The organism is Paenibacillus ehimensis NBRC 15659, from assembly GCF_004000785.1.
Taxonomy (GTDB): domain Bacteria; phylum Bacillota; class Bacilli; order Paenibacillales; family NBRC-103111; genus Paenibacillus_G; species Paenibacillus_G ehimensis.
The window spans coordinates 169,480-223,496 of sequence record NZ_BILX01000004.1; the positions used below are offsets into that span (position 1 = coordinate 169,480).

At 55.2% G+C, this 54,017-nt stretch carries 49 protein-coding genes and 1 pseudogene (1 of these 50 running past the window's edge); 36 read left to right on the forward strand and 14 right to left on the reverse strand.

Annotation, left to right across the window (positions count from 1 at the left end):
* The 6 genes from PEH01S_RS04005 to PEH01S_RS36285 form a co-directional block, all read left to right on the forward strand.
* Positions 1-410: the end of an ABC transporter permease gene (locus PEH01S_RS04005; RefSeq protein WP_127484029.1), read on the forward strand. It extends 538 nt beyond the left edge of the window; 410 of the gene's 948 nt are visible here — the last part of the coding sequence; the start codon falls outside the window, past its left edge; the stop codon is at positions 408-410.
* Between the two features lie 8 nt (positions 411-418).
* Positions 419-1,228, forward strand: coding sequence for an ABC transporter permease (locus PEH01S_RS04010; RefSeq protein WP_127484030.1), 810 nt, complete (start codon positions 419-421; stop codon positions 1,226-1,228).
* A gap of 18 nt (positions 1,229-1,246) precedes the next feature.
* Entirely contained in the window at positions 1,247-2,269 is a 1,023-nt protein-coding gene (locus PEH01S_RS04015) for an ABC transporter ATP-binding protein (protein ID WP_127484031.1), read from the forward strand.
* Complete coding sequence (locus tag PEH01S_RS04020) at positions 2,256-3,221, forward strand: ABC transporter ATP-binding protein (RefSeq protein ID WP_127484032.1); 966 nt, start codon at positions 2,256-2,258, stop codon at positions 3,219-3,221. The genes PEH01S_RS04015 and PEH01S_RS04020 overlap by 14 nt, the downstream gene beginning before the upstream one ends.
* A gap of 176 nt (positions 3,222-3,397) precedes the next feature.
* Entirely contained in the window at positions 3,398-4,573 is a 1,176-nt protein-coding gene (locus PEH01S_RS04025) for a hypothetical protein (protein WP_025848790.1), read from the forward strand.
* 234 nt (positions 4,574-4,807) lie between these two features.
* On the forward strand, positions 4,808-5,752 hold the full coding sequence (locus tag PEH01S_RS36285) for a CgeB family protein (protein WP_456320085.1): 945 nt from the start codon (positions 4,808-4,810) through the stop codon (positions 5,750-5,752).
* A 280-nt stretch (positions 5,753-6,032) separates the two neighbouring features.
* Here the strand turns inward: PEH01S_RS36285 and PEH01S_RS36100 are convergent.
* Positions 6,033-6,419 (reverse strand): annotated as a pseudogene (locus PEH01S_RS36100) (polysaccharide deacetylase family protein); the annotation flags it as partial.
* 92 nt (positions 6,420-6,511) lie between these two features.
* Between PEH01S_RS36100 and PEH01S_RS04040 the strand changes: the two are divergent.
* On the forward strand, positions 6,512-7,498 hold the full coding sequence (locus PEH01S_RS04040; protein ID WP_246062783.1) for a CgeB family protein: 987 nt from the start codon (positions 6,512-6,514) through the stop codon (positions 7,496-7,498).
* Positions 7,499-7,693: 195 nt separating this feature from the next.
* Positions 7,694-8,680 (forward strand): CgeB family protein, encoded by a 987-nt coding sequence (locus PEH01S_RS04045; protein ID WP_025848788.1) that lies wholly within the window; start codon positions 7,694-7,696, stop codon positions 8,678-8,680.
* 13 nt (positions 8,681-8,693) lie between these two features.
* Here the strand turns inward: PEH01S_RS04045 and PEH01S_RS04050 are convergent, their stop codons facing one another.
* The gene (locus tag PEH01S_RS04050) at positions 8,694-9,650 is read right to left on the reverse strand and encodes an MBL fold metallo-hydrolase (RefSeq protein WP_036713537.1); all 957 of its coding nucleotides are present in this window, start codon (positions 9,648-9,650) and stop codon (positions 8,694-8,696) included.
* A gap of 250 nt (positions 9,651-9,900) precedes the next feature.
* Here PEH01S_RS04050 and PEH01S_RS04055 point away from each other — a divergent pair, with 250 nt between their 5' ends.
* Positions 9,901-10,326, forward strand: coding sequence for a universal stress protein (locus tag PEH01S_RS04055; RefSeq protein WP_025848785.1), 426 nt, complete (start codon positions 9,901-9,903; stop codon positions 10,324-10,326).
* 198 nt (positions 10,327-10,524) lie between these two features.
* On the opposite strand, the gene cysK is transcribed toward PEH01S_RS04055, so the two are convergent.
* A complete protein-coding gene (gene cysK / locus PEH01S_RS04060; RefSeq protein WP_127484036.1) occupies positions 10,525-11,463 on the reverse strand; it encodes a cysteine synthase A in 939 nt (312 codons plus the stop codon).
* A 243-nt stretch (positions 11,464-11,706) separates the two neighbouring features.
* Here cysK and PEH01S_RS04065 point away from each other — a divergent pair, with 243 nt between their 5' ends.
* The 3 genes from PEH01S_RS04065 to PEH01S_RS04075 are packed head-to-tail and all read left to right on the forward strand — an operon-like array spanning position 11,707 to position 15,157.
* The gene (locus tag PEH01S_RS04065; protein ID WP_025848782.1) at positions 11,707-13,179 is read left to right on the forward strand and encodes an aminotransferase class I/II-fold pyridoxal phosphate-dependent enzyme; all 1,473 of its coding nucleotides are present in this window, start codon (positions 11,707-11,709) and stop codon (positions 13,177-13,179) included.
* Between the two features lie 21 nt (positions 13,180-13,200).
* Positions 13,201-14,418, forward strand: coding sequence for a cysteine desulfurase (locus PEH01S_RS04070; RefSeq protein WP_127484037.1), 1,218 nt, complete (start codon positions 13,201-13,203; stop codon positions 14,416-14,418).
* A 43-nt stretch (positions 14,419-14,461) separates the two neighbouring features.
* Positions 14,462-15,157 carry a YggS family pyridoxal phosphate-dependent enzyme gene (locus tag PEH01S_RS04075; protein ID WP_025848779.1) on the forward strand — a complete coding sequence of 232 codons (696 nt, stop codon included), beginning with the start codon at positions 14,462-14,464 and terminating at the stop codon, positions 15,155-15,157.
* Positions 15,158-15,233: 76 nt separating this feature from the next.
* Here PEH01S_RS04075 and PEH01S_RS04080 read toward each other — a convergent pair whose 3' ends face one another.
* Positions 15,234-16,976: a sigma-54 interaction domain-containing protein gene (locus PEH01S_RS04080; RefSeq protein WP_127484038.1), complete on the reverse strand. Its 1,743-nt coding sequence runs from the start codon at positions 16,974-16,976 to the stop codon at positions 15,234-15,236.
* Between the two features lie 613 nt (positions 16,977-17,589).
* Between PEH01S_RS04080 and PEH01S_RS04085 the strand changes: the two genes are divergently transcribed.
* From PEH01S_RS04085 to pruA, 8 genes are all read left to right on the forward strand, one after another.
* Positions 17,590-18,756, forward strand: a complete 1,167-nt coding sequence (locus PEH01S_RS04085; RefSeq protein ID WP_127484039.1) for a branched-chain amino acid ABC transporter substrate-binding protein — start codon at positions 17,590-17,592, stop codon at positions 18,754-18,756.
* Positions 18,757-18,829: 73 nt separating this feature from the next.
* On the forward strand, positions 18,830-19,744 hold the full coding sequence (locus PEH01S_RS04090) for a branched-chain amino acid ABC transporter permease (RefSeq protein ID WP_127484040.1): 915 nt from the start codon (positions 18,830-18,832) through the stop codon (positions 19,742-19,744).
* Between the two features lie 3 nt (positions 19,745-19,747).
* Complete coding sequence (locus tag PEH01S_RS04095) at positions 19,748-20,752, forward strand: branched-chain amino acid ABC transporter permease (protein WP_025848771.1); 1,005 nt, start codon at positions 19,748-19,750, stop codon at positions 20,750-20,752.
* 19 nt (positions 20,753-20,771) lie between these two features.
* Complete coding sequence (locus PEH01S_RS04100; RefSeq protein WP_025848770.1) at positions 20,772-21,551, forward strand: ABC transporter ATP-binding protein; 780 nt, start codon at positions 20,772-20,774, stop codon at positions 21,549-21,551.
* A complete protein-coding gene (locus PEH01S_RS04105; protein WP_127484041.1) occupies positions 21,548-22,270 on the forward strand; it encodes an ABC transporter ATP-binding protein in 723 nt (240 codons plus the stop codon). Before PEH01S_RS04100 ends, PEH01S_RS04105 begins: the two co-directional genes overlap by 4 nt.
* Complete coding sequence (locus PEH01S_RS04110; protein WP_051570343.1) at positions 22,270-23,208, forward strand: DMT family transporter; 939 nt, start codon at positions 22,270-22,272, stop codon at positions 23,206-23,208. Before PEH01S_RS04105 ends, PEH01S_RS04110 begins: the two co-directional genes overlap by 1 nt.
* Before the next feature lie 134 nt (positions 23,209-23,342).
* A complete protein-coding gene (locus tag PEH01S_RS04115; protein WP_025848764.1) occupies positions 23,343-24,257 on the forward strand; it encodes a proline dehydrogenase family protein in 915 nt (304 codons plus the stop codon).
* 32 nt (positions 24,258-24,289) lie between these two features.
* Positions 24,290-25,858, forward strand: a complete 1,569-nt coding sequence (pruA, locus tag PEH01S_RS04120; protein WP_025848763.1) for an L-glutamate gamma-semialdehyde dehydrogenase — start codon at positions 24,290-24,292, stop codon at positions 25,856-25,858.
* A 159-nt stretch (positions 25,859-26,017) separates the two neighbouring features.
* Here pruA and PEH01S_RS04125 read toward each other — a convergent pair whose 3' ends face one another.
* From PEH01S_RS04125 to PEH01S_RS36105, 4 genes are all read right to left on the reverse strand, one after another.
* Positions 26,018-27,256 carry an MFS transporter gene (locus tag PEH01S_RS04125; protein ID WP_025848762.1) on the reverse strand — a complete coding sequence of 413 codons (1,239 nt, stop codon included), beginning with the start codon at positions 27,254-27,256 and terminating at the stop codon, positions 26,018-26,020.
* Between the two features lie 138 nt (positions 27,257-27,394).
* Entirely contained in the window at positions 27,395-28,267 is an 873-nt protein-coding gene (locus PEH01S_RS04130) for a LysR family transcriptional regulator (protein WP_025848761.1), read from the reverse strand.
* A 241-nt stretch (positions 28,268-28,508) separates the two neighbouring features.
* Entirely contained in the window at positions 28,509-29,327 is an 819-nt protein-coding gene (locus PEH01S_RS04135) for an SDR family NAD(P)-dependent oxidoreductase (protein WP_127484043.1), read from the reverse strand.
* A gap of 44 nt (positions 29,328-29,371) precedes the next feature.
* Entirely contained in the window at positions 29,372-29,755 is a 384-nt protein-coding gene (locus PEH01S_RS36105) for a MerR family transcriptional regulator (protein ID WP_025848756.1), read from the reverse strand.
* A 582-nt stretch (positions 29,756-30,337) separates the two neighbouring features.
* Here PEH01S_RS36105 and PEH01S_RS04145 point away from each other — a divergent pair.
* The 7 genes from PEH01S_RS04145 (at position 30,338) to PEH01S_RS04180 (ending at position 36,307) form a co-directional block, all read left to right on the forward strand.
* A complete protein-coding gene (locus tag PEH01S_RS04145; RefSeq protein ID WP_127484044.1) occupies positions 30,338-31,300 on the forward strand; it encodes a hypothetical protein in 963 nt (320 codons plus the stop codon).
* Positions 31,301-31,340: 40 nt separating this feature from the next.
* Positions 31,341-32,069 carry a YqeB family protein gene (locus PEH01S_RS04150; RefSeq protein WP_127484045.1) on the forward strand — a complete coding sequence of 243 codons (729 nt, stop codon included), beginning with the start codon at positions 31,341-31,343 and terminating at the stop codon, positions 32,067-32,069.
* Positions 32,059-32,676: a TetR/AcrR family transcriptional regulator gene (locus PEH01S_RS04155; protein WP_127484046.1), complete on the forward strand. Its 618-nt coding sequence runs from the start codon at positions 32,059-32,061 to the stop codon at positions 32,674-32,676. The genes PEH01S_RS04150 and PEH01S_RS04155 overlap by 11 nt, the downstream gene beginning before the upstream one ends.
* 240 nt (positions 32,677-32,916) lie before the next feature.
* Positions 32,917-33,699 (forward strand): MerR family transcriptional regulator, encoded by a 783-nt coding sequence (locus PEH01S_RS04160; protein WP_127484047.1) that lies wholly within the window; start codon positions 32,917-32,919, stop codon positions 33,697-33,699.
* Entirely contained in the window at positions 33,680-34,027 is a 348-nt protein-coding gene (locus PEH01S_RS04165) for a DMT family transporter (protein ID WP_127484048.1), read from the forward strand. Before PEH01S_RS04160 ends, PEH01S_RS04165 begins: the two co-directional genes overlap by 20 nt.
* A complete protein-coding gene (locus PEH01S_RS04170; protein WP_025848749.1) occupies positions 34,027-34,341 on the forward strand; it encodes a DMT family transporter in 315 nt (104 codons plus the stop codon). The genes PEH01S_RS04165 and PEH01S_RS04170 overlap by 1 nt, the downstream gene beginning before the upstream one ends.
* A gap of 448 nt (positions 34,342-34,789) precedes the next feature.
* Positions 34,790-36,307 (forward strand): LysM peptidoglycan-binding domain-containing protein, encoded by a 1,518-nt coding sequence (locus PEH01S_RS04180; RefSeq protein WP_127484049.1) that lies wholly within the window; start codon positions 34,790-34,792, stop codon positions 36,305-36,307.
* Between the two features lie 85 nt (positions 36,308-36,392).
* Here the strand turns inward: PEH01S_RS04180 and PEH01S_RS04185 are convergent, their stop codons facing one another.
* On the reverse strand, positions 36,393-37,211 hold the full coding sequence (locus PEH01S_RS04185; RefSeq protein WP_127484050.1) for a glycerophosphodiester phosphodiesterase: 819 nt from the start codon (positions 37,209-37,211) through the stop codon (positions 36,393-36,395).
* 362 nt (positions 37,212-37,573) lie between these two features.
* Between PEH01S_RS04185 and PEH01S_RS04190 the strand changes: the two genes are divergently transcribed.
* Both PEH01S_RS04190 and asd read left to right on the forward strand, forming a co-directional pair.
* The gene (locus PEH01S_RS04190; protein WP_127484051.1) at positions 37,574-38,089 is read left to right on the forward strand and encodes a metal-dependent hydrolase; all 516 of its coding nucleotides are present in this window, start codon (positions 37,574-37,576) and stop codon (positions 38,087-38,089) included.
* 127 nt (positions 38,090-38,216) lie between these two features.
* Complete coding sequence (asd, locus tag PEH01S_RS04195) at positions 38,217-38,999, forward strand: archaetidylserine decarboxylase (protein WP_246062784.1); 783 nt, start codon at positions 38,217-38,219, stop codon at positions 38,997-38,999.
* Between the two features lie 61 nt (positions 39,000-39,060).
* On the opposite strand, the gene PEH01S_RS04200 is transcribed toward asd, so the two are convergent.
* From PEH01S_RS04200 to PEH01S_RS04210, 3 genes are all read right to left on the reverse strand, one after another.
* On the reverse strand, positions 39,061-40,143 hold the full coding sequence (locus PEH01S_RS04200) for a glycine-rich domain-containing protein (RefSeq protein WP_127484052.1): 1,083 nt from the start codon (positions 40,141-40,143) through the stop codon (positions 39,061-39,063).
* A 30-nt stretch (positions 40,144-40,173) separates the two neighbouring features.
* On the reverse strand, positions 40,174-42,240 hold the full coding sequence (locus tag PEH01S_RS04205) for an ABC transporter ATP-binding protein (RefSeq protein WP_127484053.1): 2,067 nt from the start codon (positions 42,238-42,240) through the stop codon (positions 40,174-40,176).
* 86 nt (positions 42,241-42,326) lie between these two features.
* Complete coding sequence (locus PEH01S_RS04210) at positions 42,327-44,072, reverse strand: ABC transporter ATP-binding protein (RefSeq protein ID WP_127484054.1); 1,746 nt, start codon at positions 44,070-44,072, stop codon at positions 42,327-42,329.
* A gap of 553 nt (positions 44,073-44,625) precedes the next feature.
* Here PEH01S_RS04210 and PEH01S_RS04215 point away from each other — a divergent pair.
* On the forward strand, positions 44,626-45,585 hold the full coding sequence (locus tag PEH01S_RS04215) for an acetylxylan esterase (protein ID WP_127484055.1): 960 nt from the start codon (positions 44,626-44,628) through the stop codon (positions 45,583-45,585).
* A gap of 282 nt (positions 45,586-45,867) precedes the next feature.
* Here PEH01S_RS04215 and PEH01S_RS04220 read toward each other — a convergent pair whose 3' ends face one another.
* Complete coding sequence (locus PEH01S_RS04220) at positions 45,868-47,046, reverse strand: MFS transporter (RefSeq protein ID WP_127484056.1); 1,179 nt, start codon at positions 47,044-47,046, stop codon at positions 45,868-45,870.
* 162 nt (positions 47,047-47,208) lie between these two features.
* Here PEH01S_RS04220 and PEH01S_RS04225 point away from each other — a divergent pair, with 162 nt between their 5' ends.
* The 3 genes from PEH01S_RS04225 (at position 47,209) to aspA (ending at position 50,554) form a co-directional block, all read left to right on the forward strand.
* The gene (locus PEH01S_RS04225; RefSeq protein WP_127484057.1) at positions 47,209-47,838 is read left to right on the forward strand and encodes a TetR/AcrR family transcriptional regulator; all 630 of its coding nucleotides are present in this window, start codon (positions 47,209-47,211) and stop codon (positions 47,836-47,838) included.
* A 163-nt stretch (positions 47,839-48,001) separates the two neighbouring features.
* A complete protein-coding gene (locus tag PEH01S_RS04230; protein WP_127484058.1) occupies positions 48,002-48,967 on the forward strand; it encodes a PfkB family carbohydrate kinase in 966 nt (321 codons plus the stop codon).
* 144 nt (positions 48,968-49,111) lie between these two features.
* The gene (gene aspA, locus PEH01S_RS04235; protein WP_127484059.1) at positions 49,112-50,554 is read left to right on the forward strand and encodes an aspartate ammonia-lyase; all 1,443 of its coding nucleotides are present in this window, start codon (positions 49,112-49,114) and stop codon (positions 50,552-50,554) included.
* Between the two features lie 103 nt (positions 50,555-50,657).
* Here aspA and PEH01S_RS04240 read toward each other — a convergent pair whose 3' ends face one another.
* Complete coding sequence (locus PEH01S_RS04240; RefSeq protein ID WP_127484060.1) at positions 50,658-51,581, reverse strand: DMT family transporter; 924 nt, start codon at positions 51,579-51,581, stop codon at positions 50,658-50,660.
* 112 nt (positions 51,582-51,693) lie between these two features.
* On the opposite strand from PEH01S_RS04240, the gene PEH01S_RS04245 reads away from it, so the two are divergent.
* From PEH01S_RS04245 to PEH01S_RS04255, 3 genes are all read left to right on the forward strand, one after another.
* A complete protein-coding gene (locus tag PEH01S_RS04245) occupies positions 51,694-52,587 on the forward strand; it encodes an AraC family transcriptional regulator (RefSeq protein WP_127484070.1) in 894 nt (297 codons plus the stop codon).
* 156 nt (positions 52,588-52,743) lie between these two features.
* Positions 52,744-53,799, forward strand: a complete 1,056-nt coding sequence (locus PEH01S_RS04250; RefSeq protein WP_025851380.1) for an SIS domain-containing protein — start codon at positions 52,744-52,746, stop codon at positions 53,797-53,799.
* A 22-nt stretch (positions 53,800-53,821) separates the two neighbouring features.
* Positions 53,822-54,017: class II fructose-bisphosphate aldolase (locus PEH01S_RS04255; RefSeq protein ID WP_174807095.1), on the forward strand; the 196-nt coding region annotated here is incomplete at its 3' end.

The window sequence follows — 54,017 nt, forward strand, 5'->3', positions numbered from 1 at the left end:
AGTCGCTCCTGCTGCCCGCCGTGGCCGTTGCGATTCCGCAAATCGCCATCGTGGTGCGGTATTTGCGGACGACGATGCTGGAGCAGCTCGGCCTCGATTACGTGCGGACCGCTTACAGCAAGGGGCTGACGGAGTTTACGATCCATTACAAGCACGTGCTGAAAAATGCGCTGATCCCGGTGATTACCGTCGTCGGCATGAATTTTGGCGAAATTCTCGCGGGCAGCCTGGTGATCGAGCAGGTATTCACGCTCCCCGGGGCGGGCCGGCTTTTGGTTACGGCGATCGCCAACCGCGATTATCCGCTTATCCAAGGCATGGTCGTAATGATTGCGTTTGCCGTCATTTCGATCAATTTTCTCGTCGATCTGTCCTACCGCTGGTTGGACCCCAAAATTCGCTTAAAGTAGAGGCCGCCATGAACAAAAGTAACCGCATCACGTTATGGCTCGGCGTGACGCTCGTCGCTTCCTTGCTGCTGCTTATGCTCGTCAGCCTGGCGTACGTCCCTTACGGCGTCAACGAGATGGATATCGCCGGGCGGCTGCAGGCGCCGGGGCCCGAGCACCTGCTGGGCACGGATCAATTCGGCCGGGACATTCTTAGCCGGGTAATGGAAGGGACGCAGACCGCCTTCGCCGTCGGCGCCGTATCCGTCTCCATCGGTCTGGCCGGCGGGTTCCTGATCGGCTCGCTCGCCGGCTATTTGGGCCAATGGGCCGACGAGCTGCTTATGCGCCTCGTCGACGCCTTGATGGCGTTTCCGGGCATTTTGCTGGCGCTGATTTTCGTTTCGATCTTCAAGCCGAGCTTGTTCCAAACGATGATCGCCATCGGCCTCTTGTCCGTGCCGTCGTTCGCCCGCGTGATCCGCAGCGGCTTCCTTCAGCTTAAGGAAGCCGAATTCGTCAAGGCGGCGCGGGGGATGGGGGCCGGGCACGCGTCCGTGATCATCCGCCACATCGTGCCGAATATGCTGTCGTCCGTCATCGTGACGGCCTCGCTCAGCTTCTCCACGGCGATTCTGGTGGAGGCGGCGCTGAGCTACCTCGGACTCGGCGTACAACCGCCGGACCCGAGCTGGGGAGGCATGCTGAACGAATCCCAGAGCTACATCGGCAAGGCCCCGTGGTTTACGCTCGCCCCGGGCATTTTGATTACCGTCACCGTGCTCGGCTTCAATCTGCTCGGGGACGGCATCCGGGATTTGCGGGACCGCCGGGCCTAGAAAGGAAGGAGATGGCGCATGACGAACTCACCGTTAGAGAAGAAGCCCTTGCTTGCCATTCGGGATCTGCATGTAGAATTGACTCCCTCCGGCAGGAAGGAGGCGGCGCTGCCGGTGCTCACCGGCATTTCGCTTGCCATTTATCCGGGTGAAGTAATAGGAATTGTTGGAGAATCAGGCTGCGGGAAAAGCGCGCTGTCCTTGTCCGTTGTCGGGCTGCTGCCCCGCGCGATGCGGATCGGGCAAGGGGAAATCTGGTATCAATCCGCCCCGGTCCACCGGCTTGGCCAAGAAGAGACGCGCCGTCTTCGAGGCAGAGAAATCGCGATGGTGTTCCAAGACCCGATGACGTCGCTCAATCCCGCCTTGACCGTCGGCGAGCAGCTGACGGAAATGCTGCGGCTGCATCTGGGGCTGACGCGGCGGGAAGCCAACGCCCGGGCGGCGGAGCTGCTGCGGAACGTCGGGCTGCCGCGCCCCCAAGCGCTGCTGTCCGAATACCCGCACCGGCTCTCCGGCGGAATGCGCCAGCGGGTCATGATTGCGATGGCGCTCTCGTGCCGTCCGCAGCTGCTGATCGCCGACGAGCCGACGACGGCGCTCGATGTGACCATTCAAGCGCAAATTTTGGAGCTGCTGAAGCGGATCAGCACCGAGGAACGGACGGCGATTATGCTCGTTTCCCACGATCTCGGCGTCATTGCCGACATGTGCGACCGGATTGCCGTCATGTACGCGGGACAAATCGTGGAGGAAGGCACGGTGGAGGACATTTTCGATGCGCCCCGCCATCCGTACACGATCGGGCTGCTGAATTCGATCCCTTCGCCGGCGAAGAAAAAAGAGCGGCTCTATTCGATTCCGGGAACCGTTCCCGCGCTCCATGAACGGGGCGGCGGCTGCCGGTTTTATTCCCGCTGTCCGCAAGCCGCGGACCGCTGTCTGGCCGAGCCGCCGCGGCTGATGGAGCTGAACGGCCGGCATGCCGTCCGCTGCCTGCTCGCCGTGCCGGAAGGAGGGGCTTCCCATGCCGCCGGTTGAGCCTTTGGTCGAAATCGAGCAGCTCGTGAAGCACTATGTCCGGGTCGGCTTATGGGGACGCAGGCAAGTGCTGCGCGCCGTCGACGGCGTATCGCTGTCGATCCGCCGAGGCGAGACGCTAGGGCTTGTCGGCGAGAGCGGCTGCGGAAAGTCGACGACCGGGCAGCTGGCGGCCCGGCTGCTCGCGCCGACCGGGGGCGCGATGCGCTTCAAGGGGACCGACATCCGGGCGCTTCGAGGCGGCGCGGCGAAGGAGCTGCGCAAGCAGATTCAGTACGTGTTCCAAGACCCGTACACGTCGCTGAACCCGAGGCATCCGGTCTCCGCGCTGCTTGAGGAGCCGCTTCGGATTCATGGCATCGGCGGCCGTCGGGAGCGAAGGGAGCAGGTTCGCGGGATGCTGCGGACGATCGGGCTCGGCGAGCCGTACGAGCGCGCTTATCCGCACGAGCTGAGCGGCGGCCAGCGCCAGCGGGTGGGCATTGCCCGGGCGTTGATGCTGAATCCTGAATTTTTGATTCTGGATGAGCCGGTCTCCGCGCTGGACGTCTCCGTGCAGTCGCAAATTTTGAATTTGCTGAAGGACTTGCAGCAGCGGCTTGCGCTGACCTATTTATTCATTTCCCACGACCTTCACGTCGTGCATTATATGAGCGACCGGGTGGCGGTCATGTACTTGGGCAAAATCGTCGAACTGTCGGACGTTGAGCGGATTTACGAGAATCCGCTTCATCCTTACACGCAGGCTTTGCTGTCGGCGATTCCGCCGGAGCATCGGGGGCGCAATCGGGAGCGGATCGTGCTGGAGGGCGAGCTTCCGAGTCCGCTGGCGGTGCCGCGGGGGTGCGCGTTTCATACGCGCTGCCCGCATGCGGAAGAACGATGCCGGACGGTTACGCCTTCGCTGCGTACGGCCGAGCCGGGGCATGAGGTCAGCTGTCACCTGGTTTAGCGGCAACAGGAGACGGAGTTCGTTTGCGGCTGCCTGGGAGACCGGGAGGAGCGGCGGCATCCGGACGACGTCGAGCACGCTTTTAGACGATCGAGATCGGCTGAGTTGCAAAAAAACTTGAGTCTGCGCCCGTTTCCCAGTATATTGGGGATATCCATATTTCACGGGGGTAGAACATGAGTCGAAACGACGAACTGACCGGGTATGGCCGCCATCATCTCCAGATGGAATCGTACGGAGCGGCCGCCTTTTGTTTTTATCGGGCTATAAAAGAAAACGAATTCAACGGAAACGCGTGGAACGGCCTCATTCTTTCGCTAAGTTTGATGCGCCGGGAGGAAGAGATCCGCACGACGCTCGCCCGCTTCGCCTTGCAGCCGGGGCTGGATTTCGACCGCGACCTGCTGACCTTCGTCTTCATGATGTGGCAGCAAAATCCGCGCGCTTTGGCCGAATGGCTGCGCCGGGTCGTGGAATTCAACGGCATCCCGGAAAAGGACAAGCTGGCGTTCACGGAAATTGCGGAGGACGCGGAGCGGGCGTACGAGGATCTGGTCGCGAAGTACGGCGCGGAATCGCTGCACAGCCGCGGCATGCTGACGCTGGAAGAGTACGCGGCGCGTCCGATTCAATTGGACTGGCTGCTGGAAGCGCCGGTCGATACGATCTACGAGCAGCTGCAGTGGTGGCTCGAGGACAAGGACTCGGCGCTCTCGGCGGTGCGCCTGCTCTGCATGCTGCCCGACACGCGAAGCGAAAAGCTGCTGCGCCGCGTCTGCCGCAACGTCGCCATCGAGCCGAAGGTGCGGACGCACGCGCTGCTGGCGCTCCGCTGGCTTGGCGTCCGCGGCAATGCGCGGCTGTACAAGTTCAACGAGTCGTTCGTCATCGACTTGGACAATCCGAAGCCGGAGCTGACGATTTCCGTTCCGGCCGTTTACAAGCCTGCGCTGGACCGCGTGAAGCTGTGGGCGGCCAAGGAGAAGGGGCTCGTAACGCCGGAAGTGTACGAGCGGTACGCTTCGACGGACGAGGTAGAGCTGCCGCCCGAGATCGTCGAGAAGCTGGACGAGGCGGAGGTTCCGCCGCTGCTGCAGGAAGTGTCGCATGCGCTTATTCGCGCCGCCCATGATGAGTACTACCCGCTAGTGCCGACGATTAGCGGCACGCGCCAATGGAGCGCCGCGCTGCTCATGCTGATGAAGGATTATGCCGTCGGCATCGGGGAAGAGTGGCCGTACGGCGAGCCGGAGCAGGACGAAACGGCGAAGCAGCACCGCAATTGGCTGCTGAGCGCGAGCCCGGATTTTTATCCGAGCATCGAGGAAGTACGCAAATTGAAAGAAAGCTGATCCGTGCGGCGGTGTCCGCGTACGGTCGAATCAAGCGCGAAAAATGCCGGTTGTCTCCGTTCATTCCAGGAGAAGGCCGGCATTTTTGCATGGTTCAAATTGGGTTGCGTTTTTTTTGCGGTAAAGGGCGTCCGCCCATGACCCCGGTATTTGTGCTACATAGCATAGATAGGAAACTGTTCTTTTCTTGAAGGGGGTCATCGTTTGCGGATTTTGTTTTTGGAAAATCATCCGATGTGGGTTCACGGATTGCCTAACGGGTTCCGGCAGCTTGGTCATCAGGTCAAAACCTATTTCCCGGACGCGAACACGAAACGGACAATCGCCCGTTTTCGCCCCCATCTTATTATAGTGATGGGGTGGACGCCGGCCAATGATACGGCAGAAAAGCAGCTGAGGATTTCCAAGGCTGTCCGAAAGTCCGGAATTCCTCTTGTTTATTGGGCGACGGAAGACCCCGGGTACCACCGGAAGTTTTCCAGACCTTTGGTCCGACGGATAAAACCCGATTTTGTCTTTACCATTCACCGGGCTACGCTGAAAAAATACCGGAAGCTGCGGATTCCGGCAGCCCATCTGGATTTTGGATACGATCCCGGCATCCATAAGAGAGTTCCTGTCGTCAAGAAGTACCGGAGTACCGCAGTTCTCGTGGCCAACGGTTATATACAGCTTTACCGGCAAAATCCGCGCCATTTCCGGTTCAAATCTCTCCGTATGCTGGTCAACCCGTTTTTGGCGGAAGGCTTGGGCGTTGCAATGTACGGACGCTATTGGAACAAGATGCGAGGCTTTTTCCGCACGCGCCTTCCCAAAAAATCAATTCGAGGTTATCTGCCTTATCCCGAAGCGAACAAGGTATACAGCTCCGCCAAATTCGTCATTTGTCCGCAAAATGCGGGAGATCGCCTTACCCAGCGCACTTACGAAATTCTTGCTTCGGGAGGGCTTATCGTTACAAACGACACGCCCGAAATACGCCGATGGTTTCGCCCCGGTCGCGATCTTCTCGTTACTTCTTCCGAGAAGATGACGCGAAGCCTGATCCGGAAATACGCCCGGCTGCCCGAAGCCTGCGAGCGCATACGCCGCAACGCGGCGCGCGCTGCCGCTCCCCACGCCTACAGACATCGTGCGCGGTATATTTTGCGCGTGTTGAAGAAACGCGGGATCCTATAGCGCGGCCGGAGCGGGACGGGAATGCAGATTGGAAGCGGGACTGGATTCGGGACCGTCCCGCAAGAAGGTTCGAGACGGTGGCCAGTCGATAGCCTTTTTTCCGCAAGCCGTCAATAATTTGGGGCAGGGCCTGCGCCGTTTGGCTTGCGGAATCGCTCGCATGCATCAGGACGATGTCGCCCGGCCTCACGGCGTTCAGCACCCGCCGCACGATGGCTGCCACACCCGGCTTCTTCCAATCCAGCGAATCCACGCTCCAGTGAATCGTCAGGTATCCGAGACTTCGCAGCTTGCTGACGACGCGGGCATTCAAATCGCCGTTGGGCGGCCGGAACAGAACGGGCTTCACCCCGGTTGCCCTGCGGATGACGTTCTCCGCCTTTTTCACTTGCCGATGAATCCACCGGTTCCCATGCTTGGTATAGTTGACATGCATGTCTCCATGGGAGCCGATCTCGTAGCCTCTGGAGCGGATGGTGCGGGCAAGGCGGGGGTGGCGGGCCACCCATGGAGCGGAAAGGAAAAAAGTAGCCTGCGTCACGTTCTTTTTCCGCAAAATACCGAGCACCGGACCCGGTACCTTGCTGCCCCAGCCGATATCGAACGTCAAGGCCACCCGTTTTTGCCTGGTCTCGATTTTATAAATCGCTTGGTTGCGGCTTGTCACGGAATCCCTCCTTATACCAATACTATATTCGACGCGGGGGACAGCCTGACCGTGCGCCTGTCATGACGGATCTCAACGAAAGGAGCCCGAGTATGAGAATCCTCTTTTTCGAGAACGGAACGATCTGGTCCAGAGGTTTGCCGGATGGACTGCGCGACCTGGGGCATACCGTACGGATGTCCGGGCCTCTGACGAAGCGCCGCATCCCCGCCATCCTCGCTTCCTTCCGTCCGCATCTGATCGTCAACGTCGGATGGGGGCCGGACCATATCGGAAAAAAGCAAATTTGGATGCGGAAATGGGCCAGGGCCGCCCGGATCCCGCTCGTTTATTGGTCTACGGAAGATCCTCATTTTACGAAGAGGTTCACTCTTCCGCTCATCCGAAGAATGCGGCCAGACTACGTCTTTACGATTTCCGCCAAAACAGCCCGGACCTTCCGCAAGCTGGGAATTGCCGCCGCTCATCTGGATTTTGCGTTTCATCCCAGTCTACATCGCAGGCTGAAGCCCTCGAAAAAATATGCGTGCGACATCGCGGTCGTGGCCAACGCCTATCCGTCGGTTCTGCGGAAGGCCCCCGGCCATTTTCGCCGGAAGGCGATCCGGATACTCATCCGCCCCTTGGTGCAGCGCGGGATCCGCGTCGATTTTTACGGACGGAACTGGAATAAAATGAAGCCTTATGTGGGGCGCCGCATTCCGCGTCGGTGGATTCACGGCTATTTGCCGTATAGGGACGCAAGCAAAGTATACAGCTCGGCGAAAATCGTTCTCGGTCTGCAAAATTACCGTGACATGGTCACCCAGCGCACCTACGAAATTGCGGGCTCGGGAGGATTTTTGCTTACCTGCAATACGCCGGGGGTCAGAAAGCTGCTGAAGCCGGGGCACGAGGTGGCCGTGACTTCTTCACCGGCGCAAACCGTCCGGATGGTGCGCCGTTACTTGAAGGATGCCGCGGGACGGGAACGCATCCGGCGTCTGGGCAGAAAGGCGATTGCGAAGCACAGCTATACGCACCGGGCCCGGTTTATGTTAAGGGTGCTGCGGCGGCGCGGCATGATTGGAAACCGCTGATCCGGCGCAGTCCAGCCTGCTTCGCCGTTACTCGGATGAAGGCGACGGGCCGTCCTTTTTTTGAATGTTTCAACAAAACGACACTTGAAGCTTTCCCCGCTATCGCCCGGGGCTTACAGCGGAACGGCTTTACATTCTGTACCTTATCAAGGCAGCGTTTCGCTGCCAATTCCGACTATAAGAGGTGTGCAGGCTATGCGCGTATTATTTCTGGAAAGCCATCCGATGTGGATTTACGGCCTTCCGAACGGTTTCCGCGACGCGGGACATCAGGTGAAACTATCCGGTCCCCTGACGCCTGGGAGACTTCGGACGCTGCTCGCCCGCTTCCGGCCTCATCTCATTGTCTCTCTCGGGTGGACTCCCGTGCACAGACAGCACAACCGGAAGTGGATTCGAAAATACGTAGGCAGCTCGGGAATTCCGCATGTCTATTGGGCGACAGAGGACCCGACTCATACGAAATATTTTACCCTTCCTTATATTCGAGCCGTGAAGCCGGATTTTGTGTTTACCATTTGCCGCTCCCGTGTGAAGGATTACCGCAGGATGGGCATCCGGTCCGCACACTTGGATTTCGGTTATCACCCCAAGGTGCACCGGCCCGTCAAAGCCCGCAAAAAATACCGGTGCAGCATCGCGGTTGTCGCCAACGCTTATCCCCGGAATCTGGTCAAATATCCGAAGCATTACCGCAAGCGATCGCTCCGCAGGCTAATCAGCCCTCTGGTCCGGCATAAGATTCGCGTCGATTTTTGGGGGAGAAGATGGGGGGCCATGAAGCGGTTTCTCGGCACCGATATCCCCAAGCGCTGGCTCCACGGCTACTTGCCCTATCCCAAAGCGAATCAAATTTACAGCTCGGCCAAAATTAATATCGGATTGCAAAACAAGCGCACCCAGGTGACGCAGCGCACGTATGAAATTCTCGGTTCGGGAGGCTTTCTTCTCACCAGCGATACGCCGGAGATCAGACGGTTGTTTAAGCCCGGCAAGCATCTGGTCGTCTCCTCTTCGCCCCGGCAAACGATGAGGTTGGTCCGCTACTATTTAAACCATCCCGTGCAGCGCGAGCGGATTCGCAGAGCCGGGCGGCAGGCCGTGAAGAAGCATTCCTACAAGCAGCGCGCCTTGCAAATGGTCCGCGAGCTAAGAAGGCAAGGAATTTTGAAGCGGGCTTAAAAGCCCCCGGCATTTATTCAGGCTTTCGCACGGACTTGCCCAAATCCACCTCCATCAGATCCCGGCCCACCGTAATCGGTCCGGCATAAATCCCGCTCATGCCCCGGATGTAGGCTGCTTCCGCTTCCGGTGTTTTGGCCGGAGCCGGAATATGATGGGTGAGCAGCAGATGCTTTACGTCCGCCTGACGGGCGATTTCGGCCGCTTGCAGTGTCGTCGTATGGTATTTCGCCGGATTGCCCAGACCTGTCGCCTGCTCCGGATACATGGCAATCAGGGCGTCGAGCCATTCCTTGTTGTAAGCCTCGTGAACGAGCAGGTCGGCTCCTTGGGCGTAGCGAACCATATTGTCTACCGGAATGGTGTCTCCCGAAATGACGGCCGCTTGCCCGTTGTATTCGAATTTATAGGCGACGGCGGGGTATACCGGACGATGGTCGACCTCAAAGGCCGTAATCCGGATCCCGTCCCGATCGTATACGACGCCTTCGTTGCATTCGTGATACTCGATTCTCGAACCGCCCAAGGCGGATTTGTTGTAATGAATGCGCAGATCGACGTCGAAGGCGAACGAAGCTTCCATTTTGCCGATAATGTCCCGGGTCGTGACTGGTCCGTACACCTGCATCGGAACCGTGCGGTTCTCGTACACGGCGCCCGGGACGACATGCGTTCTCCAGCTGCTGATGAACACGTCGAAAAAGCCGGAATTGTGATCGCTGTGGTGATGCGTGAACAGAACGTCCGAAATGCGCTGGGGCATGATGCCGGCCAGAAGAAGCTGGCCGACCGTTCCGGCTCCGCAATCGACGAGAAATACTTTGCTGCCGGCGAGCACAGCCACCCCCGGTTTGGCGACCCCGTAGACCGCCCGCGGCGATCCGGTCCCAAGTAAAATGACTTTTAAATGCTCATGAAAATCGGGCACGAGTTTTTCCTGCCCTTGCATGTGCCTGACGAGGTCTGTCAATCGAAAAGCCCCTTCCTGTGTGTGAAATGCAAGCCTGGCTTCCTGCCGTAAATCCATTATAGAGCAAGAACTCCGCGCTTTCCACACAAATCATTTAGGAATAGTCGGAATTGGAAGGCTTTCCTTTATTCCGCGTGCCGGTTGTGCCGTCATGCCGATGGCGGCGGTTGGACAAGCTTTTCTTATTTGTCCGTCGGGTGTGCTATACTTGGTATATTGCCTGCTATCGAATTCCGAAAGGATGGTTGCCATGTTTACAAGTATACTGGTTGCTTACGACGGTTCCGAGCTATCCCAGAGAGCCTTGGCCAAAGCGAAAGAGCTGGCGGGCGAGGCGAACGCCAAGCTTGAGGTCGTTCATGTGCTGCATCATCCGGTTGTCGTCATCGGCGAAGCGGTCGTATCTCCGCCGCGAAGCTATGAGGCTGAGTACATACAGCTTACGCAATCTCTCATCGACCAAGCGAACCGGGAAATCGCCGGGCTTCCGAACGCGAAAGCCAGCTTGCTGCAAGGTCAGCCTGCGGACGCCGTGCTGGATTATGCCGGGGAGATCGGGGCGGATCTCATCGTGATTGGAAGCCGGGGCTTGTCCGGCCTCAATGAATGGGTGCTCGGAAGCGTGAGCCATCATGTCGTGCAGCACGCCCGGATTCCCGTCCTTGTCATAAAATAGGGTCAAAGTGCATCATGACCGGCGGTTTAGAAAATAAAGCGGGACCCCGTTCCGCCAAATAAAAAAGACGTGCGCCGGAACCGCCGTCGCCTTGGCGATCGTTCCGCGTACGTCTTTTTTAGAATGCGCGGCTCCGCTGCCGGCATCATTCCACCGTGCACTTCTGCTTATCTTACCGCGCATGTTCACTTCGCACAGCTATTCTTCCTGATACAGGTCAGTCGACAAGTAGCGCTCGCCCGAATCCGGCAGCAATACGACGATCGTTTTCCCCTCGTTTTCGGGGCGGATCGCCAGCTCCGTTGCGGCAAAGGCTGCGGCGCCCGACGACATGCCGACCAGCAGACCTTCCTGCTGCCCCAGCAGTCGGGAGGTCCGGTAAGCGTCGTCCGTGCGCACCTTGACGATCTCGTCGACGACGGCTCGGTCGAATACGTCGGGCACGAAGCCCGCTCCGAGCCCTTGGATGCGGTTAGGCCCCGGCTTGCCCCCGGACAGCACGGGCGAATCGTACGGCTCCACCGCGACGATACGCACGGCCGGATTGTGGCGCTTCAGCACTTCGCCGACGCCCGTTACCGTTCCGCCGGTCCCGACGCCCGCGACAAAAATATCGACTTTGCCGTCCGTGTCCGCCCATATTTCCTCCGCCGTCGTCTTCCGGTGGATCGCCGGATTGGCCGGGTTATTGAACTGCTGGGGGATGAACGAATGCGGAATTTCCGCCGCCAGCTCGTCCGCTTTGCGGATCGCGCCCGGCATCCCTTCGCCGCCCGGCGTCAGCACGACCTCCGCGCCGAGCGCCTTCAGCAGATTGATCCGTTCCCGGCTCATCGTATCCGGCATGGTCAGGATCAGCTTATAGCCCCGGGCCGCCGCTACGGAAGCGAGGGCGATGCCGGTATTGCCGCTTGTCGGCTCGATGATGACGGACTCCTGCGGGCGAATGAGTCCCCGCTCTTCCGCGTCCAGAATCATGGCGTAGCCGATGCGGTCTTTGACGCTCCCGGCCGGGTTGAAAAATTCCAGCTTCGCCAGCAGAGTCGCTTTTAATTCTTGCTTTTTATGATAATTGGACAATTCCAGCAACGGGGTATTTCCGATCAGATCCGTTAAGTTTTTCGCGATACGGCTCATTCGTATGCCTCCATTCATTCCGATTAACCCTATTCTTTTAATTACAATATATCATGATACTGCAACAACGATCGCGAGGTCAAACGAAGTCCGGACGGCAAGGCTGTTGCCGGGCATCAAGACGGCTGAATGATAGTTTCAATCTATGATTATGATACGAATAATTGAATTGAACGATAGAACAGGCGGGCTTATACTGGACTCCGTAAGTATACCATCCAGAGAGAAAGAAAGGGAATCTTCATGACTGATCATCAGCGTACGCCGCTGTTTTCCGCCTTGCTGGAGCATGCGCAAAAACAGCCGCACCAATTTCATATCCCCGGACACAAAAAAGGGGAAGGGATGGAAAGCGGCTTTAAATCGTTTATCGGCGACAACGCCTTGTCCATCGATCTGATCAATATTGCGCCGCTGGACGATTTGCACCAGCCGACGGGCGTCATCGGGGAAGCGCAGCGTTTGGCAGCGCTCGCCTTCGGGGCGGATTATACGCTGTTTTCCGTGCAGGGCACAAGCGGCGCCATCATGACCATGATCATGACCGTCTGCGGACCCGGGGATAAAATCATCGTTCCGCGCAATCTGCATAAGTCGATTTTGTCCGCCATCATTTTTTCCGGGGCGAAGCCGGTGTTCGTGTCCCCGGAGCGGGACAAGAAGCTGGGGATCGACCACGGGGTGTCCGTCCGCTCGGTGAAAAAAGCGATTGAGATGCATCCGGACGCCAAAGCGGTGCTTGTGATCAATCCGACCTACTTCGGCGTCTGCACGAATCTGCAGGCCATGGTCGAGACGGCCCACCGCTACGGCATTCCCGTGCTGGTGGACGAAGCGCACGGGGCGCTGCTCCATTTTCACGACAAGCTGCCCATGTCGGCAATGCAGGCGGGAGCCGATATGGCGGCGACCAGCATGCACAAGCTGGGCGGCTCGCTGACGCAGAGCTCCCTGCTGCATGTGCGGGAGGGGCTCGTCCCGGTCAAGCGGGCACAGACGCTGTTCAGCATGCTGACCACGACGTCGACCTCGTACATCCTGCTCGCGTCGCTCGATGCCGCCCGCAAAAATCTCGCCACGCGCGGGAGGGAGATGGCCGAACGGACCATTCGGCTGGCCCAGGAGGCCAGGCGGAGGATTAACGAGATTCCCGGGCTGTTCTGCTTCGGCGATGAGATTTTGTGGACGGAAACGGCATACGATTTCGACCCGACCAAGCTGACGATCCATGTGCGGGGGCTCGGCATGACGGGGTACGAAGCGGAGAACCGGCTTCGGGACCGGCACAATCTGGAGGTGGAGCTAAGCGACCTGTACAACATCTTGTGCCTGATTACCCCGGCGGATACGGAGGAATCGATTGACGTGCTGCTGCGGTCGCTCGAAGAGCTTGCCAGGGGGCGGGGCTGCGGGGGGCAGGCAGAGGAGCGCGATATCCGTCTGCCGGATATTCCCCAGCTTTCGTTAACGCCACGGGACGCGTTCTACGGGGACACGGAGAAGATTCCGTTTCTGGAATCGGCCGGCCGGATCATTGCGGAATCGATCTACGTCTACCCGCCGGGCATCCCGATCCTGCTTCCCGGGGAAGTGATTGGCGAGCGGCACATCGCTTATATTGCCGACCATCTGGAGGTCGGTCTTCCGGTGAAGGGGCCGGAGGATTTGACGCTGCGCGAAGTCAAGGTCATCGTCGAAGCGAACGCGATTTTCTAAAAGGAAAAGGAGGGGAGCCGAATGAACGTTTCGGCCTTGCGCGAATGGTTTCCGATATTGAACCAGCAGGTGAACGGGTATCCGCTGACGTATTTGGACAGCGCGGCTTCGGCGCAGAAGCCGGTTCAAGTGATCAAAGCGCTCAAGCGCTTCTACGAATGGGACAACGCGAACGTGCACCGCGGAGTGCACACCCTCGGCTCGCGGGCGACCGAGGCGTACGAGGGGGCGCGCGCCAAGGTCGCGCGTTTTGTGAATGCCGCCTCGGAGGCGGAAATCGTCTTTACCCGCGGGACGACGTCGAGCATTAATCTGGTCGCCGCCGGATATGCAAGAACGATTTGCAGAGAGGGGGACGAGATCGTCCTGACGCCGATGGAGCATCACGCGAATCTTATCCCGTGGCAGCAGGCGGCCAAAGCGACAGGAGCCGTCTTGAGCTATATTCCGCTGCAGGAGGACGGCACTCTCTCGCTCGAGGACGTGGCGAGAACGGTCACGTCCCGGACGAAAATCGTCGCCGTCTCCCATATCTCGAACGTGCTCGGCGCCGTCAATCCGGTCAAGGGGATCGCCGAGATTGCGCACCGGTGCGGGGCGAAGTTGCTCGTCGACGGAGCGCAGGCGGTTGCCCATGGAAAAGTGGACGTGCAGGAGCTGGATTGCGACTTCTATGCGTTCTCCGGGCATAAGATGTGCGGTCCGACCGGCATCGGCGTGCTGTACGGGAAACGTTCGCTGCTGGAGGCGATGGAGCCGGTCGAATTCGGCGGCGAGATGATCGGCCATGTCGACCTGCGGGAAGCGACGTGGAAGGAGGCGCCGTGGAAGTTCGAAGCGGGCACGCCGATCATTGCCGGCGCCGTCGGTCTAGGAGCGGCGATCGATGTGCTGGAGCAAATCGGCATGGATGCGATCGAGAAGCACGACCTGGAGCTGACTGCTTATGCTATCGCCCGGATGAAGCGAATCGAAGGCCTGACCATCTATGGCCCGACGGAGGGGCGTATCGGGATGGTGACCTTTAACCTGGACGGCATCCACCCTCACGACTTGGCGACAGCGCTGGATGCCTACGGGGTGGCCGTCCGGGCAGGGCATCATTGCTGCCAGCCGCTGATGAGACGGCTCGGGACGCAAGCGACCACGAGAGCGAGCTTTTTTGCCTACAACACGGAAGAGGAAGTCGACCGGCTGGCGGAAGCGCTGTACCGGGCCAAGGCGTATTTTGCGGATTAGCGGTGCGGACGGAGGAATTCATAGGGGGAAGGAGGGACAGACGTTGGACGTTATAGCGTCTAATTTGGCCGCGGTCGAGCGCCGCATTCAAGCTGCGTGTCTTCGCGCCGGGCGGCGCCGGGAGGACGTCGGGATCATCGCCGTCACGAAATACGGCTCCGCCGATTTGACGGCGAAGATGCTGCAGCTCGGGATGGCGCACATCGGCGAAAACCGCTGGCAGCACGCGCAGCCGAAATGGGAGGCGCTGGGAGGACAGGGCAGCTGGCACTTTATCGGCCATCTGCAAACGAACAAAGTGAAGGACGTCGTCGGCAAGTTCGCGTACATCCATTCGTTGGACCGGATGTCGCTGGCGACGGAAATTCAGCGAAAAGCGGACGCGTTAGGCGAACCGGTCCGCTGCTTCATTCAAGTGAACGTATCCGGAGAGGAGAGCAAATACGGCCTGCCGCCGGAGGAGCTTGTTCCGTTCGCGCGGCAGGTGTCCAAGCTGGATGCCGTACAGGTGGTCGGCTTGATGACAATGGCTCCGCTGGACCGGGATGCCGAGGCGGCCCGGCCCGTATTCCGCGGACTGCGGCAGCTCCGCGACAAGCTGAACGAAGCGGGGGCGTTCGGCTGCGAAGTTCAGCACCTGTCGATGGGCATGTCCGGCGATTTTGAAGTCGCGATTGAAGAAGGCGCTACATGGCTCAGGCTCGGCTCCGTCCTGTGCAAGCAGGAAGGCGGGGCCTGACGCAAAAGCGGCAACCCTGCGGGGGCAGCATCGTCATGCCCGTGGAGTTGCCGCTCTATTTTTCACGCCGTCCGGGTTATCCCAAATGAAGCTCCTTCATCTTGTTGTACAGGGTTCCCCGGGAAATGCCCAGCAGCTTGGCTGCGGCGCTCTTGTTGCCGAGCGTCTTGGCCAAGGCGTCTTCGATTAGCGATTTTTCCTCTTCTTCGGTATTCCGCGTTTTCAATATTCGCAATTGCGGATCGGGCTGCTCCGCCCTTGTCTTGTCCAAATGCGGCTGCTCCTTTTGCAAATGCGCAGGGAGGCTGGTCATCGCAATGCGTTCGTTTTCGCTGAGAATCAGGCACCGTTCCACGACGCTCATCAGCTCGTTGATGTTGCCGGGCCAATCGTAATTGGCGAACGCCAGCATCACTTCGGGCTCAAGCTGCGGAATCGGCTTTTGATACTGCAGCGCAAATTGTCTGACGAACGTTTGAACGAGCGACGGGATGTCTTCCTTTCGCTCGCGAAGCGCAGGCAAGGCGATGGAAATGACGCTCAGCGCGTAATACAAATCGGACCGGAACAGCTGTTTTTCGACCAATTTGTGCAAATCCCGATCCGTTGCCGCGATGATGCGGGCATGCACCGGAATAGGGGCGGTCCCGCCCGTCCGAACGACCGTTTGCGTCTGAATGGATTGCGCCAGCTTCGCTTGAATGTCCGGCGGCAGCCGGTCGATTTCGTTCAGGAACAGCGTGCCTTGATCGGCCAATTCCAATTTTCCGGCGCTGCCGGTCTGATTTCCTGAAAAAGCGCCCCCCTGAAAGCCGAAGAGCTCCGTTTCCAGCAATCCGGCGGGGATGGAACCGCAATGCAGCGTAATGAACGGCTTGTCGGCCCGCGGACTGGCTTGATGAATCACTTGGGCAAGCTGTTCCTTGCCTACCCCGGCTTCCCCGATCAGCAGCAGAGGATTTTCGGCTCCGGCCACTTTTCTCGCCAGCCGGATCGCATTGCCGATCAGTTCGCCTTTGCCCTTGATGAAGGAAAACGGGTCCTCATGGCTTGCCTGTTCGTCGAAGCGCGCCATATGGGTCGAAGAAAGCTCGTCGTTCAGACGGACCAATTGGGTGATGTCCTGCTCCGTGGCGATCCCGCCGATAATATGGCCGCTATCATCCACAACGGGAGAAGCGTTGACCAGCACGTGGTTGCCGGGACGCGGACGGTGATACGTATTCCGGATCATCCGGCCTTCGTCCAGCATTCGGAGCACCATGAGCGCCTCCGGTTGGAAATGCTCGCCAATGCGCCTGCCCAATATATCTTTTTTGTCGATGCCGTACGTCTCCTCGGCGACGGTATTCCAGCAAATCACCGTGCCGCTCTGGTCGACGACCGTTACCGCGTCGGTTACCGTCTCCGCCAGCGTGAAGAAGTAGGAAGCGAGCCGCTGACGCTCTTTATAAACGAAAGTCAGCAGCTCGGCCATAAAGCTGTAACCGACCAAGGTTCCGTCGGCTTCCCGGAAGACGACGGGCCGCTGGGTCGCGGTGGGCAGCTGCATGAAGCTTTCGTAGTTCCCTGCGGCGACCTCCGAATGAGGGAGAACGGGAGACAGCAGATTCGGGCAGCACGCCAAGTCGTCGATCGTCGTATCCTGCCGCTGCTCGAAAAGCCAAAGATCCCCGGAGGTAAACAAGTAAGCGCTGTTATCCTTCAGGATGCAGACGGCAGCGTCTCGACGCAGGTATGCCGCAATGTCGCAAATTGTCGAATGAAGAGGAAGCATATGCATTTGTCGATGAATAGGTAATTGTTCAGCATTGAACATAGGCAGCCTCGCATGGGGTTTTATAATTAAATTTAACATGAAAAAGAACGGGTTACAACTGAAGGCCATCCGCCGATTGGATTATTTTCCATGTAAAAAATGTTCATTTTTGAACATAAGGACAAAATGTGAAACTTTTTTTGTCAAAAGTATGTACAAAATAACGATGCCTGTGTATAATCGGCTGTGTAAACAAATTTAACACTGCAAAGGGGAGGAAATAAAACATTTTGTGGAACGATGTCATTTCACAAAGAAAAGGTCAAGTTTTTGTAAATTAATCAAATCTTCAACGCATCGGCTCAAGCTCCTCATGCCGTCCGAAAGAGGACGGTGTTCCGACAAATTTAGTTGAACGTCACTCATCAGAATAAAACTCCAAGCGCGTAATGCATTACACTCCGTCTATTGAACATACTGCCATCAACGATCCATTCATGCTTAGTACCCTATGGTTGATTTATCCGCTTCATTCGCCGGCGCCATTGCTGCGAAACGGCCACGACCGATCTGACGAAGAACACGGTAGATAAAAAGAAATGCGCATTCGTTGCAGAAGGTTTGTGAAAGCGGTTACTTCATAAAGACAAAATTCGGGAGGTCGTCTAAAACAATGAAAAAGCAAACTTCGATTGGAATTGCAACCGTTATCTTGGGAATGTTAGCGCTTACTGCATGCGGGGGGAATCCCGACGGAGCGAAGTCTGCATCAGGTTCGGCGGAAGGGTCGGCCTCGGGCAAGGAAATTAAAATCGGAATGATGTTCGCATTAAGCGGCAACGAGGCCAAAATGGGCCAGGACATGAAGCAGGCTGCGGAATTGGCGGCTGAAGAGATCAACGCCGCCGGCGGCATTAACGGCAGCAAAATCAAGCTTGTCGCCCAGGACGACGCTTGCGATCCGCAGACCGCTACGGCTGCCGCCAACAAGCTCGTATCCGAAGGCGTCACCGCCGTCGTCGGCGGCTATTGCTCCGGCGCGGCGATCCCGGCTACCGGCGTGTTCCATCAAAACGGCATCCCGACGGTCATTACGGCAGCCAACTCGCAAAAAATCGCCGATCAGAAATTTCCGGAAATCTTCATGATCAACGGCACCGGGGTGCACCAGGCGCAGATGGCGACGGAGTATATGGTCAACAAAAACCAAGCGAAAAAAATTGCGATCATTCATGACAACTCCGCGTTCGCCAAAGACTTGGGGGAAGTGACGAAGAAGCAGGTAGAGAGCGCGGGCGGGAAAGTGGTCGTATTCGACGCCGTGAACCCGGACGAAACGGATTTCTCTTCGCTGGTGTCCAAGCTGAAGCAAGCGCAGCCGGACGCGACGTACTGGACGGCGTACTATAAGGGCGGAGGCCTGTTTATTAAGCAGTTCAAGCAGCAGGGCGTTTCCGGCATCATCGGAGTGGGCGACGGCGCAAACGACAAGATGCTGATCGACATTGCCGGTAAAGAGGCGGCCGAAGGCACGTTCATCACCAACAGCCCGACGGCGGAATTTCTGCCGGAGGCGAAGAAATTTATCGATGATTATAAAGCCAAGTTCTCCCAGGAGCCGGGCCCGTATTCCGCTCTGCAATACGACGGAATTAAGCTGATGGCCGACGCCATCAAGCGCGCAGGCTCTACGGACAAAAAGGCGATTACCGAAGCCTTGGCCAAAACCGATTTAAAAACGCTCACCGGGCAAGTTTCCTTTACCCCGCAGGGCACGCTGACGAAGTCCAACTTTGTCGTTCTGCAGGTCAAAGAAGGCACTTTTGCTCCTTCGAAGTAAGCTTGAGCCTTGAAACTCGAACGCGCGGCATGTGAAGATCGTGCCGCGTATCTTTTCAAAAAGGAGCGGTCCGATGGAATTTCATCTTACCACCGACATTTTTGTGCAGCAGCTGATTAACGCTTTGATCGTAGGTTCCTTTTATGCTTTAATCGCGCTCGGTTATTCGATGGTCTACGGCATTATCAAACTGCTTAATTTTGCGCATGGCGATTTATTCATGGTCGGCGCTTTCGTCGGCTACACGGTATTGGCCAAGCTGACCGGTACGGGGGAAAGCTTGCTGGGGATGGGATTGGCTTTTGTGATCGCGATGATCGTTACCGGATTTTTAGGGATGGGAATCGAACGGATCGCCTACAGGCCGCTGCTGAAGGCTCCCCGTTTATCGATATTGATTACCGCGGTGGGCATGTCGCTCGTGCTGGAGAATGCGATTATGGCGGGATACGGCGCCAAGCCGTATATTATGCCCGTAACGCTGCCGACAGACGGGTTTTCGCTGCTCGGCGCCAAAATTACGTATGCCCAGATCGGAATCATCGTATTCTCGGCCATCTTAATGATCGCTTTGCAATGGTTCGTGCATCGGACAATTTATGGAAAAGCGATGCGGGCGATTGCGATCGATCAGACGGCCAGCAGTCTGGTCGGCATCAACGTGACGAAAGTGATTTCGTTGACTTTCTTCGTCGGTTCTTTCCTGGCCGCGGCCGCCGGCATGATGAATGCGAGCTATTACGGCAGCCTTACGTTTACGATGGGCTTTATTTTCGGAATGAAGGCCTTCACGGCCGCCGTCATCGGCGGAATCGGCAACATTCGCGGCGCGATGCTCGGCGGCTTGATGCTGGGCGTGCTGGAGACGATCGGCACGTACCAATTCGGCGGCGAATGGAAGGATGTCTTTGCGTTCTTCATTCTCATCGTCCTGCTGGTGGTCAAACCGACGGGCCTTTTGGGCCAAAAAGTAACGGAGAGGATGTAAGGTATGGAAAATGCGACGAAGCAAACCGTTGTTTTAAACCGCCCCAAAATCAATGCCAAATCTTCGGCGCTCGCGGCGCTGATGGTGCTGGCCGCGTTTTTCCCTTTCTTCGCCGGGCCTTACTGGCTGGACGTCGGCTTTCTCGCCGTGTTCTATATCGTTCTGGGGCTCGGACTGAATGTCGTTGTCGGCTACGCGGGGCTGCTCGACCTCGGGTATTCCGCGTTTTTCGCGGTTGGCGCCTATACAACGGGCATTTTCATGACGCAGTTCCAAATGAATTTTTTCCTTGCTCTGGCGCTTAGCGGAATATTCGCGGCCGTGGCAGGCTTCATTATCGGAGCGCCGACCCTGCGGCTGCGCAGCGACTACTTGGCGATCGTCACGCTGGGCTTCGGCGAAATTGTCAAAATATCGGCCAAAAATCTGGAGTTTACCGGCGGAGCCTCCGGGATTTACGGCATCATGAGTCCGTTTCCCGCCCCGTCGACCTTCATGGGAATCACGATCAATAACCTGACGTACTGCTATTGGGCGATTCTGGTTTTGGCGGTCATCACGATTATCGCTTCCAAACGGCTCGGGCAGTCGAGAATCGGGCGTTCCTGGGCGTACATCCGGGAGGATGAGGACGCGGCGGAAGCGATGGGCATCAACCGGGTGCGCAGCAAGCTGGCCGCTTATTCGGTAGGAGCCTTGTTCGGAGGCTTGGCCGGATCCATCTTTGCAGTCAAAATGACGGCGATTGCGCCCGAGAGCTTCAACTTCATGCAGTCGGTCATGATTTTGCTGGCCGTGATCTTGGGCGGTCTTGGCCGGATTTCCGGCGTCGTGATCGGCGCGATCATCGTCATCGTTCTTCCCGAGTCGCTCCGGGATTTGAATAAGCTCATTCATTTGGATGTGGATATCGACCGCTACCGTTTCCTTATCTTTGGGGTCGCGCTGGTGATCCTGATGATTTTTCGCCCTCAAGGACTCGTTCCCGAGAGCCGGGGTAAAGAATAAGCAATCCGAGGTGAGAGATATGGCGAACATGCGAATTTCCAATCTGCATCTTCAATTCGGCGGATTGACGGCTGTCAACAACCTGAGCTTTGACATTCCGGACCATGCCGTGATGAGCGTTATCGGACCGAACGGGGCAGGGAAAACGTCTTTGTTCAACATGATTACGGGCTTTTACCGGCCGACGCGCGGCGAAATTTTGTTCGACGGCGTAAATATCGTCGGGAAGAAGCCGAGCCAGATTACGGCGATGGGCATGGCCCGTACCTTCCAGAACTTGCGCGTATTTCCGAACCTGACCGTGCTGGAGAACGTGATGGCCGGCATGCACTCCAGAACGAAGCAAGGGCTCGTCGGAGCGCTGCTGCGCACGCCCGGTCACCGCAAGGAAGAAGCCTGGATTCGGCAGGTGGCTGAGGACTGCATCCGTTTTGTCGGGATTGAAGCGTACACCGACAGGCTTGCCAAGAACCTGCCTTACGGCGCTCAGCGCTACTTGGAAATTGCGCGCGCCTTGGCGATTCAGCCGAAAATCCTGTTCCTGGACGAGCCGGCAGCGGGCTTCAATTTCAGCGAAAAGCAGGATTTGATCGGTTTGATCGGACGAATCCGCGAAGCTTACCGCATTCCCGTCGTCTTGATCGAGCACGACATGGGACTGATCAACAAAGTCTCCGATCACATCATGGTGCTGAATTACGGGCAAAAGCTGGCGGAAGGCACGCCGCAGGACGTGCTGAACGATCCCCGGGTGATCGAAGCGTATCTGGGCAAAGAAGAGGAGGATGAGGCGGTATGAGCACCATTCTCGATGTGAAGGGGATGGAAACGTTTTACGGGAAAATCCAGGCGGTCCGCGGTGTCGATTTTACGGTGAAGCAAGGGGAAATTGTTGCGCTGCTCGGGGCCAACGGCGCCGGCAAAAGCACGATTCTGAAAACGATATCCGGCCTGATTCGTCCGGCTCAAGGCAGCATCGCGTTTATGGGCGAAGACCTGACGAAAAAAGAGCCTCATACGATCGTGGAAATGGGCGTCGTGCACGTGCCGGAGGGACGGAGGGTGTTCGGAGGCCTCACGGTGACGGAAAACCTGGAGCTCGGATCTTTCATCAAGAAAAAGGACAAGGCGAAGCTGGCGCAAAATCTGGACATGGTCTTTCAAATGTTCCCCCGGCTGGCCGAGCGCCGCAAGCAAATGGCGGGAACGTTAAGCGGCGGGGAGCAGCAGATGCTGGCCATCGGCCGGGCGCTCATGTCGGAGCCTAAGCTGCTGATGCTGGACGAGCCTTCGATGGGGCTTGCCCCGATCGTCGTCATCGACATTATGAAGATTATCAAACAGATCAACCAACAGAGGGGCACGACGATTTTGCTGGTCGAGCAGAACGCGAAGGCGGCGCTTAAATTGGCGCACCGCGGCTACGTGCTGGAGACGGGCTCCATTACGATGGAAGACAGCGCCGCCAACCTGCTTGCGGATGACAACGTGGTCAAGGCTTACCTCGGAGTTCATTGATGGCTCGTCCTTTAGAGGAGCCGTTGTCTCAACCGGCCGTGACCACGAAACGCGGCAGTCTGCCCGTGTCGCCGTATGCCTTGCTGTTTATCGGGGTCTTCTCCGTGGCGTTATCTTCCATCTTTATTAAGTGGTCGTCGGCTCCGGCCTCGATCATGGGCATGTACAGACTGCTGTTCACGATTGTGCTGCTGCTTCCGTTCAGGCCGTGGAAGCAAACGGGAGCCGGCCGGTTTTCCTGGAGCTTTAAGGGCAGCCTGCTGCTGGTGCTGTCCGGCTTGTTTCTTGGTCTGCACTTTCTGTTCTGGATGGAGTCGTTAAAGCATACTTCCGTTGCCAGCTCCATGATCTTGTTGACGCTGCAGCCTGTTTTTATTATGATCGGCTCCTTTTTCTTGTTTAAAGAGCGGACTTCCGTGCAAGGCGTGGCCAGCTTGATCGTTGCCCTGGTCGGATCGGTATTGATCGGCTGGGGAGATATCGGCTTCTCGGAGCAGGCTCTTTACGGCGATATGCTGTCGATTGCCGGAGCGCTCAGCTACTCGCTCTATTTGATGGCAGGGCAAAAGCTGATGAAAGAAATTCCGTCCATGCTGTACAGCCTGTTTGTTTTTATCATTGCCGCATTGCTGCTGTTTGTGTTTAATATGTTCAATCATTATACACTTACGGATTATTCCTTGACGGACTGGGGCATTTTTGTTTTGCTCGCGTTGATTCCAACCGTGATGGGGCAGATGCTGTTCAATTGGCTTTTAGCCTACGTAAACGCGACGACGGTGTCCATGGCGGTCATCGGAGAACCGGTGTTGGCGATCATTCTGGCCTATCTGTTATTGAACGAACAGCCTACCTGGCTTCAGGCGTCCGGCGGGCTTTTAACCATGCTCGGCGTAGGAATTTACTTTCGAATCAAGCCCAAGAGTGTTCAAAAATAGACACAATAATTAAAAATAAACAAAATTATTGGTTAATGTGTGTACAATTTCGTCATTTGATTGTATAGTGTAAATACAGATAACGCTTTCATACGACAACAATGCATGGTTCAAGAAGGAGGATTCGGTAGTCCATGGAAGTGCTCATGCGGAATATGTTTCAAGCGATCGGAAAGAGCCGTTCCGCGAATCAATTGGCTAAAAGGTACGGCTTGCGCTTCGGCGCGTCCCGCTTCGTCGCAGGCGAAACGATCAAGCAGTCGATTGAGGTGGTTCGCAAGCTGAATCAATCCGGCCGGGTCGTCACGTTGGACCATTTGGGCGAATTTATTTCCACCGAGGCCGAGGCCATGGAATCGACCGAAATGTGTCTGCGAACCTTGGACGCGATCGCGGAATCCGGCGTTCAGTCCAACCTTTCCCTGAAGATGACTTCACTCGGGCTGGATATCGACAAAGAGCTGTGCATGAGCAACATGCGCAGAATTTTGGACAGAGCCCGGGAATACGGTAATTTCGTGCGCATCGATATGGAGGATTACGCCCACTGTCAGGTGTCGCTCGATATTTACCGCGAGCTTCGTCAGACCTACGACAATGTCGGGATCGTCATTCAGGCATACTTGTACCGCACGGAGCAGGATATGAAGGATCTGAACGAGCTGCGGGCCAATCTGCGCCTGGTGAAGGGAGCCTACAAGGAGTCTCCGAAGGTGGCCTTCCCGGAAAAGAAAGATGTCGACGAGAACTACAAGAAGATCATCAAGATGCACCTGCTGAACGGAAACTATACCGCGGTTGCGAGCCATGACGAGAACATGATCGCGTTTACCAAGCAGCTTGTCCAAGAGCACGGCATCCCGAACGACCGCTTCGAGTTCCAGATGCTCTACGGCATTTGCGAGGAGCTGCAAAACCGGCTGGTCGCCGAAGGCTACAAGGTGCGCGTCTACGTTCCGTACGGGATCGATTGGTTCGGTTACTTCATGCGGCGGTTGGCCGAGCGTCCGGCGAATGTATGGTTTGTGCTGAAAAATATGTTTAAATAATCCATTCCTAATTATTGAGAGGGGACTAATCCATGAACATGTTGACGAAAGTAAGCCCGTTTGTAAATGAGCCCTTTACGGATTTCAGCAAGGAAGAGAACAAGAAGGCGATGGAGGCCGCAATCGCCAAGGTCAAGGCCGAGCTTGGCCGGGATTATCCGCTGCATATCGGCAGCAAAAAAGTAATGACCGAAGCGCGCATCGTATCGATTAACCCGGGGGACAAGGATCAAGTGATCGGCCGCGTCAGCAAAGCCGACCAGGCATTGGCCGAAGAGGCGATGCAGGTTGCTTTGCAGGCGTTCGAATCGTGGAAACGGGTTCCGGCTGCGGAGCGCGCGGACTATTTGTTTAAAGCGGCGGAGCTGATGCGTCAGCGCAAACACGAGTTTTCCGCGCTGATGATTCTGGAATCCGGCAAAAACTATGCGGAAGCCGATGCGGATACGGCCGAAGCGATCGACTTCATCGAGTTTTACGCCCGGGAAATGCTGCGCTTGAGCCGCATTAACGAAACCCAGCCTTTGACGAAAATCGCGGGAGAGACGAACAACCTGACGTACATTCCGCTTGGCGTCGGCGTTGTGATCCCTCCGTGGAACTTCCCGCTGGCGATCTGTGTAGGCATGACGACGGCCGCGGTCGTATCCGGCAACACCGTTCTGCTCAAGCCTGCGTCCACGACGCCGGTCATCGCTCATAAATTCGTCGCGTTGATGGAAGAAGTCGGACTGCCTGCCGGGGTCATCAACTATATCCCGGGCAGCGGCGCGGAAGTCGGCGATTACTTGACGACGCATCCGAAAACGCGCTTCGTCAGCTTCACCGGCTCCAAGGAAATCGGGCTGCGCATTAACCGCTTGGCGGCGGAGACGGCTCCGGGTCAAATCTGGATCAAGCGCGTCGTTGCGGAGATGGGCGGAAAAGACGGGATTGTCGTCGACGAAACGGCCGATCTTCAAGCGGCGGCCCAAGCAATTGTCGCTTCGGCCTTCGGCTTCCAAGGCCAGAAATGCTCCGCCGGCTCGCGCGCGTTTATCGTCGAGTCCGTGTACGACGAAGTGGTCGAGAAGGTCGTCGAATTGACGAAAGCCCTGCAGGTCGGGCTGCCGGAAACGAATGCGCCGGTAGGACCGGTCATCGATCAAGGCTCCTACGATAAAATTTTGAACTACATCGAGATCGGCAAGACGGAAGGCAAGCTGCTTGCCGGAGGCGGCAAGGCGGAAGGCAACGGCTACTATATCGAGCCGACGGTATTTGCCGACGTGGACGGCAAAGCGCGGATCATGCAAGAGGAGATTTTCGGGCCGGTGCTCGCCATCGGCAAAGCGAAGGACTGGAAAGAAGCGATTGCGCTGTATAACGATACCGAATTCGGCTTGACGGGCGCTTTCTTCTCCTCGGACGAAGAGCGGATCGAGGAAGCGCTGGAAACGATGCACTGCGGCAATCTGTACATCAACCGCAAATGTACCGGCGCCCTGGTCGGCGTGCATCCGTTCGGCGGGTTCAACATGTCCGGCACGGACTCCAAAGCGGGCGGCTACGATTATTTGCTGCTGTTTACGCAAGCCAAATTGACTTCCCGGAAAAACTAATCGCCTGCCGACGATCGTAAAGCGTGCAAGTTGTGAGGCAAATGAAGCCCGGTACCGATTTAAGGTGCCGGGCATTTTTTTACTAATTGACGCGGCCATCGCTCGTAAACTGGCGGGACAAAGCAATCAGGCCGCCGTTATGCCGGCAGCCTGATATCGCTAAACGCTATTTTTTTCCTCTGACATGGAGCCGGCCCTTGACGCGTTTTTGTGTTGACGCATTCCCCAGAGGGTAAACAAAATTCCGACCACCGTCACCAGAGCGGCGGCGTACGGTACGGCGCGAAGCCCTCCGCCAAGCTGCATGTCGATCACGATACCCCCGAGATAAGCGCCGAGGGCATTGCCGAGGTTAAAGGCTGCGATGTTCAGCGTAGAAGCCAGAGTAGGCGCTTCCTTGGCCGTGTTCAGCATATGAAGCTGCAGCCCCGGCACGGTTCCGAATGCGGCTATGCCTAAAACAAATACGGTAACCAACGTCAGGATCTTGTACTGATCCGTCAGCCCCAACAGGGCGAGAACGGCCGCGAGCAGGACGAGAATCCCGACGAGCGAGGGCAGCAGATTCCGGTCCGCCAGCTTTCCCCCATAAATATTGCCTATGGTTATCCCGAGGCCGAATAAGACAAGAATGTAAGATACCGAGCCCGGCGAGAACCCGGTGATGTCCACCAAAATGGGCGTAATGTAAGTGAAGGCCGTAAACACGCCTCCGAACCCAAACACCGTCATGAGCAGCGCAACATGAACCGCGGGCCGGCGCAGCACGCCAAGCTCTTGCCCCAAGCTCGACGAGGCGGCTTTCACCTTGGGCACCAGCACAATGACGCCAAGCAGTGCCACGAAACCGATCGCGGTAATGGCCCAGAACGTCGAGCGCCATCCCGAGGCTTGACCCAGGAACGTCCCGAGCGGGACACCGAGGATATTCGCCAAGGTGAGCCCGGTGAACATGATGGCGATAGCGCCGGCGCGCTTTTCCTTAGGCACCAGCTCGGCTGCAACGACGGAGCCGACACCGAAAAAGGAGCCGTGCGTCAACGCAGCCACAATGCGGGCGACCATCAACACCGCATAATTCGGCGCAAGCGCGGCGAGCGCGTTCCCGGCGATGAAGATTGCCATAAGCAGGAGCAGGAGCGCTTTGCGCTGCATTTTGTGCGTAGCTATCGTAATGAACGGAGCGCCCAGGGCGACTCCGAGGGCGTAGCCGGTAATGAGCAGGCCGGCCGACGGAATCGAGACTTGAAGGTCCGCCGCCACCTCCGGCAGCAGCCCCATGATGACGAATTCCGTCATACCGATGGCAAAGGCGCCTGCCGTTAATGCGTACAAAGCGATGGTCGAGCCTTTGCCCGATGCGGCCGTCGATGGATCGGCTATACTATGCGATTTCAAGAAAAAGTCCCTCCTTACAAGTAAGGAAGGCGATTTGCCCGCATCCGCCTTCCTTCCGTTTGAAATCGATAGTCTACATTTTAAATCCGGATCGGACATAAAACAAATTATGAAATTTCACTTCATCCATAATTTTATTTATAGATCGCTTTCACGGATAAGCGTCATCAGCTCCTGAATTTCGGGCAGATGCTTATGCTTCATTTTATAAGCGAAAAACAGCTCGTTTTTTACGGTCAAGTCCCCGTAGATTACTTTGGTTCGCTCGCTCATCGATTTTTCCAGCAGGTAGGTAGGCATTAAGCTTAAGCCCTCGCCGATTTCGACAGCCTTTAAAATGATATGTAGATTAGGAATGACATGGGTCGGTTTAATCAGCGGACGTTTTTTAAAATGCTCTCTCCAAAACCTTCGTATGATCGGCAGCTCCAAGCCGTAGCTGATCCACTTTTGGGCGGCAAGCCACTGTTCTCTTCGCTTCAGACTATCCGTTTCAAGTACTTCGAGCCGGGCAGGGGCTACAACGACAAACTGTTCGTCGTACAGCTTCGCATACTCAATTCCCGGAGTCACATACTTTTTGGACGTAATGATGATATCCGTTTTATCTTCCTTCAGCAGCTCCAGCAATTGATCGGCGGTCCCGAAATTGGAGATGGTGCACGTTTTGAGCTGAGGTAACCGGGGAATGATTTTCTCCAGATAAAACTCATGCGCCGACCCGATTCGGACCGTTCGAAGACTGGGCAGAGAGGCGGATTTAAACCCCATCGTCGTTTCCTCCAGCGATTCGATCAGAGGCGCCAGCTGCGAATATAGCTGTTTTCCTCTTTCCGTCGGGATGATTTTTCTTGACGTTCTTACAAATAAAGCTTCCCCCACCTCCGCTTCCAGGGAAGCCAAATGCTGGCTCATGGCCGGCTGCGTCATAATCCGGGCTTTCGCGGCTTCCGACACCGAATTATGCTTGTAAATCGCAACAAAGCTTCGATACCATTCAAAATCGACCATAAGTTTTGCTCCACCTTGCTTTCGTTCTGAATTTCCATACTATCATTTTAACCAATAGTACGGAAAGGCGCGCTAGAAAAATATCAAACATTGAATGACAAAATGTGTAAGCCGAAAGTCGTTGGAAATCTATTCGAAAATTGCCATCACCGATGCCCAGCAAGAGTATAACGAGGTCATCAATAAAGAATATATGGTTCATTCCATGATGGAAACGGCTCGTATACTGAAAGTACAAGCTCTATAGTAGATTCTTGGTTATGTTAAAGAGCTTAATAGCGTTTTCTCTATCAAAAGATTCATGTTCAAGGCAGATTTCATTTCCTTCCATGTTAGCACTAATGGATTTAATCGGAGGCTTTTCTAACAGTTTGACAATTGGCTTAATTCCTTCTTGAACGGGTTTTGCGCTCTTCTTAATCTGCACAATTTGATTTTTCATTACTTCATCATACTCACCCGAGAAACTGGTAGAAACACCACCTGGATTGAATAGTATATATTTAATCTTATTAACCTTGTCGTTTTCGGCAAATCCGATTCCAAGCAAATCATTTAACCTACTGCTTTGCATCATCGCCTCAAGTCCGCTATAGTTCCTAGTCAGTTGCAAGTCGTTCCAATAGATTTTGCCAACTTCGATGCCTGGAGCACAAACATTGATGACGCTTGGTTTATCAGCGTTTTCCATTAGATTTTTTAGTCCGTAGCTTAAGATAAACCGACTCAAATAATACAATGCAAAAGTCTTTTCAAACCCTTCTATGGTTTCACCGCGCTCTGAACGATAGTGCTGTGCACACAGAATTAGTGCATCTACCGTTGGAAACCTAGATTCAATCTCTGCAACTATTCTTTTATTTTCCATGACTAGACTCAAGTCGGCTTGAAAAAAAAATGCTCTTTCGATTGCTCCTATCTTATTTGCATCCTCCAAGAAATGCTGACCTTTTTGATGATTACGACCAATAACAACTACAGTATTTCCTTTCTTCAAAAAATCCATAGCCAGTCCTTTTCCAATTCCATCTGTTCCACCTGTTATCACTATGATTTTCATTTATACCCCTCACTTCAATTGATTAGTGATGATAATATTTTTAATCAGATATTTTCGGACTGATCGTCCTTTGGTTTATTGTAGGAGTCAACCTGGTTTCGAAGGAAAAATAGCGCTTCTTGAAGGTCTCGTATCTGGTTTAAAAGCCTTTTTTCGTGCCTTTCTATTAATTTTAATATCTCTTTGTAGTTAAAGTGATCTTGCCGATTCAACTTAATGAATTTTTGAATATCAGAAATGGGTATTTGGGATGTACGAAGGTTTTGAATACATTGGATCCATTCAAGATCAGTCTCTGAATAGCGACGGTGTCCATTTGTGTCCCGTTTAATGGGATGAATCAACCCCATTTTCTCGTAGTACCGTAATGCATGAACACTTAAACTAGTTTTCTTAGCTACTTGTTGAATTGTGAATTCTTTCGACAACCGGTTCTCCTCCCTGCTGCAAAAAAGTATACAACCTAGAGTTCACTCTAGGTCAATACAAAATTCATTTTTAAAATTAAAGCTAAAGATATACTGGATATCTTTATTGTACAGTTCATCGTTGAGTTGCTGGCCCTGGTCTCATGGATCATTCGCCAATATATCTGATGTAAAACTAAAAGCAGAAAGAGTCTACGCTAACCAAACAGCGTGGGCTTTCTTATTTTCTTTCAGATACCTTAGCGTTACAGAAACCGGTCGTTTTGCATCGTTCAGTCCTTAGCGTACGTTTTTGCAAAATGCTGGCGTTAGCTTCCGGATCGGATGTACTTTTCTGGCCGTCCACGACGCCTCGTGAACGGACCATCGCCCAGTCATCAAAGAAGCTGCGTTAGATTCTTTACGGCAGGCAACCAGAACGAACGGCTGCTTTTTCTACGGGAAGGATAACAAAGTATTTACAAACGACGTACATAAAACTATAATTTGATCAACTGATCAAAAAAATGTACACTCGAACAAATTTGACTCTCGTAAAAGTAATGAAAATAGTACATTTGGTTTCTAGAAGGAGGATTTGTTTTGTCCAGAGTTCGTCGATTTGCTCCTGTGCTTGGTTTACTTTTGCTTGCTCCATGGGTAGGGGAATTCTTACTGGGAACAAGCCCAATACAAAACTTGGCAGCCGCTCTGGTGCTGCTTTTGCCAATGTACGGCGGAGGTGCATTGCTCATTCGGGAAGTGGCTCGCCGATCAGGCCGCGGTTGGCCGACAATGCTCTTTTTGGGTGCGGCATATGGTATGATTCAAGCTTGTCTCATTGACCAATCCCTGTTTAACCCCACATATTTAAATTTTGAATTGAATAGAATTGTTGCCCCCATTCCCTTCATCGGCATCAGCGCCTATGACTTATTATCTTTTGTCGGAGGCCATGCAATATGGAGCATATGTGTGCCTATCGCAATTGTCGAGATGTTAACTCCTTCAAGAAGAGAAACACCGTGGCTAGGAAATAAGGGTCTGTTCAGTATCAGTATTTTAGTTTTGGTTGGTTGCGCAATTATATTTTCTTTTACCTACATGGAGGAGAGGTTTATTGCCTCGTTGTTACAGCTTACGGGCGGCGCCATTGGTGCATTCGTCTTTATCTCGATCGGTTTTATTCTTAAGAAAAACAACAGAACAGCTAATGAGTCGGAAGCTTTAATAAAGCCAATTCACCTGGGAATTGCGTCGTTTGCAGCTTCCAGCCTATTTTTTTCCAGGCCTGAAAGTTGGGGCGGTGTAATATGGGGTGTTTGCATTCTGTTACTTTCGTGGATACTTATAAGCCGATGGTCACGTCATCGGGATTGGAGCATTCAACACCACTTTGCAATCATTGCGGGTACTTTGCTTACCTATGTATGGGGCGGCTTTACCATGACGTTGCTTTTATGGCCGGATAACACTTGGGCTTGGATCGGTAATGTGATCTTTGCTCTGATGGCAATTGCACTACTGGCGGTAACGGCAAAAAGAATACACAATCCAGTCGGCTAGGTTCGAAGATGTTTCTTAAAAAATGGGGGGAACGGAACTCTTGTTCAAATCACAACAGAGCAACAAGCATATCACGGTTATTGGATTAACGCTGTTTGAGCGCATTTTTGTACTGATTACTCCACCTGTTGTAGGACTTATCGCGGGGTATTTCTTACCGTCAATCGCTGATTGGGCTGCGGGATTGCCTTGGTTTCCCTTTCAGGGGCCCTTGAAATTGGTTGCTTCCATTCAAGGGATGTGGCTTACGATTGTAACGACTATTTTAGGTTTGATTGCAGGGATGTGGCTTTCTGCTGAGGCGATTAAAAACAGCCTTTTCATCACCGTTTCTGATGATGAAGTAAAGTTGAAAATTAAGGATTCGACTCAACGCTATTCCAGATCAGATATCGCTTCGATGTTTATTGACGGAAAAAAGCTTATCCTGCTTGGAAATACCGGTCAAGAGTTAGCGAGCGAGCTTTATGAATCGACTCCCGCCAAAATAGCGGATACATTCGTCAAGCACGGTTATCCATGGTCGTTCAATGGGGACCCATATGAGGCAGAATATCGGCTTTGGGTGGATCATACGCCAGATTTATCGCCAGCCTTAAACGCTCTACTGAGGGTCCGTGAGCAAGCATTGCAAAACAAAGACGTGGAATCCGCTAAAGAAATGCAATGTGAAGCTAGCAAACTTGGCATAATGGTACGAGACAGAGGGAAGTTTCAATACTGGAGAAACCTAGACAAGGTCAATGAGGTGGGTCACGATGAGAAATAAAAAAACGGAGGACAAAAAATCTTTCATTTCCGAGGCCAGGCGCGCGCAAATCTTTGATGCGGTCATTATGACGCTGGATGAGATCGGGTATATCCACGCCAGCTTGGCCCAAATAGCAAAAAAAGCTGGAATTAGCACCGCGTTAATATCATACCATTTTCGGGACAAAAACGATTTGATGGACTATACGCTGAAGAAGCTTCTCACCGATATGTCTACCTATGTTTTGGAACGTACGCAAGCATCATCGACTCCTGGCGATAAGCTCCGCGCCTACATCGAAGCAAGTATTGCTTATCATGTAAATAAGCCAAAATACAATATTGCTCTGATTGAGATTGTATTCCATGCGCGGACGGTTGATAACATACCCTACTATAAGCTGGACGACGATGAAGAGAATCCTTTGGAGAGCGAATTGCAACAGATTCTACTTGCTGGACAGGAGAAAAAGGATTTTGGCGACTTCAATGTTGTGGTGATGGCAAGCGCAATTCGTGGCTCAATTGACGAATATATATTCAATAAGAAGCTGATTGGCACTATCGATCCGCAAACCTACAGTACTGAGCTCGTGAATCTGTTCAACCGTGCGGTTTTGAGATAAACACAGATCAGCCCGATTAAAGTCAAGCAGTTTGGGACATCCAGTTCGCTTCGTATGTTCCCTTTTCCTTTTGGCTTTTAAGAAGGCCCCGGGTTCGACAGTCTGCGGCCAAAAGTAGGCACCCTTTTGGGTGCTGTGGATAACTGAAATCCTTTCGTGGTACGGCTAGAGGAGCGTGAATGCTTGACTCTCACGTATACTGGAGACTTATACTTATCCTTGAGAGGAGGAGTAAGTCTCATGTACAGCATTGGACAACTATCCAAGAAGACGAATATATCCATTCGAACATTGAGATTTTATGACGAGATTGGGCTGTTGAAGCCTGCAAAGGTAGCTGATTCGGGCTATCGGTACTATTCGAATGAGGAAATTAGTGTGCTTCGGCATATTACGGCGCTGAAGGAGCTAGGCTTTACTCTCGCCTCCATCAAGGAATTGTTGTTTACAGAGAAAGACTCGCAGGAGCACCGATGGAGAGCTTATCTGGATTTTGAGCTTGCGACAATCGCAGAAAAAAAGAAGCGTCTAAACGAGATGGAAATGTTGCTCCAGACTGCGCGGCATGCGTTTGAAATGAAGGGGCAGGTTGAATCTGAGGATATCTTTCTGTTCATTAAGGCATTGCGGTCTTCACCCGATACAAGGGAAAGGTTCCTGGCCAAGCACTTCACAGAGCAGGAAATCGATATAATTAAGAGCTTGCCGGAATTGAGCACGAACGATCCCAGGAGCATGGAATGGGCGAAGTTGATACGGAAGATCAAGGAGCATATGCACGAACCACCGTCCTCCGACAATTCGCAGCATCTCGCTGCGCAAATTTTAAGCCTTTCGATGGAATGGTTTCAGCAAGATGAGGAGCTCATTGGCAAGTATTGGTCGATGATTCGTCCCGAAAATGGCAAAGAAGCAAAGGTGTACGGAATGGATGCCGATGTCATGGATTACATCGATCGAATTGTCGATTGGTATTTGCAGCACGCACGGGAGGAAGACGACGATGGCAGAAAAAACGGATAAGCGAATAAGCGAGGCGAGAGCATGGACTTATGTGCTCTTAGGAGGGCTATTGGAAATTGTATGGGCAAGCGGGTTCAAATACGAGGCCATCCCTAGCATTGTCGTTCTTATCTCTTTGATATTAAGTTTCGATTTGATCATAAAGGCCACTAAGGTGCTGCCGGTTGGTACGGCATACGCTGTTTTTGCAGGGATGGGGACTTTGGGAACTACGGTTATGGAAATCGTGCTGTCTGGCGGCGTTAGCGTTTTGAGGATTGCACTTATACTAATGTTGTTAGCATGTATCATCGGTTTGAAATTGTCGAGTACAGGCGGTGAATCGTAATGGATTGGATGTTGCTTATTGCGGCGGGGCTATTGGAAGTTGTCGGAGTCATAGGGATTAAACGCGTTGCCCGAAATAACAATTGGACCAATAACATCATTCTTATTGCCGGATTCGTCCTTAGCTTCCAATTGCTTGTCCGAGCGATGGAAACGATACCGCTGGCGACAGCTTATGCTGTTTGGACAGGAATTGGAACCGTCGGGGCTGCCGTTGTCGGAATGATATTTTTCAAAGAGTCGAAGAGTTGGACTCGGATCGGCTGCATACTTGGAATAATTTTCTCTGTCGTTGGATTAAAGATGGTCAGCTAAAGAAATAGCCGGAGAACGTATGAGGAGCCATCCTTTGTCAATAACTTTCTTTAAACCATCTCGATCTTCTGCGATGAAAGTGAAACTTCATTGATCCCCTGGGAGTCCTTTCCTGGCACGATGTTAAATGACTCAGCGGGAATGTTGTAGGAGCAAAAATAGATGCTCGTTTTGCCTCTCTGGACCTTTGAAACAGGCTGTCCAAAATTGCAACTATTGCAGTTGACTATAGCATACATAAAATAGTATCGGGGAACCCGAAGACATCGCCGACGCGGTCGAGCTTCTGGTCAGCGACAAGTCGCAGTGGATCACCGGACGCTGCGCGTCAACGGCGGATTCATTTACTCCGGCTTCAGCGGCAGTCAAAAAAATTATCCGTACCGATCGTATTGCGTCCCTCAGCTGAATACGAATAGTAGTAACATGCTTCGTAAAGGAGAAGACCATGATTACTTATTTCGTTCAGCAGGGGGATTCCCTCTACTCGATTGCCCAAAGGTTCGGGGTCACGGTAGACGCGCTGATGGAAGCGAACAGATTGACCTCGACTATCATTTATGTGGGCCAGACGTTGACCATTCCGGTTTCCAGGCAAAGGACTTACACGGTGCAGGCCGGCGATTCGCTCTATTCGATTGCCCAAAGGTTCGGAACGACGTACCAAGCGATCATGATTTTGAACGGATTGACGTCCACGGCTTTGCAGATCGGCCAGAGGCTGCGGATTCCCGTTTACACGGAGGCCATCGTCAATGTGAACACGGCGAACATCCGCCAATATCCGGGAACGACATCGCCGCTCATCAACCAGATGGACCGGGGAGCCAGGCTGCCGGTGACGGGAATCGAAGGCGACTGGGTGCGCGTCCAGCTGTACGACGGACGGGTCGGCTGGGTGCTCCGGGACCTCGTCCGGGTCGTTCCTCACGGCGGGGAACGCCCGGTGCTGCAGGTGCTGGGCTTTTACACGGAAAGGGAAGGACCGACGCTCCCCAGCTCGTATCAAGTCTTTGTGGAGCATACCGCGCAGCTGTCCGCTGTAGGCATGTTTCATTTTCGCATCAACCGGGCCAATCCGACGGAAATCGAGAAGTTTCCGGCAACGTTCACCGACGCCTACATGCGGCAGGTCGTGGATCACGGCCACCGCCATAATGTGAAAATGCTTCCGACCGTACATAATCTGCTGTACGAAAGAGGGAACCAGGAGGCTAACAAGGAAGTTATCCGCGGTATGCTGGCCACGCCGGATACGCGCAGGGCGTTCATTTCCAGCGTGATCGCGCTGATCCAGCGTTACAACTTCGACGGGGTCAACATCGACTTCGAGGATGTGCGCTACGAGGACAGGGAGCGCCTCTCGGCCTTTTACCGGGAGCTTGGCAGCGCCTTGCGGAACCAAGGGTATTTTTATTCGGTCGATACGCCGTCGCGCACCTCGGACGAACCGACGAATCCGTTCTCGGCGCCGTTCAATTATGCCGTTATCGGCGAGGCCGTCGACGAGTTCGTGGTCATGCTGTATAACGAGCATGGTTGGCCGGGAAGCGGCCCGGGTCCCGTCGTGTCGATCGGCTGGATGGAGAGGGTGATCCGGTACGCGCTAACGAAAATGCCTGCCTCCAAAATTACGGCCGCCGTTTCGGTGTTCGGCTTCGACTTCAACTTAACGACGGGACGCAACACGTATGCGACCTATTCCATGGCGATGAATTTGGCGAGAAGATACAATAAAGATGTCATCTTCGACGAGAGAACGCAGACGCCGATGTTCGCCTATACGGATGAGTCCGGCAACAGACACGAGGTCTGGTTTGAAAATGCGGCCAGCATCCGGGCGAAAATGCAGCTTGCCCACCGTCTGGGCATCCGCGGCATCGCTCTATGGAGACTTGGCATGGAAGATCCCGGCATGTGGACGATGATGGAGAACGAATTCGTCATTCGCAAGAGCGCGACATAAACGCGTCTGAAGCATGCGAACAAAATTAACCCGCCTTCGGGTCCGGACGGACTGCGGCAAGGCGGGTTTTGCGTTCTTCGGAGATTCAGGGGTTGGCGCGGTGCTGACGAAGAAGCTCGACCAGCTGCGCGGGCTCATTCGTGATGATGCTGTTGACGCCGAGCTTCAGCATGCGGTTCATCGTTTTCTTATCGTTGACGGTCCAGACGAACACTTGCTTATGATGCTGTTCGGCAAGACGCATAAACGCTTCATCGACCAAAGGATACGCGGCGCTGAGTACTTCATAGTCGCGGTTTGTAAACAGCGCTTCGCGGTTAGCGGAGTTCTGCCCTACGATCAAGCCGGTTCGAATGTTGGCATTGAGCTGCTTTACTTTGCGCAGGAGCGCCGCATCGAACGAAGTTACCGTACAATCCGCCGTGAATTTGCGGCGCTCGATAATGCTGACGGTTTGCTCGGCCAGCCGTTTTTGATGACCGTTATTTTTCAGCTCGATGTTGAGCTTGATTTTGCCGTGGGCGATCTCGATGATTTCTTCCAGCGTCGGGACGCGTTCTTGGCGGAATTGCGGGTGAAACCAAGCGCCGGCGCTCGCTTGGCGGAGCTCGTCAAATGGAATTTTCCACATGGGCTTGTCGATGCCGGTCGTCCGTTTGGCGCTATCGTCGTGCATCAGCACGATCACCCCGTCGGCCGTTTCCTGAACGTCAAGCTCGGCATAGCCTGCGCCGTCCTTGATCGCTTGGCGAATCGAGCTGGCCGTGTTCTCGGGAGCGGCATGCGAGCTGCCGCGGTGCGCGGTAACGAGGCCGCTGTTATCGGCGCGCGTAGCAGACGGCGAGCCCGTGGCGGTAAAGTTGACGGCGAATACAACGGCAAGCACCAGCATGAATTTTTGCATAAAGCAGCCTCCTGATGAAATAAAGTGCATGGAGCAAGCACGGAGCTTGAAGTCAGGCATCGCCTTGCGTCCTCTATCATAGACGATCCGGGTTCGACAAATTCCTCATGTCCGGGCAAAAAAAGATTAACATAGTTCGGTTAGATAAAAATTAGCATGTCCCGGCGTTTTGGACCGCATGCGCTAACGGTTTCTTAACAAATGCGGAGGAAGGCGCGGGAGGATGGAAAAAAGGGTTTGCCGGCGAAAGGATGTGTTTTCCGTTTTTTGATAGATATGTAGAAATGCGATCATATGTTTGGTATAATGAGGAAGCTCTTGACCGGGCCGCGACAACACAGAATAACGAGGAGGATCTAACAATGCTGCAAAAAACGCACAGCGTCGCCGGTTTGCTGGCCGCGGAAGGGGTATTGCTGCACTTTCAGGTGCCGCTTCTGTCCTGGGACACCGCCGCTGCGCTTCTGCTTGGCTGCTTGGCAGGACCTTTGGCCGACATCGACAAACAGGGATCGACGATGGCCAAAGTATTTTTTCCGCTGTCCTTCGTGCTGCGGCTCGTAGACGTCCGGCACCGGACGCTGACGCACTCCGTCCTGTTCCTGTTCGGTATTGGCGCGCTGCTGCTGCCGCTGCTGCCGGAACCGCTGTTCTGGAGCTTTCTGCTCGCGTACGCGTCCCATGCTTTCATCGATTTGTTCAACGAGCAGGGAGTCGAGCTGCTGTGGCCGATCAAGCTCAAATTCCGGCTGCTGCCGAAATTTATGGCGATCGAAACGGGGTCGTTCATGGAAACCGGATTCCGCTACATCCTGCTGCTGCTCTGCATTGCACTGCCGGTCCGCTACTATTGGGATACCGTCTCCGGGCTGTTCTGAATCATTCATTCGTTCATTCGGTACGCCTATCGTAACGATAGGAAATTCGTCATTGATGCAGCCGTCCGCCGCCTTTATAATTCGTCTCGTTCGTATATTTATTATAACGAAGGCTGGCGATGAACCATTGAATCAGCAATTATTTCGTTTGTTAACGGAGCTGTCGTCGCACAAGTGGCTGTCCGAGCGAATCGGCTCGTTTACGAAGTCGAAAGCGAGCCGCCGGCTGATCCGGCGCTTTGCCAAAACGTACGGCATCCGGGCCGAGGAGGCCGAACAACCATTGGATGCCTACGAATCGTTGAACGACTTTTTTATCCGTCGGTTAAAAGCCGGGCTGCGTCCCGTCGATCCCGACGCCGCTTCGCTGGTCAGCCCCGTGGACGGCACCGTCACGGGCATCGGTTCGCTGAACGACGGGCTCCGCTTTATCGTCAAAGGTCAAGAATACGGCTTGGATGAGCTGCTCCATGATTTGCCCATGAAAGACCGGTACCGCTGCGGTTACTTTATCGTCCTGTATTTGAGCCCGGCCGACTACCATCGCGTCCATTCTCCGGTAGCCGGAGAGGTGACCGCCACGCGACGTATCTTGGGAACCGTCTATCCGGTTCACGAGCGCAGCTTGCGGCTTATGCCCAAGGTATTGAGCCGCAATGAACGGCTGATTACCTGCATCAGGCACCGGTTCGGCATGACGACGGTCGTCAAGGTCGGAGCGATGAACGTGAGCAGCATTCGGTATACGGAGCCGCTGCGCGTCCGGTTGGACCGGGGAGAGGAGCTGGCTTTCTTCGAATTCGGCTCGACGGTTGTCCTGCTGATCGAGAAGGAAGCTTTCGCGTTCCGCGTCGGTCTGGAGGTCGGCAGCAAGGTGCGCGTCGGCGAAGCGCTCGGTTATTGGGAGTAGAAAAAGTCAAGGGCCCTTAAAAAGGACCCTTGACTTTTTCCATTACCTAGTAGTCTATAGATCAGTCGCCTCCGCCGCCGCAGCCGGAAGAGCAGCTGGACGAGGAGCAGCTTGAGGAGGACGAGCAGCTTGAAGACGAGCAGCTTCCGGACGAGCCTCCGTCATCGCCGCGATCGTCGGACCAGCTTCCGGTTCCGCAGCCGCTGGAGGAGCAGGAAGACGAAGAATTCGTCGTTTGCTGTCCCGCTGCGCGTTTGGCTTCCTCCTCGGGCAACAGCTCCTCCATCTGTTCATCGAAGTTGGTAAATTCTGTTACCGAGTAGAACAGCATAGCGCCGGCCAGGTACGGCATCAAGGAAGGACCGTGCGATTCGGAAGGCCGCTCCGCATAGGTCCGATTGACCGCGGCCTGCCGCAGCTGATCTTTCACTTGCTCGATTAACCAGCGGACCGTTTGCCCGATTTCGGGGAATTGGGCCGCCGCTTTCCGGTTGAACCAACGCTGCTCAAGCTCATCCTCGCTCTCCGAGCTCAGCAGATCGATCCGCTGCCGATCGAGCGGATAGCGGAAAAAGCTGCCCCAGATTTGCCCCGTAAACGGCGTAGCCGTAAACAGATGGGCGTATACCCAATCGAACCAGGCGCGCCCGCCCGGGTCCGGCGCTCCGCTCGTATGCGGCGCATGATGAATCGTCGCGCCGAGCAGCGTTTCCCCGAAGCGCTGATACTCCCGGGTGAACATCAGCATCTCGTGCCAAATATCGTCGACCGCTTCGCTGAACATCGGCACTTCTTTCATGACGGCCGTCATCAAAAAGTACCGTTTCAGCTCCAGCAGCTTCCATTCGTATTCGGCCTCGCTCATGGAGGGATACTTGCCAAGCACCCGCTTCCGCAGCCGGTCGCCGTATTCCGCTTGCAGCGCTTGCTCCAGCCGGTCTGCGGCCGGCTTCAGCGGAACGCCGGGCTGAAGTCCGAGTCCGGCCGGCAGCGGCTCGCTCCGGTAATCCGGCTTCGCGGGCTTTCGTGCGGGCATTCTGCGGCCCGGCCCCGGCCGGCGCTGGTTCGTTTTTCCTGATTTGGAAGCAGAGGTAACGATCAGCACAACGATGAGAACAAGGATCAAGATAAAGATAACGGTCATATCGTACCTCCTCGGAGCGTGATGACCATATTATACCATAGCCCGCCCCTGAACTTCTCCTTCGGAGGTCCTGATTTCGGAAGCTTCCTCCGCCGATAGCTCTCCCGATTGCAGCCGGTACATTTGGTAATACCTCCCTCCGAGCCGCATCAGCTCGTCGTGGGTCCCGCTTTCCTTGATTTCACCCCGGTCGAGGACAAGGATCTGATCCGCGGCTTTGATGGTCGACAGCCGGTGCGCGATGATGAAGGTGGTCCGGCCTTTCTTCAGCACCTCCAGCGCCGCTTGAATGACGGCTTCCGTTTCCGTGTCGATGCTGGCGGTCGCTTCGTCCAGGATGAGAATCGCCGGATCGAACGCCAGCGCTCGGGCGAACGAAACGAGCTGCCGCTGACCGGCGGAAAGCGTGCTGCCTTTCTCGATGACGGGCTCGTCGATGCCCCCCGGCAAGGCGGCGAACATCTCGTACGCGCCGACATCGCGAAGCGCCTGCACAATCTGCTCCCGCGTAATGGAAGGATCGTCCAAGCTGACGTTCGAGGCGATCGTACCCGTGAACAGGAACGGGTCCTGCAGCACGATCCCCATATGCTGGCGGAGCAGCTGCTGCGGGATCTCCCGGATATCCCGGCCGTCGATCAGAATCCGTCCTTCCCGGACCTCGTAGAACCGGAACAGCAGGTTCAGGATCGAGCTTTTGCCGGAGCCGGTGTGGCCTACAAGCGCGATCGTCTCGCCTGAGCGGGCGCGGAACGTAATGTTTTTGAGCACATCCTCGCCGGGCTTGTAGGCGAACGAGACGTTCTCGAAAGCGACGTTGCCTTTGTAGCGCTCCAGCTTGCCTTCGGCGACCTCGGTGCCTTTCTCGTCCAGCAGCTCGAACACGCGCTCTGCCGACACGAGAGCCGTTTCCAGATTGCTGAGCTGGTTCACGATGCCGACGATCGGCTGGAACATCCGGTTCATGTAATCGACGAAGGCGTACAGCACCCCGACCGTGACGAGCGTGCCGAGCCAACCGCCCCCGAACATCCAGATGACGGTCAGAAAAATAACGTTCCGGACGATGCTCACCAGGTTATGCGAGGTGAGCGAATTTAAGCTGAGCAGCTTGTTTTGGTACGTAAAATGCTGCTCGTTGAGATGCTCGAACTCTTCGAGCGTCTCCTTTTGCCGGCGAAACGCCCGGATGATCGGCATCCCTTGAATCGATTCGTTGATCATCCCATTGATGTCGCTGAGTCTGGACCGGATCGCATGATTGTATTTGGAAGCGAAACGGCGGTACACGACGATCCACACGTAGAGGATCGGCACCAGAGGCAGCGCGATCAGCGCCAGCTTCACATCGAGAAAGAACAGCGCTCCGAGAATCGCCGCCATGTAGACGATGCCGGAGAAAAAGTTCGCCAGCACGTTGACGTACAGCTCGCGGATCGATTCCGTATCGTTCGTAATGCGCGAGACGACTTTGCCCGCAGGCAGGTTGTCGAAATAATGGACGGGCAGCCGTCCGACTTGGGCGAACACGTCTTTGCGGATCGTCTGAATGATCCGGTTGGCGGACGTCTGCAGCAGGTATTTCTCCCCGTATGCGAACAGGGCGCTCAGCACGATCAGACCGAAATAGCAGGCCGCCAGCACGACCAGCCGTCCGAATTCCGGTTCGTAGAAGGCATAGAGCTGCTGCGTGGTCAGCTCACGTACCGGATAAACGGCCTGCCCGCCATCCCCGACCACCGTCAGTTCGCTCCCGTGCACGCTGCGCTGACCGTCGAAGCGGAGCGCGCCGTCGACGAAATAGTAGCTGCGCCCGACCTGCAGCACGCGCACCTCGCGTCCCTTCGTTTCGCCTTCCGCCCAGCGGTCTTGCCGTTTGTACGTCTTGCCGTCGTAGACGACGGTGTCTTTGCCTCCTTCGGCGGCTTCATACCAGGGATATTCCACGCCGAGAATATGGCGGTCGATCATTTGTCTGGCGACAAGCGGTCCGGCCAGCTCCGCGCAGACGGCTGCGGTCAGCAGGACGAGCGCAAGCAGGATCGGCCGCTTGAACAACGCCGCATAACGGTATAACCGGATACCGGTTTGTTTCATGAGAATCACCTTCATTTCCGCTGTGCGGACGGATCGCTATGCGGGAGCGATTACGTCCGCTTCGCTTATTGTGAACGGGGAGTAAGCTACGCCCCGATGTTCGCTTCGAGCTGCTGGCGGTCGTACTGCTCCTTGTACCAGCCTCCGGCCTGAAGCAGCTGCTCGTGGGTGCCTTCTTCCGTGATCCGGCCTTCGTCGAGCACGACGATCCAATCGGCATGCTGGACGGCGGACAGCCGGTGGGTGACGATCAGGGTCGTCTTGCCGGCGCGTTCCCGGCGAATGCCCGCGATGATTTCCGCTTCCGTCTTGGCGTCCACAGCTGACAGCGCATCGTCGAGCATGAGAATTTCGGGATCGACGAGCAAGGCGCGGGCGATGGAGACGCGCTGCTTTTGACCGCCGGATAAGGCGACGCCCTTTTCGCCGACCAGCGTCTCCAGACCTTCGGGCAGGAAGTGCACGTCCTTGGCGAACGAGGCCAGCTCGAGGGCCCGCTGCACTTCCGTTTCGTCCGCATGGCTGCGCCCGAACGTAATATTTTCGCGGATCGACCGCGAGAACAAAATCGGCTGCTGCGGCACATAGCCGATCCAGCCTTGAAGCGTATCGATATCGATCCGGTCTGCAGGCACGCCGGACAGCAGGACTGCTCCCTCGCCGGAGGGGTATTCGCGCAGAAGCTGCTTGAGCAGCGTCGTTTTGCCGCTTCCCGTCCGGCCCACGATCCCGAGCGTCTGGCCTCGCTCCAGCTTGAACGAGATATCGACGAGATTATCGATGGGCGAAGAGGGATAGCGGAACGTGACGCGGTCGAACACGATGCTTTCCGGCACGTCGACCGGTACGGGATGCGCCGGGCTTTCCACATCCGGCTCGTAAGCGAGCGTTTCGTTGACCCGGTCCAGCGAAGCGTTGCCCCGCTGCATGAGATTGATGAGCTCGCCGATCGCGAACATCGGCCAAATCAGCATGCCGAGGAACACGTTGAACGAAACCAGCTCGCCTAGCGTAATTTCGTTGTGGAACACCAGATAAGCGCCGTAGCACAAACCGATCAAGTAGCTGATGCCGACTAAAATTTTCACCGTCGGATCGAACAGCGCGTCGACGCGGGCGACGGCGATGTTTTTCCGGAACACGTCGTCCGAAATGCGGTGGAACCGTTCCTCGCTGGCCTTCTCCTGCACGAAGGCGCGGATGACCCGAACGCCGCCGATCGTCTCCAGCACCTGGTCGTTCAATTGGCCGAACGCATCCTGCGCGCTCGTGAAGCGCTCGTGGATCCGCTTGCCGAACCTGCTCATCAGCAGCGCCATGACCGGCAGCGGCAGCAGGGAAGCGAGCGTCAGCTTCCAGCTGATGGACACCGCCATCATCGTCAAGATCGTCAGCATATACAGGCTGGAGTCGACCAGAGTCAGGATCCCGAAGCCTGCGGTCGCCGAGACGGCATGCAGATCGTTCGTCGCCCGGGCCATCAAATCTCCCGTCCGGTTGCGCTCGTAGAACGTAGGCGTCATCTTGGCGAAGTGGCGCATCAGACTCGAGCGGAGCCGACGTTCCAGAACGAAGGCGCCGCCGAACAGCTGATACGACCAGACGTAAGTGATCGCGTAACACAACAGAGCCGCTGCGGCCCAAAAGCCAAGCACCTGATAAAACCGCGCATCGGTCAGCGTTCCTTGATGAATGCCGTCGATCGAATAGCCGATCAGCTTCGGGGGAATGACCTCCAGAATCCCGGCGATCAGCAGCAGCAGGATCGCGGAACTGTATCGTTTCCAGTGCATGGCGAAAAACCAGCGCAGCTTTTTCAATACGATAAACATGCGAGTGTACTCCTTTCTCGTTCCATAAAGAATGGTTATGCGGCGGAGCTTGGAAAACGACGTCAAAAAAGGCATACCGCTCGTAAGCGATATGCCTTAACGCATCCGTATCAAGGGATGCCTACCGGTTCGCAACAAACACCACACGTGGGCTATACGGCTGCGGACCGATCAATAAGGCGCACGATTACGAGGGTGCGTAACCATGCGCCGCGTGTACGGAAGAAATTCGCAGAACGGCGAACGAGCCGTTACGATTCCAGCGCGGAGTGGCTGCACCGAACAATCCGGTTGTACTGAAGGTGTGCGCGATATTTTCGGTCTCTGGCGAGCAGCATACGGCAGCCATCCTTTCTTTTGGAAATAATGTACAAATGTCACTTTACCATTGGGCGGCTCGTACTGTCAACGGCAAAAACGATTATAATGGAACGGGCCGGAGGCTCGAAAAAAGACAACATAGAGTCCAAGCTGAGGCTTGAGATTCCGGCCGTCCTGAATTACATTGAGAAGAAGAACAAATTCCACACTTTGCAAAAAGGATGATGAAACGATGCCGCTGTTGGATATGCCGCTGGATCAACTGAAAACGTATCAAGGACGCAATCCGCGTCCTGCCGACCTGGACGAATACTGGGAAGCGGCGCTGCAGGAAATGCGGGCGACCGATCCTCAGGTCGAGCTGGTGCCGTCGGAGTTCACGACGCCGTTCGCGGAATGCTTCGATTTGTATTTTACCGGCGTCCGGGGCGCGCGGATTCACGCCAAATATGTGCGTCCGACCCAGACGGACGGTCCGCATCCGGCTCTGCTTCAATTCCACGGCTATACGGGAAATTCCGGCGATTGGCAGGATAAGCTGCAATATGCGGCGCTGGGTTTCTCCGTTGCGGCTATGGACGTGCGCGGCCAAGGCGGCTTGTCGGAGGATACGGGCGGGGTGAAGGGAACGACGCACCACGGCCATTTTATCCGCGGCTTGGACGGGGAGCCGGACAACCTGCTGTTCCGCCACATTTTCCTGGATACGGCGCAGCTGGCTTCCATTGTAATGAGCTTTCCGGAGGTGGATGAGAACCGGGTCGGAGCGTCGGGCTGGTCGCAGGGCGGCGCTTTGACGATGGCCTGCGCGGCGCTGGAGCCGCGAATCCGCAAGGCCGCGCCGGTTTATCCGTTCCTGAGCGACTACAAGCGGGTATGGGAGATGGACTTGGCCAAAGACGCCTATGCCGAGCTGCGCACGTATTTCCGTCATTTTGATCCGCAGCATAAGCGGGAAGAGGAGATTTTCACCAAGCTCGGCTATATCGACATCCAGCATTTGGCGCACCGCATTCGGGCGGAGCTGCTGATCGGCGTCGGGCTGATGGACCCGGTTTGTCCGCCTTCCACCCAGTTTGCCGCGATCAATAAAGTCACGTCGCCGGTGCAGCTGGAAATTTACCCGGACTTCGGGCACGAAGGGCTTCCGGGAATGCAGGACAAAATCTATCAATTTATGAAAACCTTATAACGGCAAAAGAAGAGCGTCCGGCACATCGCCGGACGCTCAGAGTGTTGAGAAACCCTAGATGTGGAAAATCTCAGACAAATAGAGGTGGGGTATGTCCCGTAAGAGTTTACGTCCGCCTTTGAAACCCGTAAAAATACCGCTAATTCTAATCAAGTTCACGGGTTTCAAGAGCGGCTGGAGGGACATACCCCACCGGCGTATGAAGAGATTTTCTACGAGAAGCAGGTTTCTCAACAAGCTCAGCGTTCAGCACATCGCCGGACGCTTTTTTGCCGTTTACCCTCAGGAAGAAGCTGTGCCCGTTGTGCGGGCCGCAAGACGGCCGCCGATGGCGATTCCGCCCAGGTACAAGACGGCGCTTATGCCGAACAGCAGCGGAATGCTTTCTCCGATAAAAAGGAGCGATCCGAGCATCGGGCCCGCCGCCATGCCCAGATAGCGGACAAAATTGTAGACGCCGACGGCGGTGGCGCGGTCATCCGGGAATAGTTCCGTAAGGAGCGTGGCCGGCATCGACATGGTAAGTCCCATCGTCAGGCCGAATAAGCAGAAAACGGCAGCCAGCACAGGCAGCGACAGTCCGGCGGTGAAAGCGAACACCAGCACCGTTGCGGCGTTGACAGCGCAAGCCCATAAATAGCCGCTCTCCCCGGGGAACCGGCTTTGGACCCATCCCCCAGCCTTGACGCCAATCATGGAGCAAAGCGCCATAAGCAGCATCAACGTTCCCGTCTGCGCCGGCTCGTAGCCGTAACGGTGATGGGCGATGATCGGAATATAAACAAGAAAGACGAAGTAGACCAAGAACTGTACGAACCCGACGGTCAGCAGGGCAGCCGCCCGGGGATGACGGGCAAGGCGGACAAACGAGCTCCAATCGATGCGCTTGCGCACGGTCGCTGTTGCCGGCCGGGTTTCGGGGAGCAGGAAAGCGTTGGCCGCAAGCAGGATCAGCGATACGGCGCCCAGCAGCAAAAACGCGCTTCCGTAGCCGTAGCGGCCGCCGATCAGTCCTCCCACCCACGGGCCGACAGCCGGAGACAGTCCGAGCATCAACTGGTAAGTCGCCATCCCTTGGGCCCGCTCCTTTCCTTCGAACACATCGCCAATTATTGCCGCCGCAACAACCGGAACGGCCGCCGCACCGATCCCCTGAAGCAGACGGAAGGCGAGCAGCGCATCAACCGAGCCGGCGTAGGCGCAGCCGAGCGAAGCCAGCGTGTAGACGGCGACGGCCGGGAGCAGGACGATTTTGCGGCCCTTCCGGTCCGACAGCGGACCGAAGACAAGCTGCATGACCGCGAGCGCCACGGTAAATACGGTGACCGTCAAGTTGACCATCGCTTGGGTCGTGTGCAGCTTTTCCTGGACCTCCACCAGCAGCGGGGAGTACAAGTTTTGCGCCAAAGACGCGACAAAGGCGCTCAAGCCGATCAAATACAAGATCATGCGGGATTTCATAAGATCACTCCTTCTTCTATCTGACTGACTATCAGTCAATTAATCATATTGCGTATTATAGTTGATTGACCGATTGTCAGTCAATAAGTAAAATGAAGCTATGCAGATCACCTTAAAATTAAGAAGCGTGCATTTCCCTCAACTAGCAAAGGAGTGCGACTTATGGCCAGAATTACGAAGGACCCTGAAGTGCGCAGGAACGAATTGTTGGACGCGGCCGTGCAATTGTTCGGCGATAAGGGCGTCGAGCGTACGTCTGTCAGCGACATCGTCAAGCAGGTGGGGGTCGCTCAAGGGACGTTTTATTACTATTTCAAAACGAAGGACGACGTCATCTTTGCTCTAGTCGAGCGTTCGCTGGCGGAGCACATGGACTATGTGAATTCGGTTGCCGGGCGGTCCGGGGAAGCCGCGGACCGGAAGCTGGTGGCTGCGCTGCTCGAACGTCCGGCCCTGTTGCCGAATTACCGGGATTTTTTGCAGGTGCTGCACCATGAGAGCAACGCAATGATCCATCAGCGGTTCGTATCCCGGAAAATTACCGCGATGGTGCCGCCCATCGCGCATATCCTTGAGCAAGGCGTCAAGGAGGGCGTGTTTCAGGTCGAGCATCCGGCGGAAACGGCCGAATTTATGCTGACGGCGGTTTTGTTCATGTTCGATCCGGGCTTTTTTGACCGGACGGAGGAGGAGATCCGCGCCAAAGCCGTAGCGATCGTCGGCATCATGGGAAAGCTGCTCGGTACGGAGCTTCCGGCGCCGGATCCGGCACGAAGCCTGTTTGAGCTGTAAGCCGTGCGGATTGTTCGTTGACGGCTCGATTTCCCTGCGACTACAATAGGAAGGGAACGTTGCCTTAAACGTCTGCGGAGCCCCAAAGCTTTGATCCGAAGGGCTGCAAAAACGCAGGTAACGTGTACCGATCGGAATTTGATAAAATGGACGGAGGATGGACATGAATAGATTAGATGCCGTCGCCATCGGCGAGCTGCTGATCGATTTTACGCCCGCGGGGGTGTCCGAGCAGGGGCTGCCGCGGTACGAGCAAAACCCCGGCGGCGCGCCGGCCAATGTGATGGCGGGGCTGACCAAGCTGGGCAAACGGACGGCATTTATCGGCAAAGTCGGCGAGGATGCCTTCGGCCGTTTTTTGACGGGGGAGCTGGAGAAGCACGGGGTGGATACGGGCGGCATGGTATTTACCGGAGAAGCCGGTACGACGCTTGCCTTTGTCAGCCTTGATGCCGGCGGAGACCGTTCGTTCAGCTTTTACCGCAATCCCGGAGCGGACATGCTGCTGCAGGAGTCGGAAATTGACTGGAAGCGGATCGGGGACGCCGCTTTGTTTCATTTTGGCTCCGTCTCGATGACTCACGAGCCCTCCGCTACGGCGACGCTGCGTGCTGCTGCCTATGCCCGCCGGGAAGGCAAGCTCGTCTCCTTCGATCCGAATCTTCGTCCGCTCCTGTGGCCGGATCTGGACCGCGCAAAGCGGCTGATTCTGGAAGGCCTGACTTACAGCGACGTATTGAAGCTTTCGGAGGAAGAGCTTCATTTTCTGACCGGCGAGCGGGACTTGGAGGCGGGTACCCGTCAGCTGCAAGAGCAGTACGGCACTCCGCTCATGTTCGTGACGCTGGGGCCGGACGGCAGCTTTTACCGTCAGGGCGAACGGACGGGCCGGGTGCCGGGCTTCGCGGTGAAGGCCATCGATACGACCGGCGCGGGCGACGCGTTCTTCTCCGGCGCGCTGTTCCGGTTGATGGAATCCGGGAAGCGTCCTGACGCGCTGACGGAAGAGGAGCTCGGCGAGGTTTGCCGATCGGGCAATGCGGCCGGTGCGCTTACGACGACCCGCAAGGGAGCGATTCCCGCCCTGCCCTCCCTGGAGGAACTGGACCAACTGATTCGCGGAAGTTGACGGGACAAGCATGGAAACGTTTTATTTTCCGATGTCAAGCCCTTTTAACCGATGGTAAATTGAGATACAATAACGTATGGAGATGACATTGCTTGTAAGATCATCCCGTCGCAAGTTATCGCAGCCATAAAGGGGAGACAGGTCATGACCAGCGCGCAATACCGTGTGGAAAAAGATTTTTTGGGCACGAAGGAAGTACCGGTCCATGCTTATTATGGAGTTCAGACCATGCGGGCCGTAGAAAACTTTCCGATCACCGGATACCGGATTCATAAAGAGCTGATCGTCGCCATGGCGACGGTCAAAAAAGCGGCGGCTATCGCCAATATGGAGATCGGGCAGCTGAATCCGAACCTTGGGAAGGTCATCGTTCAGGCGGCCGAGGAAATCATCGCCGGGCAATGGCACGATCAGTTTATTGTAGACCCGATTCAAGGCGGGGCGGGCACGTCGATCAACATGAACACGAACGAAGTCATTGCCAACCGCGGCATCGAGCTGCTCGGGGGCGAGAAAGGCAATTACTTTACGCTTAGTCCGAATACCCATGTCAACATGGCGCAGTCGACGAATGACGCGTTCCCGACGGCGATTCATATTGCCGTCTTGACGCTGCTCGATCAGCTGCTTGAGGTGATGAACGAGCTGCACGAAGGCTTCGAGGCCAAGGCGAAGGAATTCGACGGCGTCATCAAAATGGGCCGGACACATCTGCAGGACGGCGTGCCGATCCGCCTCGGCCAAGAGTTTGAAGCTTACCGCCGGGTGCTCGCGAGAGACATCAAGCGGATTACCCAGACGCGGCAGCATTTGTACGAGATCAATATGGGCGCGACGGCTGTCGGCACCGGCTTGAATGCCGACCCGCGCTATATTAAGCGCGTGGCGGAGCTGCTGGCCGAATTCACCGGCTTTCCGCTGGTCAGCGCGGAGCACCTCGTCGATGCGACGCAGAACACCGATGCCTATACCGAAGTGTCCGCGGCATTGAAGGTGTGCATGATCAACATGTCGAAGGTGGCGAACGACCTGCGGCTGATGGCTTCGGGGCCGCGTACCGGCTTGTCCGAGATCAATCTGCCGCCGCGTCAGCCGGGCTCCTCGATCATGCCGGGCAAAGTGAACCCGGTTATGTGCGAGGTTGTCAACCAGGTGGCGTTCCAGGTGATCGGCAACGACCATACTATTTGCTTGGCCTCCGAAGCGGGACAGCTTGAGCTGAACGTCATGGAGCCGGTGCTGGTGTTCAACCTGCTGCAATCGCTCAGCATGATGAGCCAGGTGTTCAAGGTGTTCAAAAAATACTGCCTCGACGGCATCCAAGCGAACATCGACCGCTGCAAGGAGTACGTGGAGCGGAGCGTCGGCGTCATTACCGCGCTGAACCCGCATCTGGGCTACGAGCCGGTGGCGAGAATTGCCCGCGAGGCGATTGAAACCGGCCGCTCGGTCCGGGAGCTCTGCCTCTTGTACGATGTACTGCGCGAAGACGAGCTGAATTTGATTCTGGACCCGTACGAAATGACGAATCCGGGCATTGCGGGCGCATCGCTGCTCGAAACGCACCGGGACGAAGAGAAGAAATAACGGCCGGACGCTCCGTCAGGCCGGTCTGGCGACAAGCGCCGCTGTCTCGGGAGACGGCGGCGCTTGTTTTTGCAAGGAAGCCGAGCTTTTTTCCAAGGGAGGCTCACGATCCGGTGAACTGATTCGAAGGGGCTTTTTTGAGCGCCAGCAATAAAATCATCCCTATAATGCAGGTCGTGCCGATCCATTGAAAAAATCCAAACGGCTCCTTCAGCCAAAGCACCGTCGTTAACACAGCCGCCAGCGGCTCCAGACTGCCGACGAGGCTCGATTCTTGAGGGGAAAGGCTTTGCAAGCTTTCGATATAAAACCAAAAGGCGAGCATGGTGCCGAATACGATCACGAAGACCAAGTATAACCAGGCTTCCAGCGGCATGGCGGCAAAGTCCGCCCGCCAAGGCGGATGAATAAAGCTCAACGCGGCGCCCCCGATCATCATCGCCCAGCCGACAATGACAAGCGAATCGTATTGCTTCAACAGCGGAACGGCATACACCGTATAAAAGGCCAGCGTTACCCCGGATAAAATTCCCCATACGATGGCAGGTGTCGGCACCGATAGCTGTGCGACGGAGCCATTCGTTAATAACAAGAAGCAGCCGACTAAAGCAAGGGAAACGGTTATTAGATCTTGGCGTGTGAAAACCGTCTGTTTTCGCAGGGTCAAGTAGACAATAATCATGACCGGCGCCAAATATTGCAGCAGCGTGGCTACGGCGGCATTGCCGTGCTGGATCGAAGCCATATACGTATATTGAACCGCAAGCGTTCCAAACAATGCAAAAATAACCAATTTCACGGCTGCTCTTTTGTTTTTCCAGACACCCGTTATTTGAGAGCGGTCTTTTGTAAAAAATTGCACGGTTAAAAGTAAAAAGCCGGCTACGAGCAATCGTGTCGTCACCAGCCAATCGACCTCGATGGCGTAGTATTGAAAGAGCTTTTTGGCCACGGTGCCGCTTATGCCCCACAGTATCGCTCCGATGATGACGAGAACTAATCCTCTTCTTCTGGCAGGTCTGTCCATGAATGAGCCTCCACCTTAAAAATCTAATAATAGTGTTATAATAGAGGGAAAAGGGCGTTGAAGATATTAGAATCGAATAAATAAATATAAGGATTTTGAGGTCGGGTTCATGATGCAAATTAAAAATTTCAAAATTGACCAAAGCTTAAAGGAGCTGACCGAGCACCGGACGGTCGTGCTGCCGATGGCTTGCTATGAAACCACAATTAATCAAAATATACACGGCTATATCCCGCTTCATTGGCATGAGGAAATTCAGCTTGTCCTGATTGTAAAAGGAGAGGCGGTTTTCCAAATCAACGAGGACAGCATTACGGTTCGGGAAGGCCAGGGGCTGTTTATCAATAGCGGCTGCCTGCACATGGCGGAAGAAAAAGATCGGTCGGGATGCGTTTACATTTGCTTGAATGTTTCTCCTCATTTCGTATTGTCGCAAGAGCTTTACACGACCTTTGTCTATCCTTATATTCAAGCGACAAACCTTCCATACGTACAGCTGGAGGCAAAGGAACCGTGGGGGGAAAATATTTTAGCGGCCATCCTGAACATTCATCAATTGCTTCAACGTAAACCGCCATTCTATGAAATCAGCATTACCGTGCAGCTGACGTTAATTTGGCAAAACCTCATTATGAACGGCTTTCAGCCGGAATACGACGCGACGGAAATGCAAAAGAGTCACCGAATAAAGCAAATGCTGCAGTGGATTCATACCCATTATACCGAGAAAATCAGGCTGGATGATATTGCCAAAGCCGGCCAATTGAGCCGTTCCGAATGCTGCCGTTATTTCAACCGAATCTTGAAGACGACGCCGTTAAGCTACGTAACGGAATATCGGATCCAAAAAAGTCTGGTCCTGCTGCAGCAAGCGGATTCGAATGTGACCGAAGTCGCCTATCGGGTTGGTTTTAACAGTACGAGCTATTTTATCGATAAATTCCGCAAGTCCATGAGGATTACGCCATTGGCTTACAAAAAATCAAAAACGGAAGCTCGCCCCTAAAACGGGGAGGAAACGAAGCTCCCGCACAGCCCGGACGACGGCTCATGTCTCCGGCTTTTTTGCGTTCACGGATAGCTGTTAATCTTTAAATAAAATGATTGAAAAAATCAAAATTATGATTTATATTATCATTAATAAGACGAAAGGGGTAATATTGTGAAGCCATTCGGTCAATATACGTATCCTGAAATTTCGGCACAGGCGGAGGCGCTGAATGCGGCGCTTGTACAGCTTCAGCAGCAGGGAGACTGGGTTCAAAAGCATCTCGTCGATTCGGAAACGGACGAGACGGTGTTCATCGGCAGCGGATCCTCCTATTATCAAGCATTGGCGATGGCGTCCGTCTACCGGGCATGGCTGGGCAAAAGCGCAACGGCTTATCCTTCCTCGGAGGTGTTCCTGTTCCGCGAGCAAACGCTCCCGCCGAACCGCAATTATTTGGTGATCGGCGTTTCGAGATCGGGCGAGTCGACGGAGGTGCTGCTGGCGCTGGAAGCCGTAAAGCCGCTTCCTAACGTGAAAGTCGCAGGCATCACCTGCTACGAAGAGAGCAGCATGGCGAAGCTGGCGGATTGCCTGGTTTCCCCGCTCGGTAAAGAAACGAGCACCGTCATGACGAAATCGTTCAGCAGCATGACGTTTTTGATGCATGCAGCGATCGCCAAGGCGGCCGGCAAGCAGGATCAGTTCGAGCAGCTTGCTTCGGTCGCGCAAACGGACGATCAAGTCGTCAAAGCCGCCGACGCTTTCATTAAGCCTTTGGTCGACAAGAACGATTTTCAAAAGGTCATTTACCTCGGCATGGGCACGTACTACGGCATCGCGCTGGAAGCGAGCCTGAAAATCAAAGAAATGTCCTACATCTGGACGGAAGCGTACGGTACGCTGGAGTTCCGTCACGGTCCCAAGTCGATTGTGGAGCCGGGCACGCTCGTCTGCCTGCTGCTGTCCGAGAAAGCGCGCGATTACGAGCTGAAGGTCGCCAAGGAAATGCGGGAGTACGGCGCCTTCGTGCTGCTCGTTACGGCGAAGGCCGGGGAAGACACCGCGTTCGCGGATGCGGTATTCGAGGTCGGCGGAGCGGAGATGAGCGACGACGCCCGCACGGTGCTTTACTTGCCGGCGCTGCAATATTTGGGCTTCTATACGGCCATGAAACGCAACGTGGATCCGGATATGCCCCGCAACCTGACACAAGTGGTCAAAATTTAGCCGGAAGCGAGATGACATCGATATGCCATTAGTCTCATCCACCTCATTGCTTGAAGCGGCCCGCGCGGGCGGCTACGGGATTGGCGCGTTCAACGTGCATACGCTGGAGATGCTGCAAGCGGTCGTCGACGCCGCGGAAGAAACCGAATCGCCTTTAATTCTTCAGTCGACGGTAGGGACGGTCAAGCATCTCGGTCCCGATTATATCGCGGCGGCGG

What these genes read in the sequence shown, in the direction of transcription:
- PEH01S_RS04010 (WP_127484030.1), top strand. Translation starts at nt 419, where the DNA reads ATGAACAAAAGTAACCGCATCACGTTATGGCTCGGCGTGACGCTCGTC.
- PEH01S_RS04015 (WP_127484031.1), top strand. Translation starts at nt 1,247, where the DNA reads ATGACGAACTCACCGTTAGAGAAGAAGCCCTTGCTTGCCATTCGGGAT.
- PEH01S_RS04020 (WP_127484032.1), top strand. Translation starts at nt 2,256, where the DNA reads ATGCCGCCGGTTGAGCCTTTGGTCGAAATCGAGCAGCTCGTGAAGCAC.
- PEH01S_RS04025 (WP_025848790.1), top strand. Translation starts at nt 3,398, where the DNA reads ATGAGTCGAAACGACGAACTGACCGGGTATGGCCGCCATCATCTCCAG.
- PEH01S_RS36285 (WP_456320085.1), top strand. Translation starts at nt 4,808, where the DNA reads ATGTGGGTTCACGGATTGCCTAACGGGTTCCGGCAGCTTGGTCATCAG.
- PEH01S_RS04040 (WP_246062783.1), top strand. Translation starts at nt 6,512, where the DNA reads ATGAGAATCCTCTTTTTCGAGAACGGAACGATCTGGTCCAGAGGTTTG.
- PEH01S_RS04045 (WP_025848788.1), top strand. Translation starts at nt 7,694, where the DNA reads ATGCGCGTATTATTTCTGGAAAGCCATCCGATGTGGATTTACGGCCTT.
- PEH01S_RS04055 (WP_025848785.1), top strand. Translation starts at nt 9,901, where the DNA reads ATGTTTACAAGTATACTGGTTGCTTACGACGGTTCCGAGCTATCCCAG.
- cysK (WP_127484036.1), bottom strand. Translation starts at nt 11,463, where the DNA reads ATGAGCCGTATCGCGAAAAACTTAACGGATCTGATCGGAAATACCCCG.
- PEH01S_RS04065 (WP_025848782.1), top strand. Translation starts at nt 11,707, where the DNA reads ATGACTGATCATCAGCGTACGCCGCTGTTTTCCGCCTTGCTGGAGCAT.
- PEH01S_RS04070 (WP_127484037.1), top strand. Translation starts at nt 13,201, where the DNA reads ATGAACGTTTCGGCCTTGCGCGAATGGTTTCCGATATTGAACCAGCAG.
- PEH01S_RS04080 (WP_127484038.1), bottom strand. Translation starts at nt 16,976, where the DNA reads ATGTTCAATGCTGAACAATTACCTATTCATCGACAAATGCATATGCTT.
- PEH01S_RS04085 (WP_127484039.1), top strand. Translation starts at nt 17,590, where the DNA reads ATGAAAAAGCAAACTTCGATTGGAATTGCAACCGTTATCTTGGGAATG.
- PEH01S_RS04090 (WP_127484040.1), top strand. Translation starts at nt 18,830, where the DNA reads ATGGAATTTCATCTTACCACCGACATTTTTGTGCAGCAGCTGATTAAC.
- PEH01S_RS04095 (WP_025848771.1), top strand. Translation starts at nt 19,748, where the DNA reads ATGGAAAATGCGACGAAGCAAACCGTTGTTTTAAACCGCCCCAAAATC.
- PEH01S_RS04100 (WP_025848770.1), top strand. Translation starts at nt 20,772, where the DNA reads ATGGCGAACATGCGAATTTCCAATCTGCATCTTCAATTCGGCGGATTG.
- PEH01S_RS04105 (WP_127484041.1), top strand. Translation starts at nt 21,548, where the DNA reads ATGAGCACCATTCTCGATGTGAAGGGGATGGAAACGTTTTACGGGAAA.
- PEH01S_RS04110 (WP_051570343.1), top strand. Translation starts at nt 22,270, where the DNA reads ATGGCTCGTCCTTTAGAGGAGCCGTTGTCTCAACCGGCCGTGACCACG.
- PEH01S_RS04115 (WP_025848764.1), top strand. Translation starts at nt 23,343, where the DNA reads ATGGAAGTGCTCATGCGGAATATGTTTCAAGCGATCGGAAAGAGCCGT.
- pruA (WP_025848763.1), top strand. Translation starts at nt 24,290, where the DNA reads ATGAACATGTTGACGAAAGTAAGCCCGTTTGTAAATGAGCCCTTTACG.
- PEH01S_RS04130 (WP_025848761.1), bottom strand. Translation starts at nt 28,267, where the DNA reads ATGGTCGATTTTGAATGGTATCGAAGCTTTGTTGCGATTTACAAGCAT.
- PEH01S_RS04135 (WP_127484043.1), bottom strand. Translation starts at nt 29,327, where the DNA reads ATGAAAATCATAGTGATAACAGGTGGAACAGATGGAATTGGAAAAGGA.
- PEH01S_RS04155 (WP_127484046.1), top strand. Translation starts at nt 32,059, where the DNA reads ATGAGAAATAAAAAAACGGAGGACAAAAAATCTTTCATTTCCGAGGCC.
- PEH01S_RS04160 (WP_127484047.1), top strand. Translation starts at nt 32,917, where the DNA reads ATGTACAGCATTGGACAACTATCCAAGAAGACGAATATATCCATTCGA.
- PEH01S_RS04165 (WP_127484048.1), top strand. Translation starts at nt 33,680, where the DNA reads ATGGCAGAAAAAACGGATAAGCGAATAAGCGAGGCGAGAGCATGGACT.
- PEH01S_RS04170 (WP_025848749.1), top strand. Translation starts at nt 34,027, where the DNA reads ATGGATTGGATGTTGCTTATTGCGGCGGGGCTATTGGAAGTTGTCGGA.
- PEH01S_RS04180 (WP_127484049.1), top strand. Translation starts at nt 34,790, where the DNA reads ATGATTACTTATTTCGTTCAGCAGGGGGATTCCCTCTACTCGATTGCC.
- PEH01S_RS04185 (WP_127484050.1), bottom strand. Translation starts at nt 37,211, where the DNA reads ATGCAAAAATTCATGCTGGTGCTTGCCGTTGTATTCGCCGTCAACTTT.
- PEH01S_RS04190 (WP_127484051.1), top strand. Translation starts at nt 37,574, where the DNA reads ATGCTGCAAAAAACGCACAGCGTCGCCGGTTTGCTGGCCGCGGAAGGG.
- PEH01S_RS04200 (WP_127484052.1), bottom strand. Translation starts at nt 40,143, where the DNA reads ATGACCGTTATCTTTATCTTGATCCTTGTTCTCATCGTTGTGCTGATC.
- PEH01S_RS04205 (WP_127484053.1), bottom strand. Translation starts at nt 42,240, where the DNA reads ATGAAACAAACCGGTATCCGGTTATACCGTTATGCGGCGTTGTTCAAG.
- PEH01S_RS04210 (WP_127484054.1), bottom strand. Translation starts at nt 44,072, where the DNA reads ATGTTTATCGTATTGAAAAAGCTGCGCTGGTTTTTCGCCATGCACTGG.
- PEH01S_RS04215 (WP_127484055.1), top strand. Translation starts at nt 44,626, where the DNA reads ATGCCGCTGTTGGATATGCCGCTGGATCAACTGAAAACGTATCAAGGA.
- PEH01S_RS04220 (WP_127484056.1), bottom strand. Translation starts at nt 47,046, where the DNA reads ATGAAATCCCGCATGATCTTGTATTTGATCGGCTTGAGCGCCTTTGTC.
- PEH01S_RS04225 (WP_127484057.1), top strand. Translation starts at nt 47,209, where the DNA reads ATGGCCAGAATTACGAAGGACCCTGAAGTGCGCAGGAACGAATTGTTG.
- PEH01S_RS04230 (WP_127484058.1), top strand. Translation starts at nt 48,002, where the DNA reads ATGAATAGATTAGATGCCGTCGCCATCGGCGAGCTGCTGATCGATTTT.
- aspA (WP_127484059.1), top strand. Translation starts at nt 49,112, where the DNA reads ATGACCAGCGCGCAATACCGTGTGGAAAAAGATTTTTTGGGCACGAAG.
- PEH01S_RS04240 (WP_127484060.1), bottom strand. Translation starts at nt 51,581, where the DNA reads ATGGACAGACCTGCCAGAAGAAGAGGATTAGTTCTCGTCATCATCGGA.
- PEH01S_RS04245 (WP_127484070.1), top strand. Translation starts at nt 51,694, where the DNA reads ATGCAAATTAAAAATTTCAAAATTGACCAAAGCTTAAAGGAGCTGACC.